We start from the raw sequence: 51089 nt of genomic DNA, 5'->3' as shown, positions 1-51089 counted from the left end.
GGCGGGCGCGACGCGGGGCGGCGATGGTCCCCACCTGGCTTGCCCTGATGCTCAGCCGACGCGCGTGGAAGTCGGCTCCCAGCGGCACCTCAGGGGAGCGGGTGCCGTACCAGGACATTTCGATCACTTCACCCTCGTCGCCGAGCAGGCCCAGCCCCAGGGACAGGCCGGCTGCTGTGGAGGAGCAGTGGAACACAATGTCGCAGTTGCCGGCCGCGTCGTCGGGATGCACCCAGTCCACGCCCAGCTCCGTTGCGAGCGTGGCGCGGGAGGGATCCGGGTCCACCAGTTGGAGGCGTCCCAGCGGGAACCGGCGCAGCAGCGTCGCGAGTGCGGCGCCGATCATGCCACCGCCGACGACGGCGATCCGGTCGCCCATGCAGGGCCGTGCATCCCACAGGGCGTTGACCGCGGTCTCGACGGCGCCCGCCAGCACGGCGCGCTCGCTGGGGACGTCGTCGGGAATCACCGTCAGAGCGGACACCGGGACCACATAGCGGTCCTGGTGCGGGTAGAGGCAGAACACCCGCTGGCCCACCAGCGAGTCGGGTCCTTCCTCGACGACGCCGACCGAGAGGTACCCATACTTCACCGGGCCTCCGAAGGTGCCCTCCTGGAAGGGGGCCTCCATGAGGGCTGCCACCTCGGGAGGGATGCGGCCGTCGTGGACCAGCGTCTCGGTGCCTCGGCTGATCCCGGAATAGAGGGTGCGAACCAGTGCCTGCTCGGTCTCCCGTTTGGGCAGGGGAGCGGTGCGGAGTTCGCCGTGTCCGGGCCGGGTGGTCCAGTACGACTGGCTGTGCTCGGAGGAGGTGCAAGACATAACTCGATTATGCCCTGCAGCCTGGCGGACGCACCCCAGCTTGTTGGCACAGCTCATCAGTAGACTGGGCAGATGATTACTGTCAAGGGAACCATCAGCACGCCCCTCTCACCCGCACGGGCTTTCGCCTTCCTGAAAGAGTTCGAGAACACCAGCGAGTGGGATCCGGGCACGCCAGTGGTGGAGAAGCGCTCCATCGGCCCGGTAGCCGTGGGCCACCGGTACCATGCAGAAGCTGAATTCCGGGGCAAGCGCCAGCCCATCGGGTATGAGGTGACCGAACTGCGCGAAGGCCACATCAAGCTGCGCGGCGAAAACAAGACGCTGGTCTCGTTCGACTCGATCGACGTCGTCCCCTCCGGTTCGGGCAGTCATGTCACGTACACGGCCGAGTTTCAGCTCAACGGATTCCGGCGGATTGCCCAGCCTTTCCTGAAGCCGGCTTTCAACACGCTGCGGGACCCGGCGTTGAACGGGTTGCGCGACAAATTGAACTCGCTCGTCTAGTTCCGGCAGGTAGGCCAGTGGCTCAAGTCAGCAGGCGTGCCCTGTTCGATGCGTCAGGCGCTGTCGTGGGATCGATTGGCGTCGGCATCACGCTGCTGGCCCTGAACGATTCCCACAACGTCACCAACCTCGCGGCGGTTGTTGCCGGTCTCACGCTGGTGACCGTAGCGGCGCTCAGCGTGGTGCGCCGTCGGCCGTCCTATTCCGGCCCGGCCGACCGGGTCACTCTGTTCCGCGCGGTGCTCGCGGGCGGGTGCGCAACCATCGTGGTGCTGTCGTTGTGGGGGACTGTGCCCACCAGGTCCTGGTGGCTGGTGCTGTTGGCGGCGACCGCTGTGCTGCTGGACGCCGTAGATGGAGCCGTGGCCCGGCGCACCGGCACAGCCACCAAGGCTGGCGCTCGCCTGGACATGGAAACCGACGCGAACCTGCTGCTGGTGCTGTCGATCCCGGTGGCACTGACCGTCGGCTGGTGGGCGTTGCTGATTGGGCTGATGAGGTACCTCTATGTCGCGGCGTCCTGGGTACGCCCCGCGCTCAGAAGCGAACTGGAGTTCAGCAGCTTCCGGCGGGTCGTCGCCGCCACCCAGGGTGTGGTGCTGGTAATCATCCTGGTCCCGGTGACTCCCATCGCGCTCGCGGTCCCGGTGGCGGCCGCTTCGCTGCTGTTGCTGGGGGTGTCCTTTGGCCGGGACGTGGTGGCCCTCGAGCGGTCAGCTGCCCGGCCCGTCACGCGTCCCTGACCCCTGACCCCTGGCCCAGGCCTCATCTCAACGCCAGAACCAGCAAGCAAAGACCCCTAGATTGAGTGAATCCGCCAGCTCACCGTGTGATCAGCACCGGGCTGAAGCGTCACCAGGTCGGTTCCCGAGTTGAACGCATCCGGCGGGCACGTCATCGGTTCGACGGCGAGTCCCCGCCTGCTGCCAGCCGGATCCTTGGGCAGGTCACCGGTATGGACCTGCACCCAGGGGCAGCCGCTACCAAACGAGACCGCTGCGCCGTGCCCATCCGGACCGGTCACGGAAACCGTGGCGGCGCCGTCGTCGTACTGGACCCCGGTGAAGGCATGGTCAAGGAACGTGTCGTTGATCCGCCGCGGCGTACGGAAGTCGAAGTCGCCGGACACGGCAGCCAGAGCGGTGGGGATGAGCCGGTCCTCAGTTACTTCCAGGACGGTGTCGGCGGGAATGGCCAGGGTCCATTCATCCACCAGTCCGTCGCCGGCCACCAGATAGGGGTGGGGTGCCACACCGTAGGGGGCGGCGTCGGGCCCGGTGTTCGTGGCGGTCACCGTGGTGGTGAGGCCGCCGTCGTCGAGCGTGTACGTGGTCTCAAGGGTAAGCCGGAAGGGGTAGCCCTCCTGCGGCACCACTGTCGCGCGGAGCCGGACGGAGGAGTCGCTCTGGTCGGCAGTCTCCCAGTCCTCCCAGGCGAGGAGCCCGTGCAGGGCATGACTACGCTCGGGTTCGGTGAGGCTGAGCCGGTGGGTGGCGCCGTCCAACGTGTAGGTACCGTCGACCACCCGGTTGGGCCACGGGGCCAGGATTGCGCCGCGGTAGTTGGGGCGGATCTCGTCGGCGTCGTAGGAGCGGATCAGGTCGCGTCCGCCGAACCGCAGTTCACGCAGCGACGCTCCCACACTGGCGACGACGGCGCTGTACTCACCGTGGGTCAGGTGCAGCTGGCGTCCGGACAGGGGAGTGGGGGCGGCGTGATCCATCATGAGCCTTCGGGTAGTTCCAGTTCGTCGTCGACGCTGAGACATTCGGAATCCTGCTCGACCACCGAGACGGCCGTACCGAGGTCAACCAGGATGGTGCTCGACGGCATTTCGTTCGGGTCGAACAGCACTTCCACCGCCGGGTCGCGGCCGTAGGTGGTGGCTCGCCAGACCTCTTCCTCTTCCTGGATGATCCAGTCGACGCCGTTCACTGACGCGCAGGCATCGGTGGTTGGGCCGGGCACGGCGACGCCGCACCGGAGGACCACCTGCGAGGGGTCGCCCCACGCCGCGGTCGCCTGGCTGTTGGTTTCGCGCAGCTCGTTCTCGGCAACGAGGTCAGGCAGCGACACCATGACCGACGCGCACTCGGGGTTGGCGGCGTCGGCGGCTGCCTCCACCCCAACGATCGGCGAACACGCCGTCAGGCCAAGGGCGACGACGGCGAGCGGGGCTGAGAGACGGGAGGCACGCATGGTGCCAGTTTAGTAGTCACGACACCGCCGGCCGATCCTGCTGGTTGCGCCTCCCAGCTTCTTCCCACGGTTGATGGTTAGGATGGGGAGCTGTCTCATGTCAGGGGAAACCAGTCGTGTCAAACTATCTTGAAGAACCCGTCGAGCGGAGCGCTCGCAAGAAGCGTCCGGTACGCATTGTGCTCATCGCGGCGCTCGCCTTGGTGCTGGTGGCCGGCCTCGTTGCCGGCGGGTATTTATTCAACCTCGCGAATACGTACAACACGCAGACCGAGACCATCGAGGAAGTCTTCCCCGAAACCACCGACCGCCCCACCCGGTCTCCGGTCGCAGAGGAGGCCCGCAATATCCTCCTGCTCGGCAGTGACGAGAACGGCGGCAGCGGCGAAACCGAAAACCTGCCCGGCGTGCCGAATGCAGGCCGCTCGGACACCATGATGCTGATGCACATTCCCGCCAACCGCGAGGGTGTGTACGTCATGTCGATCATGCGCGATACCTGGATTGACGTTCCCGGCTATGGCGAGCACAAGATCAATGCGGCCACAGCATTTGGGGGAGTGCCGCTGCTGGTGCAGACGCTTGAGGGCATGTTCGATGCGCCCATCGACCACGTCGCGATCATTGATTTCGAGGGGTTCACCGGGCTAACTAACGCGTTGGGCGGGGTCACGGTCAATAATGAGATCGCGTTCCAGTCACGCGGTGCCGACGGCGAATTCTTCGACCAGGGCGAGATCAATCTGCGGGGCGAGTCGGCGTTGAAGTTTGTCCGTGAGCGGTACGCCTTCACTGACGGCGACTACCAACGGGTGAAGAACCAGCAGTTGTTCATTAAGGCGATCATGTCCAAGTTTCTGACCGCGGAAACACTCACCAATCCGCTCAAGATCAACGAAATTGTCGCTCAGGCATCCCCATACCTGAGTGTTGACGAGGGTCTGGACGCGTCGACCGCCGGCGGATTGGCGCTCTCGTTGCGGAATATTCGTGGCGATGATGTGCAATTCTTCACGTTGCCGAACCTGGGAATCGGCACCTCCGCGGATGGTCAGTCGATTATTCTGAAGGACGACGCCGCAATCGCGGACATTGCCGAAGCGCTGGACAACGACACCCTGGGTGACTATCTTCAGACCGCTGCATCGTAGAATTAGGACCCATGGGATTATTGATGCGCCGGGCTCTCGCCGGTCTAGCCGCGGCCTCGCTCACTGTTGGAGCGGGTGTGGGCGCGGTCCACGCCACGGAAGAGCCGCCGTTGCCGGTGCCGACGGCCGAGCCGGCCCCTGCGCCTACAACTAATCCTCCGGCGCCAGCCCCGGCTCCGGCCCCAGCGCCAGCCCCAGCACCAGAGCCTGAGCCAGAACCGGAGCCAGCGCCTGAACCCCCGCCTCCGGCGACTGATCCAGCCACCGGCTTCACGATCGACCCAACCACTGGTTACCTGATCCATCCACCCACGGGTTATCTGATCGAACCGGGCACCGGCAATCTCATCGATCGATCGAACTTCTTCTATACGGATTTCCGTTGGATTGCGGAGACCGGTGCTGTGGTGGACCTGAATGAGGAGACCGAGGAACCGGAAGAGACGCCGTCACCAGAGGAATCCGAGTCGGCTGAGCCTGAAGAGTCTGAGTCCCCTGAACCGACACCATCGCCGACCCGCTCAGCAACGCCGTCGCCCTCGCCTTCCCCAAGTGAGGCAGCCGTTGTCGATGCCAGCGCCGCGTCTGAGGAGGCCTCAATTGGCTCCAGCCCGATCACCAGGGGCCTGGTAATCATCGGTCTTGTTGGCCTGGGTGTCCTCTATTACGCGAAGCTTCGGGGCGGGAATACCGCTGGTCCAAAACCGGGAAAATAGCCCGTTTCGCGAGTGACGTTTTGATTACGCTTCGCCTCAATAGCCCCTTACGTCCCATTTAGCCGGGATCTCACCCATACGATGAATCGATCATTCGTATCTGTAGGGGAGACAGTATGACCAGTGCCGAATCGGCGCGTCCAGGCAATCAGTCATCGATTCAACGAAGCGCCAATCGGCGGACCACAGCTGTTTTCTCGGGCCTCGTTGTCTCAAGCCTGATGATGGGTGTGGGGGTTTCTCCGGTTTCTGCAGCTGACGATTTTGGTCAGGTCACCGGCACGGTGCTTGGTTTGGGTTCGGACGATCAGCTCTGTGTTTATGCGCTTCCCGCTCCTGTTACGAACTCGGAGCCTGGTGTCTCGCCGTCCAGTGGGCAGCTGCAACCTATCGTGCCGCCTCCCACCGAAGGCCCCTGCGCTGATACGCCCCTTGCGGTGGAGTCGCAACTGGTGGTTGACGGTACTTACACCTTTGAAGCGCTTGAACCTGGTGCCTACCGGCTCTACCTTGATGATCCTCGACCTGATGAGTCAACGGTTACGGGTGCGTCTCAGTGGGTTCCCGGCAAGGTCCTCAAAACTTCGGCTCAGATAGTGACTGTCGAAGCCGGCGCATCGGTTGTCGCGCCGAGCACCACCGCATTCCCTGCGCGGTCTTTTAATGATGTTCCGCCGACGTTGCAGTTCTCCAAGGAGATCTCGTGGTTAGCGTCGACTGGCATCAGCACAGGCTGGACCGGGCGCGACGGGACTTCAACCTTTCGACCGGTAACACCGATCGCGAGGGACGCGATGGCTGTATTCATCTATCGACTGGCTGGATCCCCGGAGTACACGCCACCGGCAATTTCACCGTTCGCTGATGTGCCAACGGACAACGTGTACTACAAAGAGATCGCCTGGCTAGCTGCCGAAAAAATCAGCACTGGTTGGCCCCATGATGATGGTTCCCGGATCTTCCGGCCGTTGAGCCCGGTGGCTCGTGACGCTATGGCTGTATTCCTCTACCGGTTTGCCGATCGGGGTGCCCTTGAGGACACCGCGGCTGCGCCGTTTGAAGACGTGCCAACGGACAATGTCTACTTCAAACAGATTTCCTGGCTGGCTTCGACCGGCATCAGCAGAGGGTGGACCTCGGCTGACGGTACGAGCACCTTCAAACCCTATGCCGCGATCAATCGTGACGCCATGGCCGCCTTTATGATGCGGTATGCCCTAATGATTAATACGCAGTCCTAGGCTCATATCATGCGAAAAGACACCGGAACAGGGGAATGGTTGCCCGAGGTCTACACTTGATCCTGATCCTGATCCTTATTGACACGAAGCAACCTAGACACTTTGGGGGTGTACGTTGCGTATCTTATTGCTGACGCATTCTTATGCCCCTGAGCACAGTCCGCCGCAGAGAAGATGGACACAGTTCATTCGTTCCTTCCGCGCTGCGGGATGGGATATCGATGTAGTTGCTCCCGTGGCGCATGCGCCTCACGGCCGACGAACGCTGCCCCGCAGCGTCGCAGGAAGGCCATTCCTCTGTTCCTTGGGGGAATATGGAGAACGCATCCGTAGGGTTCCGTTCCTTTGGCATCGCAACACTCGCCTGGGCCGGTTAGGCAACCACTTGTTTTCGGCGGCCTGCACTGTGCCAGCCGCATTGATGGCAAAGCGGCCCGACGTCGTTGTCGTCACTGTGCCCAGCCTTCCTATCCTCGGGGCCGGCTATGTTGTCTCTCGGATCCTGAAACGACCGCTCGTTGTCGATATGCGGGATGCCTGGCCGGACATCGCTCGGGATGCGCGGCTCGTTCAGGGCAGCGCCAAAGGGGTAGTCGAGCGAATCATTATGGCCATCCAGGACCGGGCTGAACTGGTGGTGACTGTCACCCACGGATTCGCTCGCACTCTGCGTGACCGTGGCCTGAAGAACGTCGCAACTGTGAGCAACGGGGTCGATCTTCATACTCTGGACAAACTTCCGCCACGCCCGATGGAGTCAGACCGGCTTGAAGTGCTTTACCTCGGTAACCATGGAGAAAGCCAACGACTGGATGTACCGATCAGGGCGGCAGCCCTTGTCGGTAAGCAAATGCGTCTTACCATGGTGGGCAACGGAGTGCAGCGCGCCGACCTGATGCATCTGGCACAGGAGTTGAAGGCACCTGTCGAATTTCATCAGCCGGTCCATGGGCCTGAAGTGATGGGGTTTTATGACCGGACCGATAGCTGCATCGTGTCTCTGCGGGACGACTGGAAATCCTTTGAGACCACCATTCCTTCCAAAACCTATGAGGTTTTGTCGTTAGGTCGTCACATCACCGGCATTGTGCTGGGTGAGGCGCGGAAAATTCTTGAAGACGCGGAATCAGGCCACGTTGTTACATCCTCGCCTGAGGAACTCGCTGAAATGTGGAAGTCGCTTCAGGCCGATCGATCGCTGCTTCAGGTGAATGGCGCCGGGCGTGCCTGGGTGGAGAACAACGCAGATGTAGAGGCGTTGGCACAGAGCTATATCGACCTGTTGGCTGAGATTGCCGGCGGTCCCCACCGGTGAAGCCACTATCGGTGCTGCGCAATGCTCGGTTGTTAGGCGTCACAGTATTCCGGCACCTGGGCGACGACCCTTTCCTGCTGTTTTTGCAGGTTTCGCGGAGACTGCCCAGCGGCTTCGTTGATCGCGGGGCGGGTTTGGCCTCGGTTGTTGGGCGAGGTCCTCTGGTGCAGGCCATATCGTCCTACCTCCAAGGGGACAGGGCGCGCACCGAGCAGGTGCTCACCGCGGCGCTTGAGGCCGGTGAGCCGCCGTCCCGGCCCGCGTTGCTGGCTGAGGTTGCTTTGGCGGCTGGATACACCGCGTTGACCGACAAGTTCATTACTCTGGCGCAGGTTTCTGGTGCCCGGGATGTTAGTCGAACAGTTGCCCGACGGCGTTGGTATGACGGCGACATGAGCGGTGCGATTGAATCGCTTCAGGCTGCTGATCGATTCAGCGCCGCGGAGCGTCTAGCCTCCGAGCGCAGGGTCTTCGAGGGGTGGACGCCCACACTGACCCCGGTGAATGGGTATACCCCCCTTCCACGCACCGTGCTGCACGTGCTTACGAACTCTTTGCCGCATACCGGTAGCGGCTACGCCCAACGTTCGCATTCAATCCTGAAAGCACAGCACGATGCCGGGTGGCACGTTCATGCTGCTACTCGTGTCGGCTATCCGGTACAGGTGGGAAAACTGTTCGCTGCGGACGTCGATCTCATTGACGGTGTCGTCTACCACCGGTTGCTCCCTGGGCGCCTTGCGAAGGGTTTTGATGCCAGGCTTCAGCAGCAGGCGGAGCAACTGCTGGCGCTGGCGTTACGGGTTCGCCCTGCGGTGTTACACACCACAACTCACTTTGTTAACGGGTTGGTGGTCCGCGAAGTTGCGCGGGTTCTCGGCATTCCCTGGGTCTACGAGGTGCGAGGCCAGCTCGCTGACACTTGGGCGTCGAGCCGGCCGGATGCGGCAAAGCAGAGCGAGCGCTATAAGCTTTTCACTGAAAGTGAAGCGCAGGTTATGCAGAGTGCCGGCCTGGTGGTGACATTAGGCGAGGCTATGAAGCAGGACATCGTGGACAAAGGAGTGGATCCCGGCAGCATTCTGCTGTGTCCTAATGCTGTGGGCGACGAGTACCTCGACGAGCCCATGGCCTCGAGCAATGCACGCGAACTTCTCGGACTGCCTGCGGCTGGTGTCTATATAGGCACAGTGAGCAGCATCGTCGACTATGAAGGTCTTGATGACTTGTTGCGCGCCTTTGCGATTCTCGTGCCGGCCTACCCCGGACTGCGTTGTCTGATTGTGGGGGATGGGGTTGCGCTACCTCGCCTGAGAAAATTGTCTGTTGATTTGAGCATTGCAGCTTCGGTTACATTTACCGGGCGGGTGTTACGCGAACACGCACGACTCCATCATCAGGCCATAGATGTCTTCGTTGTCCCGCGAAAGAATTTGGATGTCACCCGGGCAGTAACGCCCCTCAAACCGGTGGAGGCCATGGCATGTGCGCGGCCGGTGGTAGCGAGTGACTTACCCGCCATGCGAGAGATAGTCGAGGACTTAGTGACCGGAGTACTTACAGCTACAGACGATCCCTTTGCGCTTTCGCGCAGCATACGCGCTCTTATCCGCGAAGATGGACTGAACCCGACACCCTTGGCAACTGTGATTGGTGCTGCGGGACGGGAACGCGTCTTAGCGGACCGGACATGGAAGAAAAATGCGGGCGTGGTTCTGAACGCATATGCCCTTCTGGAGACGCAATCCTCATGACAAAACCAACTCGGTCACACGGGCCAGTTACCCCGGAATCGACAGACATAATTTCGCTGCCGGTTGATACCCGCGGCATGATCCGGGTCGGCGCTCGGCCTGGATTTCTCCAGTATCTCCTTCAAATCTGGGAACATCGTCAATTTATATTTTATGATGCAAAGGCCCGAGTACAAAGTGGAAATAGGCGGGACCGACTGGGTAGCGCATGGATGATTTTGAATCCGGTGCTGAACGGACTAACTTACTACTTAATTTTTGGGATCCTTCTGCAGACCGGTCGTGGAATAGAAAATTTCATCGGATACCTAATCATTGGAGTTTTTCTTTTCCAAATTACCTCGCGGGCGATTACTAATGGTGCACGCTCGATCCAGAACAGCCGTGCCGTTATTCAGGCCTTCAACTTTCCGCGGGCTACGTTGCCCATGGCGGTAAACATACGGGAAATACTGGCGGGAGTTCCCGTAATCATCACCATGCTTGTGCTAGTTCTAATATTTCCACCTGCGGAGGAGATTACCTGGTTGTGGGCTCTGATATTTCCCGCTCTGCTTTTACAGGCGTTCCTCAACTTGGGAATCGGGCTTATTTTAGCCAGGGTAATCTCGACCGTTAATGATGTGACCCACCTATTAACCTTCGGTTTACGCGTGTGGATGTATAGTTCTGCGGTATTCTTTTCTTTTGATAATCTGAACATAAATCAAACTGTCCTCGATATTATTAAATTAAATCCCCTTTACCAGATTCTAGATATCGTGAGAGATTGCGTTCTATATGCCACGGTACCGGAATGGCAATCGTGGGCAATTTTAGCGGCCTGGGCGTTCAGCGCATTGGCAATCGGATTTGTTTACTTCTGGAAGGCGGAAGAGTCATATGGCCGCGAGTAGGAATACAGGTCCAGTAGTTCGGGGCAAACGCGCAACAGTAGTTATCGACAAGGTAAGTATGAAGTATCGGGTGCCATCGACCGAGGTTCATGCCAAAGGCGGAGAAACCGGTTCAAGTCGAGCAATTAGGCGTTTGCTTGGTCAGACGCCGATGGTTTCTGTGGATGCGCTTAATGAGATGTCGTTGGTGGTCGAGCGCGGCGAATCCGTCGGTATCGTTGGTAGAAACGGATCCGGGAAAAGCACCTTAATGCGACTGATTAGCGGCGGGAGCAAGCCATCGAGCGGGGCGATTTACGCCTCTAGTATGCCGATCATGCTCGGGGTTAATGCTGCATTGGTACCCGAGCTCTCAGGGGATCATAATATCGTCCTTGGATGCTTGGCTATGGGGCTTACACGGAAAGAAATTGACGAAAAATTCGAATCAATTCTAGACCTCTCCGGCCTTGATAAAGCAATACATCTTCCGATGAGGTCATACTCAGCGGGGATGTCGTCGAGGTTGCGATTTGCGATCGCGGCAAGTGTCGATCCAGAGATTCTCCTCATTGATGAAGCGCTGAATACAGGCGATGCCCAATTCCGTGACCGCAGTAAACGCCGGATGGACGAGTTGAGGTCAAAAGCAGGAACGGTTTTTCTCGTCAGCCATAGCCTTGACACAATTATGGAGATGTGTACGCGAGCTATTTGGCTGGACAAGGGCGATCTTATTATGGACGGTGTGCCGGCGGAGGTTACGCAGTCATATGCTTCCTTTGCCAGGCACCTGGCAAAAGGCAATAACCAATCTGCTGTAAAAATATTGGCTGAGGCACAAAACAGCCTAACCTTAACCCAGGTGTTAGAGCGTGCGGCTGGTAGGAGAAGCGCATGACCGAGCGACCGTCCTGGATTAACAGTGTTCGCCGAGGTGTATGGCACGTGCGAATGGGCGGGATGAAGCAATTCAGATCTTTTCGAGCCCGCCAGCGGTCTGAGCATGGAATGTTGCGGTTGGAAAACGTGCACGGTGCACAAGCCGGGTGGACTGGTCGTGGCAGCAGCCGTCGACTTCAGTTCTCGCCAGCAGAACTGGCACAGAGACCCCCGCGGAGACAGGATCTTACGGTAGCAGTCATACTCGATGATTTTTCGGCAATAGCATTCGGTTTCGAGTGGAATACTTTCGCCTTAGGTCGGGATACCTGGAAAGAACAACTGAAGAGTACGGTCGTTGACTTCTTATTCGTGGAATCAGCGTGGGCTGGAAACAAAGGGGACTGGCGATATCAGATTACTGGTGAGTCAGGACCGAAAGAGCCGTTCCTCGACTTGATGGCGTGGTGTCGCAATAGAAGTATCCCAACAGTGCTGTGGAACAAGGAAGACCCGCCACACTATTCGGATTTCTTGGCGGCAGCGCGCGAGTTTGACGTGGTTTTCACCAGTGACTCCGGAATGATATCCGCTTACGTGAGAGATCTCGGTCATTCGAATGTGCATGTGTTGCCTTTTGCTGCACAGCCGGCAATTCATAATCCGGTTCGGCCGCGTTTCGGATGGCGAGAACGGGATATCGCTTTTGCGGGTATGTACTTCGCCGATAAGTACCCTGAGCGCAGAAAACAAATGGACTTTCTGCTGACTGGAGCTCTTGATGCTTCATCAAAGATGGACACGGGCCTTGAAATCTACTCCCGGCAGCTAGGAGGCGAGGATCGCTACCAATTTCCATATCCCATTAGTGAACGTGTAGTAGGCACCCTGGACTATGCTCAGATGCTGACAGCCTATAAGGCGTATAAGGTTTTTCTCAATGTGAATTCGGTCGTCGATTCGCCAAGCATGTGTGCTCGCCGGATATTCGAGATTACGGCAGCCGGGGCGGCAGTCCTGAGCACGCCGAGCGAGGCAACTCGTCATTTCTTCGAGGCCGACGAGTTGGTTACAGTGGAAACAAGGGCTGAAGCTGAACAGATGTCACGCGCCTTGGTCCGCAACCCCGAACTGGCCGATCGGCTGATCCATAAGGCGCAGCGAAAAATCTGGGCTGAACATACGTATGCCCATCGTGCTGAAAATGTCGTTCAAGCAGTTCTCCCTTCCAGGCATTGTCCTGTGTCAAGACAAAACGTATCAGCATTAGTTTCCACTATTCGACCTCACCAACTTGAACATGTGTTCCATACTCTCGGTTCTCAGATCGATATCGACCTTGAATTGGTCCTGCTTACGCATGGCTTCGATGTTTCTAAAAAGAAGATTGACGAGCTCAGTGAGAAGTACGGCTTAGGCCAAGTGGTTTTGCTTAGAGGAGATTCGAGCTTATCGCTGGGTGAATGCCTCAACGCTTGTGTTGCTGCGTCAAGTGGTGAAGTTCTGACTAAAATGGACGACGACGATTTCTACGGGCCTCGATATGTGTCGGATTTGGTCCATGCGCTTGGATATTCTGGATCTGACATCGTAGGGAAACAAGCTCACTACATGTATCTAGAAGCGAGCAATGCAACCTTGCTGCGTTTCCCGGAGAAGGAGCATCGGTTCACTCGGATGGTTATGGGCCCAACATTGATGGGTAAAAGAGATATATTCACCGGGCGCCCATTTGAAGCTGTATCGCGAGGGGAAGATACAGGGTTTCTGCAGTCTCTCGTGGAAGAAGGTGGATCGGTTTATGCTGCGGATCGTTTCAATTATTTTCAGCACCGCCGGAACCATGGACACACTTGGAACGTCGAGTCGGAGATACTTTTAGCTACCGCTGATGTAAAATTTTTCGGTTTACCTGCCGAACACGTGACAGTTTAAGGAAGATCTAGTGAATATGATCAGTAAAGTGGCCGTTATTGGTCTCGGTTATATCGGGTTGCCGACTGCCGCGATCCTTGCGACCAATGGGATAAGAGTTGTCGGGGTTGATGTGAATCAGGAGACAGTAGATTCGGTCAATCGAGGAGAGGTCCCTTTTGTCGAGCCTGACCTCCGAGTGCACGTGAGCGGGGCAGTAGCACAAGGCAATTTGTCCGCCTCAACGGAGACTCCGGCAGCCGACGTGTTCATTGTTGCTGTACCGACCCCTTTTAATGACGATAAAAGTGCTGACTTATCTTATATAGAATCGGCCGCGCGTAATATTGCGCCGAAACTTGCCGGCGGCGAGCTAATAATTCTTGAATCAACCTCCCCTCCCGGGGCGACAATCCATCTCGGTGAGTATCTAATAGCGCTTAGGCCGGACTTGAGCCTGAACGGTGAAAGCGGTCGGCCCCAGATTTTGGTGGCGCATTGTCCCGAGCGGGTGCTCCCGGGAAGGGTAATGATCGAACTGGTTACCAACGACCGGATCATCGGCGGGATTACTCGTGAAGCTGCCGAGAAATCCAAAGTTTTGTATGAGGTTTTCTGCAAGGGCGAGATACATTTGACGGATGCGACAACAGCGGAAATGTCGAAACTGGTAGAGAACTCTTATCGTGATGTTAACATCGCTTTCGCGAATGAGTTATCGATGGTGAGTAAGAGACTCGGAGTAGATATCTGGGAACTAATCAGCCTAGCGAACCACCATCCGCGAGTTAACATTTTGAGTCCCGGACCCGGTGTAGGTGGGCACTGCATTGCCGTCGATCCTTGGTTTGTAATTGATGCCGCGCCGGATTTAACTAATTTGATGAGGGCTGCCCGACAAGTGAATGATGGAATGCCATTCCACGTAGTTGAAGAGGTCACGCAGGCAGTTTTGCGAGTAGATAATCCTATTGTGGCATTTTTGGGTTTGTCCTATAAGGCAAACATTGATGACCTCCGGCAGTCTCCGGCGGTGGACATTGTGAAACGTTATGCCCAAAATAATTTGTCTGTGGATATTAGGTTGGTTGAAAAGCACATCGACAATATTCCGCAGGTCCTCCGAGTTCATCCGAACATTCGGCATCAAGAGCTGGACGGTGCTCTTGCCGATGCTAACGTGGTTGTACTGCTTGTCGATCATTCGGAGTTCACAGAGGTCTCTCTTTCGAGCTTGGTCGGGAAGAAGGTAATTGACACGCGCGGTGTATGGTTGACCAGCCGGGAACTGCGTTTTGAGAGGGTTATATAAATGACGACGGCGTGAGCGATGATGGTCGAATATCCGCTTTCTGAATGAACGTAAAATCAATGTCAACATATTGTGGGGTAGCGGTGCCTAGCCCCGTTGGTTCATCAAAATGGATGCCACAGGGAGCGTTTAGGCGGCGTATGGTTCGGACTGGGAAATTGAAATTCTTGACTCACGTTTCCACTGACCAGAATTACTGATTGGGCCCATACCTTCTTGGCTCCTACCTGGGGACCCAGCCAGAAGCACGCCTATGTTGTCCAAAATCACCCAGGTCGTCCTGCCACCTTTTGTCGACACGACGGAGCGCAGGTGTCCTATGCAGTCTTGAACGTGGCCACGTCCTTTGGCGATGCGGTCGGCTTCCGGAACTGGTCCGGGGTCCGTTTGGGCCAGTTCGTTTCCTCTGGTGCCTGGCGTCGGCCCAGTGCAATTCTGGGCTTGTTGGCGGTCATGAGCGTCGGAGGCGGTGAACACGATTCTGATCTGGACATCCCGAGTACGAGTGCCGGTGTCGTGGGGAATGTGGCCCCGAATGCGACAGTCTCACGGTTCTTCGAGCGAACCGAGTCTCGCGGCTCTCACGACGGTTCTCCCGGCCAAGGTCGAAGCGGTCTGCGGACTGGCCTTACGGGGTGCGATCCGCTCACCATGCTACGCGGATTTGCGGTCGAACCTTGATGCCGGACAAGACGAGATTGAGCACGTCCCGGACAGGCCGGACAATGATGATGGCGAATAGGTTCGGGGCAGCGCCTACTACTCCGGAGGTCCCCGATGAGCCGCCTCCATGGGGACCCTGAACACAAGCTTCGAGAGGTTAACGCCTACCAGTTACCGGACGCGATCGACCCCCAGGACGAGCCACTATCGATTGATTCCTTTTCTAAGATCACTGGGCTCATCCGGTGGGCGAGGCTGCGCTATCCGAATGCGGACATGCGCCGCATCGACCTGCTGGACGAGCGTGGCCTGAACCAGCAAGTGTCCAGGCAGCTTGGCACCTGCTCGTTCGTGGACCGGGCGCCAAACGGTGTCTCCACGGAATCACGGGATCAGGAAGGTCGTATCTGGGCTGGGCGTTCGCCAAGCATGTCTGCAAGAGCCCAATCCGTGCTCACTACGTCAGGATTTCGACCTAAGAAAGCCTATGGTGGCGCAAGACCCGTTACCTTTTTCTTAGCCCGCTCCAGTCGCAGGTTATGGGTGTGTTGGCCGGACGGCCCCGGCATGGTTTTTGCCCCTAGCCACTCATGATCCGGGGGATGGTGCCACCGGGTCAGCTTGACGGCAGGGCGATCGCTGATAGAGGCAGGATCATCGGGTTCTTCGTAACGAGGATGCGGCTCCCTCCGCCCGACCAGCCGACACCTCAGTTTCGTGGCGTGTCAACGGGGTGATCATGTTCGTGGAGCAAGAAAGTATCGATGTTTATCTCGGTCTGGACGTCGGCAAGACTGGCCACCACGCCGTGGCAATGAACCTGGCCAGAAAGAAGCTTAAGGACCGGGCTTTGCCGCAGGGCGAAACGAGGATCTGGGAGGTCCTCTCGGGGCTCCCCGACCATGGTCGTGTCATGGTTATCGTGTATCAGCACGCAACTATTGGTGTGCTGCCCGTGGCAGTGGCCCGATCTGCTGGTGCCGAAGTGGGCTGTTCACCTGGTCTGACGATGCACCGGTGCGCGGATCTCCACCCCGGTCAAGCGAAGACTGACGCCCGCGATGCGGCGATCAGTGCTGAAGCGGCCCGCACCATGCCGCATACGCTGCGTTCCGTGGACCTTGATGACGAGGCACTAGCTGAACTCGGGGTGCTATTCGGCTTCGTTGATGACCTTGTCAGCCAAATCACCGCGCTCCGATGTCCTCTTCGCCATGCTGCGCGATGAAACACTCTACGAAGACCCGGGAACAAGAAAACCTACCGACAGCTGCTTGACGAAAACCATAGAGGGCCCCTTGGCAGGCCCGTGAAGTCCTCGCGGAGTTATGCGGCCTTCACTCTCTAGGTGATTGACGAGTGGTCGCTGGATAGGGCAAGAGAATTGATGCGGGACATGCTGCTGGAGTTGATGGAAGGTCGTTGAGGCGAGACCCCGTCCGTTTTCTGCTCCAAGTATCAGCAAATGGAGTGGCACCAACGTCCCGGCTGCGGCGTCCACGCCGACGTGATCATGGACCGGATCATCCACAACGCTGTCTGGGTTGTGACGGCCAGCTACAGCATGCGCAAACACACGGTTGTGGCCACCGCGTGATCCGGAACGGGGAGCGCCAGTGGTGCTCAACCCCACCACCGGCTTCTTGCCCGAACACTGGGACTGAACCACACGATCAAGTGGCGCTCAAAGGATCAAATACTCACCCAGGTATGAGCCTGCGGCTGGGACATCAAACGAAGGCGGTTCCGGCTCTCCGCCACTGCCGGAAAATCATCACCCGAGCACGCACAAGTAGTCTGCGGATTCCCGCCAAAGTATGGGAATACGCGCCGGATCGCTGACCTGCACCCGGAGAAGCAAAAACGGATGCCCGCGATACGTTCATCATCGCCGAAGCCGCCCGGTCCATGCCCCACACGCTGCGATCAATCCAGGTCGCCGACGAACAGCTCGCCGAACTAACCATGCTTTGCGGCTTCGACAACGACCTCGTTAAGTAGGCCACCGCCACGTCGAACCAGATCCGGGGCTTGCTGACCCAGATTCATCCGGCTCTGGAACGAGTCCTTGGCCCACGCTTAGACCACCCCGCCGTGCTGGATCTGCTGCGTACCTGGCCTGCCCCGAAGCGCTACGCCACGCAGGTCGACGCCGGATCGGGAACCGGCTCATAAAGCAGGCGCCCCGCATGGGTGAACGCCTCGCCGCGGACATCATCGCCGCCTTGGATCAGCAAACAGTAGCCGTCGTGCGAACGAACGGGGCAACCATCGTGCTACCCCAGTTAGCGAGGATGCTCGCGGACATCCGCGAATCCCGGGACACGGTCTTCACCCAGGTCGAAGCCCTCGTGGAGGCCCACCATCTTCACCCGGTCCTGACATCGCTCCCGGCGGTCGGAGTCAGGACCGCAGCGCGAACCCCCACCGAGATCGTCGGGAAAGACTTCGCCACCGCCGGGCATTTGGCTTCCTACGCCGGCCTGGCCCCCGTGACCTGGCGGTCCGGAACATCCATCCGCGGGGACCACCCGTCACGGAAGGGAAACAAGATCCCCAAAAGAGCCCTGCTCCTTTCCGCCTTCGCGGCGCTCAAGGACCCACCATCCAGAGCCTACTACGACCGAAAACGGGCCGGTTAAAAGACATAACCAAGCCCTGATTGCACTCGCCCGCCGCCGCTGCGACACCCTCTACGCCATGCTCAAAGACGGAACTTTCTACGAACCACGACCGGCCACAGCCGCTTGACGAAAACCATAGACGCACCCCCGCCAATCGAACGACAACAGACCCAGCCAACGAGCCCAAAACCACAAAATCACACCGGTGGAGAACCAACCGCCCACCTACAGCCATGAAGGATCCGGGCTAAATTTCATATCGTTAGAGCGAAGCTGTTGCCAAAATATTTGGTGCCCTCCGGCGTACGTTGGGTTGGTCTCGGTTAGATCCGGTTGTCGCTACGTAACCTGCATCCGGCGAAACTGTTTCAGTACGAGGTCATGTAGACCAGCGAATTCGGGACCGGTTGGGGGACCGTGTCGCTTATTCTCTGAGTTTTGAATAAAAAATTCGATATTTTCGTCTGAGCGGATAGTTCGCGCGTTTGGGCCGAAAAATATGTCGTGAAAGCTCCGATAGTGACTGGTGAGGTGGCTTGGATCGTTCAGGTTCTGCAAATAGAAGAAGTTGGCGCGAAAGTCCTCATTTCGATAGAGCGACGACAGCGAAAATCTGTCTGGATACTTTTTCATAATCTCTTCGGAGTTCTGCCCCGGCCAACACACTTCAAAATACTTCTTTACTACACTTGGGATGTAGGAGGCAATCTCGATCTGGGGTGACTGGACCCAGGCGAACGAGTTTGGAACGACCGTCGCAAGCCGGAGGGCAGCAAACCCCCCGCCGGAACCGCCAACGATCAGCACCCGGGAAGCACCTACGCTGTGCCGCGCGTTATCGATCACAGCTGCCATATCCTCAAGCGGATCCCATCCGTCCACACCCAAATACCAGGAGAGTAGTATTTCATCGTCTAAAAGCATGCCCGGATCGGAGAAGGCGAGGATAGCCAAATGGTCAGGTTTTAGTGACTTCACTCTTTCAAACCTTTGAGCCGAGCGCTTTGTCGGTAGGGCTGCTCCATGCAAGGTCACGACCAACTCATCTGATGGATTAAGTACTGACATTACGTCGAGGTGAAACCGGTGACTGTTACTCCATTTGGGAGCGGTTATTACAGGTATTTTGCTGATTGCCGAAGCGCCGATTGGGAATTCGGTCCGGCGGACGGAGTGCTGATGAATTCGGGGCATACCAAATTTTGAACTCCAGTCCTCCCGAAGTCCCTGAGTTAACGGTTCTGCCTTCATTATATCCATTCCATTTTGGAAGACGGTTGCATGATGCCGAGATCGGTAGTCATGATGCTCGTTTCCACCGAATTTGTGGCGGTTGTGTCCTTGAAGCTGAAGACGTAGCTGGGGTGGACAACCCGACTAATTGTAGCGGAGGCGATGGTCAGATTTCGATGAGATAAGACCGGCGAGTAGGTCCCAACTCGTTCTTGGGATTGGGGGAGGCGCGTTCGTGCCTGACGCGGGTGAGGAAAGGGTTTGTGACTATCTGGCGTGGGCTTCCGCGCTCTAGACGATGCGTTTTCGAGAACTGCGTCAGTCCCGCACCGGCAGTCCGCTTTCGCGTCCGGCTCCTCCTGCCTTCGACGCTAGGCTGGTGTGTTGTCGGTGGCGGTCGGAAATTGAGGCCTTGTGACGGCGGCGGAATTCAGCGGTCGTTGCAACAGCCCATGATTCTGTCGGTGGTGAGATGAGTCTAGCGAGTTGCTCCGGAGTATTCCGTTGGTGTTCTCGTTGGACCCGCGTTGCCAAGGACTTGCGGGATCGCAGAAGTAGACCGGGATGAGCGTCCGGCGGGTGAAGTCCTGGTGGCAGGCCATGTCGGTGCCCTGATCCCAGGTCAGCGACTTACGTAGATGTTCCGGGAGCGCGCTCATCGACTCGGCCAGCCGATCGCGGAGGTTCTCTGCTCCTCTGTTGCCGGCTAGGCGCACGAGGATCGTGAATCGTGTGGTGCGTTCCACCAGGGTTCCGATCGCTGAGCAGCTTCCCTTCCCGATGATGAGGTCGCCTTCCCAATGCCCGGGTACCAGTCTCCCGGTGACCTCTGCTGATCGGTCGCGGATCATCACCATATCTGGGAACCGTTTGGTGCGGTGTTCTTTCCTCCTGCGGGGTCGGCGTCCGGTTCGTCCGGACCCGGGGACAGGGCAGGGTTGACCGCAAGATCGAGGTTTCCGCGCCCATATAACGCCTGGTAGACGGTTTCAGGCACGACCTGCATCTCGGTACGGTCGGAAAACTCCGTACGGAGCCGGTTGCTGATCTGGCGTGGGCTCCAGCGTTCGAGGAGGTGGGTCCTGACGAACGCTGCCAGCTCTGCACTGGCAGCGATCTTCCCGGTCCGGGGTCGGCTTCGCCTGGGTTCGGCGCTGCGCTGGGCTGTCCGTGGCCGGTAGTTGCCGGAGGGCTGGTGGGTGTTCCGTGGGTCTCTCGGCTCACGGTTGAGGGACTGCGCCCAAGCTCCCTGGCAATGGTTCGGACGCTTCGTATGGCGTGGAGCAGGTCCGCGATCGTGATTCGTTCCGTCTCCGAGAGGAAATGGACGGAGGTGACCGATGGTCTTTGTCGTGAGCTCGGCGGGTACTTCGTGACCACTCCCCTCTTTGAGGTGGCGGTGTGGCCGTGGCGCCACCGCGTGCCTGAGCTTCGGCTGATCCCGACGATCCGGCAGGCTTCAGAATTGCCCATTCTCTGTTTCATCAGCTGATCATAGTCAGCGCGGGCAGCGTTCTTCGGAGGTGCTCCCCGAGCCCTTCGTGCTCTTTTCGTCACTGCCATAGTTGCAACTCCTTGTAGTCAGGTGTTGCAACGACCGCTAGACGCCAAGCAGTCGAAGGGGCGTGGATACGACCGGTGGTGTTGCCGTGAGGTCGGTGGATACTTTGTAAGGCCCCTTCCGAGCGGACGCGCACTCATCTACCGTTGGTCTCTGTCGAACGGTCGCAGATCATTACCTTATCTCGCAACACTTTGTGCGGTGTCCTTCCTCTTACGAGGTCGTCGTCCGCGGGTTACACCGGAAGAAGCGGGGCCGCGGCCACCGCCAAACGGCGAGAACCTCGCCCCAATAGAGAGGTCGAACAACTCCGAGGAGAGAACGAGCGTTTAGGTGCAGAGGTGGCGCAGCCGGGAAAATTGCGAGTCCTGAGATCACAGGAACGACACTGAAAAGTTCAGGCGATCGACGATCTCAATGCCACGACCGGTTAGCGCTGTTGCTACACCTGGCAAAACCTCCCCGATCTACCGTCTACAACCACCGCAACCGGCCCACCCGGCTGGCCGCGGTGGTTGTAGACGGTCATCAAAAGAGCAGATCGAAACTAACCGACCAATGATAGGAACGTCGTCGACCGCGGTAATAAGATAACCTTGACTGGGTGCATCCACTACTGGCTGTGCTTAAAGTGCCGGGACTAAATGGAGCATAAATAGATGACTGTCTCACCAGTAATTCAGATCGAGCGAAACGGTCGAAAATTCTATTTCAACACGGCCTCCACGCAGGACCACATTGGAATGACCATCGCCAAATCTGCAGATTTCTATGAATGCGGTATGTTAGATGCGCTATCTAGCCTCTTGGCACCTGAAGATGTTGTCTTTGATGTGGGCGCCAATATAGGGAACCACTCGATATATTTCGCCGGAGTAGTCGGTGCAAACGTGATCGCTTTCGAACCCGTTCCACAGTCGATCGGACTATTGACAGAGAATGCTCGTATCAACGAACTCAATGATAAAATCAAGATTCTCTCATTCGGTCTTTCTAGCTCACGAGGGACGGCCAACGTCGCCTTCCCTGAAAATAACCTCGGGGCCGCCAGATTAAAGGCTGACGCGGCCGGCGAGATAGAGCTTTATGCGCTTGATGAACTTGAGGAAGCCGCCAAGCTTGATCCCACCCTGATCAAAATAGATGTCGAGGGTATGGAGAGCGAAGTAATCGAAGGTGCTCTTGAAACCATAAGAAGAGCCAAACCCATAATTGTCTGCGAATGCGCCGAAGTCAATGAGTATCATGCTGTTGCCTCAAGATTGTCAGACTTGGGATATACCCCCGTAGATTGTTTCAATGCGACCGCGACGTACGTTTTTTTCTCCGATGAACACATGGCTAACCCGGATATTTTTCAAAAATACTTAGCGATGCGTAATCTGCAGTCAGCAAAGGAGCTGAGGGATCTCCGGCGCACGCTACAACGGTCAATTGCTAATGCTGCTAAAACTAATGAAAATCAAAAACAAATTGCCGCCTCGGATCAAGTAGAGGTTAATTCAAAGGAAATTCAACTCGTTCAGGACCGCTTGGCCGAGGTGATGACCTCCCTGAGTGCACATAGGAGCGGGTTCGAAGAGCATCGTACAGATTCAGCCGTAAGGGCCAAACGTCAAAGTGAGCTGGACGGCCAAGTCCAGGAGCTGGGGCTCGCGCTGAAGGGTCTGAAGACGGCCGCTGAACAACAGGAGACAAAATCTGCCCGCACTTTGGAGCATCACGCTGATCAGAGTGGTCGACTTCAAAAAATGGCGCTCAATGTCGATGAACTGAAGGCGATTGTCGAACATCTTGAGACAAGCTTTGCTCAGTCCGCCGCAGAGATCGAGCGGGTGGTTGCTACATCAGCGGATCAGTCTGAGAAGATCAAATTGCTGCTTACTCCGGAGGCATCCGACTATATCGATGCGGACGCTTTGAAGGCATACGGCGAATCAATCGTCGATCACTTGGTTAGTGAAACGGATCGGCGAATAGTTGCGCAAAGCCGGATAGTAGATCGTCATCTGATGTCCCTACAGGAGGATGTCGCAGGAATAGTGAAGAATCAGGCCTTGATGGCGAACGGAATAATCGAGTTAAAAAATGCCACTGTCAGTGTTGGCGTTATTCACAGCCAGTTGAACAGCGTCACATGGCATCAGAAAGATCTTGAGACAAGAACGCTTAACAGGCTCGTTCGGCTCGAAAAACGTATTCATCATTTACAAAACCATAGAATATTTCGAGCACTCAGGCGAAGCAGGCGGATTGTCAGAGGAATGGCTTTTTGGCAACCCCAAAAACCGGCTCTTGAAGCATCACAAAAATCGATTCCAAAGCGGCTGCAGGAATTAAGTGCTGGCGGGCCGAGCGATACTGGCAAAGCGCAGGCGAAGGTTTCCAGCCAGCTTCCCGTGGAGGCCCAACACACTGAATCACCAGCATCTCCGCCAGTTGAGATTACGGATGTTCCCTATGCAACGCGGACTCGGGGAGGTGTTAGAGCGCACACCAAGATTTACAGCGAGAAACCCCTAATCACGGTGATCATGACTTCCTACAACACTTCTGAGCACATCGAAGCTGCGGTGCGTTCGATCTTGGAACAGTCATGGAATAATTTAGAGTTGATAGTCGTCGATGACTGCAGCACCGATAACTCGCGGGAGGCTTTGCTGGGTTTAGCCGCGGCTGACGATCGGATGACCGTCTACTGCCTCGGGAAAAACCGAGGGACCTACTACTGCAAGAACTTCGCTATGACCCGCGCGAATGGCTCTGTATTCACCTTTATGGATAGCGATGATGTCTCAGACCGCCGCCGTATCGAAAAGCAGTTTGATGCTCTAAACAAGCCAGGCATCGCGGTAAGTACCTGTCTCCATGAACGGCGAGATGGCGATGGAAACCTTATACTAGTGAACGGGAAAAAGGCCCGAATAGCGTACATAAGCCAGATGTTTGACCGACAGGTCATTGAAGAGATTGGCTTCTTCGACACTGTTCGTACATCGGCTGATGCAGAATTTATGCAGCGGATAGCTCTTACGTACGGATCTCGATCCCGAGGCACCGTAGCGGAGGTTCTTTATATTGCACTGGTCAGGGATGGTTCGCTCACGAGCGACCCTGAGAACTCGATTTATACTACCGTTGGTGCATCTTCCACTCCCTCGCTGTCCCCAGATCGCCGGAAGTTTGTAGATGGGTACGAGGCCTGGCATTCTCACCTCTCTGCGAAGAACCTCAGGCCGTATACACCGTTTCCTGTCGTTAGACGGCCGTTTCCGGTCTCCGGTAAACTCGTGGTTGATGAGGCGCTTCGGGACAACAAAGTAAGTGCTTACGTGGCGACATACCCGCCTCGCGAAGAGAAACTGAAAAATGTTGTCGCTCAAATACTTCCTCAAGTAGACACACTATACGTTTATCTAAACGAGTACAATCAAATACCTACTTTTCTTATCCATCCCAGAATTGTTGTTAAACAGTCGGATAACCTTCCTAACATAAAGGACAATGGAAAGTTTTATTTCACTGCTGATGCCGAATCGGGATATTGCTTCACTATTGACGACGATATCAATTATCCACAAGATTATATCCAGACTCTTATTCGAAAAATAGAATTCTATGATCGTTCAGCCATAGTCGGCATCCACGGCACAATATTTGCGAAACCGTTTGTAAGTTATCTTGACGGCCGAACTTTATACCACTTCAAGAAAGCGTTGCGGAAGGACACGATTGTTAATCAACTCGGAACCGGAACGGTCGGTTTCCACACGGACACTGTAAGGCCTTCTCTGAATAATTTCAAGAATACGGGCATGGCAGACGTTTGGTTAGCGATTAAATCCAAAAGAAGCAAGATACCAATGGTATGCATTGAACGCGCTGCTAATTGGTTAACGCCGATGGAGCGGGATGAAGAAACCCTGTTTAATACATTTAGGGGAAAGTTCACTACCCAAACGGAGCTTATTGCTGAGGAAGGCGAGTGGTCCGAATCCTTGAGTGCGGATCTACAAACGCTATTCGCTTCAAAGGCAGAAAAATACGGGCAATCGTACGCCCAGCTCTTGCCCGGTAATCTCGACCGCCTCGCCAGCGGTTCGTACGCAGTTCAGCGATAGGAAATATGATGTCAACCAGTTCAAATATTTTCGGGCAAATCCAAAAAAATAAGATATCGATGGCATCAACATCTGATGTCAATGCCAAGCTTGCGGCGTTAAATGATCAGATTCAAACAGTGGTAAAACCGGTTTTATCTCCGGCATCGAAAAAGAAAGCACTGTCCTCGGTAGCTGAAGAGTTCACCATATGGAAGTCCAGTTCAGAAGCTATCAGGGAATCGACGTCCCTGGAGTCCACTAAAGGTCAGACAATAACCCCGTCTACTTTGGCGCGTGAGCAATACTTCGTGCCTGGATTAGATCACCAGGTCAATAGCAAACGGACCAAGATTCGAGCCGGCCTAGCAACCATTCCGGGAAGGGAGGAAGGGTTGGCTGCTGTGCTCAGGACGATTTCTCCACAAGTCGATGAGTTATTTGTCTACCTAAATGGTTTTAATGAGATTCCCGCCTGCATTCTGGGATACGACAACTTATTCATAGTCGAGGGGCCGGATGTCGGAGATAGGGGAAAATTCATAGCGGTGGACCGGTTCGACGGTTATTACTTCGCTATTGACGATGACATTAACTATCCCCCTAACTATGTTCGACGGCTGATTGACAGCATCGAACGTTATGGTCGTCGCGCCGTGGTGGGGTGGCATGGCTCGCAACTGAAGAAGGGATTCTCCAGTTACTATGACCAAGCAAGTAGGCGAGTTATGACATTTGGCGGCCGGTACGATGATGATCATCAGGTTCATCTACTGGGTACCGGGTGCCTAGCGTTCCATACAGATACCATTGACGTGAAATTCGACGACTTCATGCTGCCGAACATGGCTGACATATTTTTCGCGCTAGCGGGGCAAAAACAAAAGGTCCCGTTTATATTGTCCGCCCATAGAAAGAACGAAGCCACACCTATAGCTTTCGAAGGCCCAGATACTTCGATCTCCGGTTCGTCGATAAGTAAGACCGGGTCACGTATTGATGTTCGAAAAGAGACGGATAGGTTAGTTAAGTCTGCAATTCCGTGGAAGTTCCATGACGCCGGTGCTCCACACGTTCGGGAAAAATTCTCAGTAGCTCTAATCGGACGTACAGATAAAAAACGATGGAAGCATGGCGGTATTTTGAAAAGCAGCCATTTGACATATGACATGCTGCAGCCTTACGGTGTGGATTTGAATCTGGTTGATGTCGAGACTGGAGACGTCAAAGGGTTGAATGGCAGAGCTGCGCAGATCGTAATCGTATATCCCGGTGATCCTGATAGGCCGGATTACCTTCAGGTAGAGCAGCTTGTGGACTATCATGCATCTCGTGGCAGAGTCGTTGTGGTGAATCTGAGTTTGAACCACGTCCTGGGGCGGTATAAGTTTGCCGTCGATCGAATATTGTCGTGGCGGTCCAAGTATGAGGATCGAGTTTGGCTGATGGCGTTTACTGACCGTGCCAGGGATATTCCTGAACTTAGGGAAGTCCGGGACTTCATCGTTACTGTTCCGAAGACTCTAGAGTTTCCTGACACGGAGGTCCGCGCCTTCGGGGACACTGCAGGAATCTTCTTGGGCGACTACGGCAAGCTATGTGACGCTTCTCTTCTTGGTTTTCCTGTTGAGGAAGTAATTGCGAAGTTGCGGGCGGCGCTACCTGAAGCTCCGTTGTATTGCGTCCGTCAGTATCGTCCGAAAGAGGCAAAGGATCTTGGGCTAGAAATACTTCCCTACCTCAAGGACGATTTCGGTCCTTTGCTCGCCAAATCCCGTTTGATGGTGTCGATCGTGAAATACGCAACTTTTGAAATGGTGCCCGCTGAACTGGCAGCGATGGGCATTCCTTTGATCTACCCTGAAATGGCTCTATCATTGTCTGATTATGTTGGACTTAGCGGTAAAGAGGTGCGTTCTATCCAGGAGCTAGTGGAGTCCGCGACAGATCTTTATCGGGATCCTTTGTTATGGGAGTCGTTGTCGCGATCTGGTCAACTTCGGAGCCAAAGTTCGCAGGTTGACCTTCTATCTGCGCAAATGTATATGTCGCTAAAAAGATTATCTAGGCACGCGTCATGACAACTTTTGATTTGGGTTCAATTGAATTCGCTCGGCCGCGAGTCTTACGCAGCCCAAGCCATAAATGGCTTGTCATGGCGGAACCTAACGTGAACGTAAATTATTGCGAACTCATGGGAAATAGCTTTTTCGGCTTCGGTTCTTATATTAACTCTGGTCGTCTCCGGTCACAGGTTGAAGTGGGTCGGTATTGCTCCATAGGCAGGAATGTATCAATTGGCCTCGGAAGTCATCGTCTTGAAGGTTTTTCAACGTCATCTTTCCTAGTCGAAAATGTGGGCGGAAGCCCCGCTAAGTTGGCGAGAGGAACAGTCAATCGTCGAGTTTTGATTGGACATGACGTCTGGATCGGGGATAATGTATCCATCAATTCGGGCGTCACCGTTGGAACTGGTGCGGTAATCGCTACGGGGGCGGTGGTTGTGAAGGACGTTGCGCCGTATCAAATTGTGGGCGGAGTATCAGCACGAGAGATACGGCCGCGGTTTTCGGACGATTTAGTTTCTCAACTATTGTTTTTGGAATGGTGGAATTTGCATCCAGTAGTGCTCAAGAAGCTCGTAACGCGCGACGTTCAGGAAACGATTGACAGACTTCACCAAGTAGATAAAGAACGGTACTTTTTTGAACGGTGCCATGAGACGGTTGTTCCTCCCGCTTGAAACGGCAGATATCCTACATTTATGGCATAGTATCAAGCGCTGGGATACGCCGAATGTAGTTTTGGTAGACGGTATTGTATCCGATCAGCTGCAAAGAAGAATGGGTCGGAGCCAGTCGTGGGTTTGGCTAAATTGTTCAAGTCAAGAGCTGGTTTCCCCTAGCCCAGCCAGCAGTGATTTCGATTCGCAATATGGTAAATTCTTGTAGCCTGACAGTGTGGTGAACGAACTGGCCTTTTGGATAAGTTTGGGTTGTCGCAGTCGGGTTTCGCCATTCGTTTCATGTGCTGATCGTGGTCTCCGGACTGGTGGACATTTGTGCGGGTTAAGAATTCGGTCTAAATTGGGGTTTAGTTTAGGTACGCCTAATAGCCGAATTGACCACAGTGTTAAGTGAGGGGTCTGACATGGAGAAGTTCTCTGGGTGAAGGGGGCTTTCCACAGCTCTTGTCGTCCAGGAGGCCCTGAATGTCCCAGCTAATTCTCTGAAGTGCAGACCGATACTAGGTTGACGTCTGGCGGATGATTCACCTGGTCGCCGAGTGGAAGGGGACCCGCTGCCCTGTCTCAGCTGCCTTGATTCCGGTATTGGCCTCGACCCGGGTTTTCCCGGTCCCAGCCGTGTCGGCAAGGACCACGTTCTTAGCTTCGGAGATAAACAACCCGGCGCCTAAATGGGCGATCAGGTTCCGATTCGCCGTGGGCTGGTGACCGAGGTTGAACTCCTCCAGATTTTTATGGACGGGGAATATCGCAGTTGAGATCCGGGTCGCCGCTTCAGAAGCCGTGAGACCACCCTAGGTCTGTGGCCTGGTCCGAGCCGGCAGAACCCGACACTGATCCATGGCGCACGTAACTCCTTTGCATAGTACTCGATCTGTGGCTGGCGTCTCGGGTATGAGGCCACCCGCGGCAACGGCTGGCTGCTGATCGTGGTCGATGCCGAATACTCCTTAGCAGATCCTGGGGTCGCGGACCTGCAAGGATTCCACCACCTCGGGTCCGTGCACTCGTTGGGCGTCAGTATCCGCGCATCACCGCAGCCCTGCCACATGGGCCGGATCGGTGACCGCCCGATGCCGTGTCCATACCCGGGCATGTGGATCGAAGATGCCGCCCTCATAGGTGACTGTGACAGTATTCAGAACCGCGATGATATCAACGATCCGCCCCATGAACGAAGGGCGAACGGAGTAATCATTGGAGAATGTGGCAGGCGGTCCGTATTGCGGGACACCGTACCCGGGCTCACCGGCTGCAACGTGGAATAGGCCGGTTGTTGCCAGGTTCATGGCAGATAAAACTAATACCCATACTGGCACTGATCGTTGACGGGAAAACAAATATGTAAGTAAAACTCACCTGAAATCATGTCTTCTGGCAACCAATTCAGAAGGCCCCTTATGCTTCCAAAACTCCAATCTCTTCTCAGCACAACACCATCATTTAACGTCCAAATTCACGGTGAAACTAATTTCCTTTCAAAATGCTGTTAATTATTTCTACAGCTTGACGGGCGCCATTCATGTCGTACAGAGGTGCCTTGAACGGTTTGGGGTCCAAGGCAAGTAATTTAACGGCCGCTTCTAGGGAATCGTTCGAATCCGCTAGTATTCCATATCCTTTGTCGGCAAATACTTCCGCCCGCAGCCTTTGGTTATCGGTGAGTGTTTGATCGTTAGGGATGACTATGCAAGGCAAGCCCGCTCCTATCGCCTCGTGGATTGAGTTGTAGCCACTAGCTATGATGCCGAATTCAAATGCGGCTAGGCATGGGGCTAGCGGATAAGCGCGAATCTGTGTCAAATCGGATATATCGGCAAGGGCGGCTGCCAACGGTGACATAGCGACGACTGGTTCCCACTGCAAACCAAGCTTACGGACAGCGTTGATAGCGGCAGTCCTAAGATTTGTAATGTCGTTGAGATTACCGGCACCAAGTTGAATTAGGACGTTCCGACGCCCGCCATCTAAGCCAAGTTCTCTACAAGCGTCGTCTCGGGAGCGAGCTTGGCTAGTGTTGTATAGTGAAATCGGTTCAACTTTATGATCGGTATCAGCCAATTGTAGCGGTCCAATATCGGCACCCTCTGCAATATCGCCAGGGGCTATAACTGCATCGACAAAGTCCCGTGAACTCAATAGCTGCGTAGTGCTGCTTTCTTCTTTCCACAGGCCTCTGCGAAGCCAGATGAGAGGGGTGTCAGAGTGCCGGGTTGCGTCTGATACCCCCCGATAAACAAATGATCCGTCGAATATAACTACGTCAGGTCGGTTGACTGCAATAACTTCGTGCATGAAGATCGCAAAGCGCCTATGCCATTCCCTCTGACTCAGGCTAGTGCTCTTGTGGCTCGGATAAGGAAGCACTCCAAACCCGAAACGTTCGACTATCCGGGCAGCACCGGATAGGGAAACAAACTGCGAAGAGAAATCTTCGCGCCCCGCGATCGCTACAGCCAAGCATCGGGTGAGATGGCCCATTCCCGCTCCGTTACTAGTAATAAAGAGAACGCGCTTTGAAATCGCAGAAGGATAGGGGAGGACCGTTGACGAGCGGGTTTTCGCCAACGGTTCGATCTCAAGTCTCAAGTCGTCTAACACGGCTTCAATTTTTCCGAGTCGTGTGGTGGCTCGGTAATCGAATCTTGAGGTGTCCTTGCGCACACGTTCTATTTTTGCATGAAGGGTATGAGCTGTCTTTCGGTTTTGTCTATCAATGGAGAATCCGATGATACCTAATTGGAGCGAAATGAGGGCAAAAAATAGGCCAAAAAATATTTGAATACTCGAATGCTGGGTAACCGTAATGAAGCTAATGAATATGATTAGTAGCGTTGGTGCAGAGAACAGCACAATACGGAGTGCCGGTACATACTTCATTGATATAGAACCTTTGGTTCCGGCAAGCGTGTGGAGGGAGAATGACCCCTGAGTTGCCTGTACGATTGTCGATTTGTTCGATAAAAAATCACAAACGGTGCGCTGAGGCCGTGGTGGTCGCCCCTCGCGTATCAAAGAAGATGCGTGCGGTTGTACTCAAAAGGTCGACGTTATATTCAGAGTGGTTTTGGAGAAGGACCACTACGTCTGCACCGTCAACAGCCGAGTCTAGATCTTCTTCTACTCCTATTGTTGTTCCGTCGTAGCTCCAAGTTGAGATTTTCGGATCGTGATACGAGATCACTGCACCGTTACGGCTCAGAAGTAGTGCAATAGGCTCCGCCGGGGATTCCCTGCGGTCAGCAATGTCGGGTTTGTAAGTTACGCCGAGTAGTAGAATTTTTGATTGGTTGAGCGATCGCCCGTGCCTATTGAGTAGTTCTTGGATTCTTTGGACTACGTAGCGGGGCATACTGTTGTTAATTTCCTCGGCTAGTTCCACAAATCTAAACGGGTAGCCGAGGGATTTCCGCACTTGGTAGCTCAAATAGTTCGGATCGATAGGGATGCAGTGCCCGCCTACGCCTGGACCGGGATAAAATGCCTGGAAACCAAAAGGTTTGGTCTTCGCAGCATCGATTACGTTCCACAAGTCAATGTCTAGTTCGTGGCAAAACTTGGCCATCTCGTTGACCAAGGCTATGTTGATATGGCGATAAGTATTTTCCAGAAGCTTTGCGGTTTCGGCTTCTTTAGTTCCTTTGACAGGCACTACTATATCGATAAATGAAGAGTAAAATTCACAAGCAATTTTGGTGGAGTTCTCGGTTGTTCCGCCCACGACTTTCGGCGTATTCGTCAATCCGTATGTTTGGTTGCCTGGATCAATTCGCTCCGGAGAAAATGCTAAGTAGAAATCGATGTCCAGGGTGAGGCCCGATTGCTCAAGGATCGGTAGGACTAGATCATCAGTAGTGCCAGGATATGTAGTTGACTCCAGTACGACCAAGGTGCCAGTCGTCATGTGTTCCGAAATTGAGCGAGTTGCCCCTTCCACTGCACCTAGGTCCGGGCTGCCGGCGTCCCCGAGGGGCGTTGGAACGCACATTACTACGACGTCGGCGGTGCTGATAATTGCAGAATCGGACGTTGCGCTGTATCCAGAGCTAATCATCAGCTCAACTTCTGAATTACTTATATCGTCGACATGCGATATTCCCTGGTTGAGGTCTTCGACCGTTCTGCGGTTTAGATCTAGTCCGGTAACTTTCAAACCGGCGCTCACAGCGCCCTGTGCTAATGGGAGACCAACATATCCTTGGCCGATTATGACTAAATGTTTCATTCCTTGTTTTCCGTTTCTATATTTCAATAGGTCGTAGAATATGAGAGTTCGGATGCTCCGAAAAGTCCATGAGTCTGTGACCCAGTCCGAACATTTCTGCTATTGCGCCGTGCGCTCTTGCAGCAGCCCTTCCGTCGCCGTAGGGGTTCACAGCGTTGGCCATAGAGTTGAACCGCGCTTGATCATTCAGTAGGTCGGTCACTTCCTGGACTATTCGGTTCTCCCCGCATCCGATCAGGACAACGGTGCCAGCCCGGACCGCTTCCGGACGTTCTGTGTTGTCCCTCATGACAAGTACGGGTTTCCCAAGGCTGGGTGCCTCTTCTTGAATACCTCCAGAATCAGTCAAGACTAGGTCGGCTAAGGAGAGTAAACGTGTGAACTCACCATAGGCCAATGGTTCTGTCACAATGACATTTGTTTTGTCCCGAATAGCTGGCAGGACGGCTTCACGCACTACAGGGTTCTTATGCACGGGCAATACTATGGTGAGGTGAGGGTTCGAGTCGGCGATACGGGCCAATGCCCGTCCGACCCCTCGCATTGCGTCGCCTTGATTCTCTCGGCGGTGTGTCGTGACCAGAAGTATTCTCTTACCGGATCCGGCCAGGTCCTCTAATTTCGGGTCTACAAAAGGGATGTTCTTCTGCACGGTTTCGAGAAGCGCGTCAATCACCGTATTTCCGGTTATAACTATATCCTTTTCCGAAATATTTTCGGCCATCAGGTTCGCTTTACTGGTGGACGTGGGGGCTAAGTGGAGGCTCGCAATTTGTGAAGTGATCTTTCGATTTGTTTCCTCGGGGAACGGTGAGAACATGTTACCGGACCGAAGACCTGCTTCGACGTGAATCACGGGAATCTGGTGATAGAACGCGGCGATAGCTGCGGCAGTCGAGGTTGTGGTGTCGCCCTGAACGACCACGGCATCCGGCCTGTTGGTTTTGAACAAATGATCTAGACCCTCGATGGTTTTAGTCATAATCGAGTTCAAGCTCTGACCCTGCTGGAGGATGTTCAGGTCATGGTCGGGGTCAATACCAAACAGTCGATTGACTTGATCGAGCATCGCCCGGTGTTGGCCCGTGACCGTAACAACACATTCGAAAATAGCTGAAACCTTCAGCGCTTCGATGATCGGAGCCATTTTTATGGCTTCTGGTCTGGTGCCGTAGATTGGCATGATAACAGGCAAAAAGGATCCCCTAAGCTTTCCTGTAAGTATAATTCGCCTATAGCTTATCGCAACACAACTAAGGCAAGGACGAGAACACGAATAGAGTGCTGTCTGGCGCCGCCAGACTAACCACTACGTTTTCACCGGGTGTAAGAATCTACCCGCCGATCGCGAAGACGCAGTTGGGCTTAGTTGGTGGCGAGGCCCTTGAATATTGGCTCGAATCGTGAATCGAACCGTCCGATGGACTGTTCGGTCTGCCTCTGGATGTCGGGCGGTGTGTATCTCCGCATCCCTGGCTCCGAACTAAACTCCTACTACCCCCCCCACCTGATAGCTCTCCGACGTCCCGTGCTGTGATTCGGATGGTTTGACCTATCAACGAAAGTACGTCGAGATCACGATAGGGAGCAAGTTACCGTAGCGTGGAACCATGCCTATTACGGTTGCGGGACTAAGCGAAACTGGACTATTGCTACGGATACTGCCGCGTATTGCGGTTGCGTCCGGCGTTTTGATCGGACCAGGCGATGACGCCGCGATAGTCGAGGCGCCAGATGGCAGGGTAGTGATCTCTATCGACACGATCGTTGAGGACAAAGACTTCAGGCTGGAACGCCCCAACGGACACATGACCACCGGATATGACGTTGGATGGAAGTCAGCCGCACAAAACTTGAGCGACATGAACGCTATGGGCGCACGGGCCACATCAATGGTTGTCAGCCTGACTCTCCCCGGCCACACCGAAGTGCATTGGGTTGAAGAACTGGCGGACGGTCTGTCTGCAGCGATCGCCGAGCTGGGAGCCGACGGGTGTGGCGTCGTCGGTGGCGACTTAGGTGGTGGGCGGGAGATCGTGGTGACGGCTGCGATCACCGGGTCACTCGACGGTGGTGAGCCTGTTTTGCGTTCGGGCGCACAGGTGGGAGACGTGGTCGGCCTCGCTGGAACTGTGGGATTCGCAGCAGCAGGGCTTGCTCTCATGGAGTCGGACCACCCAACCCAATCGCTGAGTCCAGACTTCACTCAATATGTAGACATCCAGAAACGTCCGCGGCCACCACTCCAAGCCGGACCTGCCGCGGCAAAAGCAGGAGCTACCGCAATGCTCGATGTGTCAGACGGATTGATCAGGGACGCGGGCCGGCTGGCAGACGGGAGTTCAGTGAGCATCGAATTTGATCGAGCTGCTCTGGACCGACTAGTTGAGCCGCTACGGAAACTCGGCAAATTCCTGGGCATCGACCCAATGGAGTGGGTGCTGGGCGGGGGAGAGGACTATTCGCTGCTCGCCACCTTTCCGCGCAACACTCCTCTCCCTAAAGGGTTCACTGCGGTAGGCTCGGTATGTGCCGGATTGCCCGGCGTGACCGCAGCGCCGCAGTCACCCGCCAACGTGGGATGGGATCACTTTGCAGACAAAGATCACCGCTAACGCAGCTGCGATGAGGCGATGGTTGAGCAAGGCCGAAGAGTCCCTGGGCAACCACAGCGACCGCCTCAACGCCATCAACATCTTCCCAGTGGCAGACGGCGACACCGGCACCAACCTCTACCTCACCGTTCGCGCCGCTTCCCACGCCGCCTCGGCATCCGACACCACCGATCTCGGCGTACTGCTCCGAATCGCCGGTCAGGCCGCGATGGAAGACGCACGCGGTAACTCAGGCACCCTCTTCGCCGTGTTCCTCGCAGCCGTGGCCGAACCGCTGCACCACCACACCAGACTTTCAGGCCCCCTACTAGCCACGGCGTTGCAGCGAGCCCAGATCCGCAGCTGGTCGGCCCTCAGCGACCCGGTGCCCGGCACCATGCTGTCCGTCCTGGAGGCAACAGCCCGCGGAGCGGCCATGGCAGACGGCGCCCAAAACGGAGACGATAGCAACCACGCCCTCGCCCTCACACTGCAAGCCGCCGTCGAAGCCGCCCTGGAAGCCGTCATTCAGACCGAAAGCCAGCTCGGCGTTCTCACCGCGGCCAAGGTTGTGGATGCCGGGGGAGTGGGATTCCTCCTGATCATGGATGCGCTGCGGGCCGCCGCGCTCGGCGAAGAGCTGCAGGACGAACTTCTCGACGGACTCCACGGGTACGACATCCAGGCACCCCACATTCACAACGGCGGCGACGCCGAGGGCGTCGAAGTCATGTGCACCATCAACCTCAGCCCCCTCGACGCCGCCACGTTGCGGCTCCACCTCGACGAGCTCGGGGACTCAGTCATCATGAGCGCCGTCACCGAGGTCGAGGAAGGCTACCGATGGCGTGTCCACGTCCACGTGCCCACGCCCGAACCGGCGCTGAAACTAATCCAGGAAGCCGGCCATCCAATCAACGTGTCAGTGACGCAACTGGCGTCGCCACGCCAGTCCGACTCGCCGCAGTACGGCGACGTGACCCAACTCAAGGACCCGTCCACTCTTGGTGACTCATCCACACTCGACGAATCAGCGCAGCTCAGTGAAGCCCAAGAGGCCAGTGGACAATAACATTACTGAGGAACTCAACGTTCCCCTTGCGGGGAGAATCGGTCTCAAGAACGCCAAGCTGTTTGCCGAGCATCTCCACCTTCATACGATTGGCCATCTGCTCAACCATGTCCCGCGCGCCTATTTCAAGCGGGGCGAGCTGACTCCGGTCAGCAGCGTGCCCTTGGGCGAGGACGTCACCCTGATCGCCCGAGTTCAGTCAGCCAACAAGCGGAAGATGCAGACTCGCAAGGGCTTCCTGTGCGAGGTGGTCATTACCGACGACGACGGCGGACGCCTCGGCAGTCTCAGCCTCACCTTCTTCAACGGACACAATGCCCACCGGGATCTGCGCCCCGGCGTGCACGCCATGTTCTATGGCAAGGTCACCGCTTACAAGAACCGGCTGACGCTCACCAACCCCGGGTACTCCCTGCTTGACGACGACGAGATGGTGGATCCGGCCTTCCTCGAGAGGCCCATACCGGTGTACCCGGCGGCGGCGAAGGTGGAAAGCAAGGACATTCAGAAGGCCGTCGGGAAGCTGCTCGACAGCCTGGTGCACTCCCAACTCAATGATCCGGTGCCACCGGAAATTGCTCGCCGCGACAAGCTGATGAACGTCACCCAGGCGTATGAGCTGATCCACCGGCCGCATGTCATCGAAGACACCTACCGAGCCAAACACCGGTTGCGCTACCAGGAAGCGCTGGTGCTCCAAACCGCGCTTGCCCGACGTCGGGCGCTGACTTCGCTGGAAGAGGCGACGGCTCGTCCGTTCAGGTCGGGCGGCCTGCTAGACCAGTTTGACGCCAAGCTACCTTTCACGCTGACCGACGGACAGAAGATGGTGGGGGAGACGTTGGCCGATGAGCTGGCGTCGCCGCACCCGATGAACCGGCTGCTGCAGGGTGAGGTGGGCTCGGGCAAGACGCTGGTCGCGCTGCGCGCGATGCTCCAGGTGATCGACGCCGGCGGCCAGGCTGCGCTGTTGGCACCGACCGAGGTGTTGGCAGCTCAACATCTGCAGTCGATCACCCGAACGCTGGGTCCGCTGGGGATGGGTGGAATGCTTGGCGGTGCTGCCGACGGCACCAAGGTGGTGCTGCTGACCGGTTCCATGAGCACGGCGCAGCGTAAGCAGGCGATGCTCGATGCGGCCACCGGTGAAGCGGGCATCGTCATCGGGACGCACGCGCTGCTGTCGGAGAATGTGAGCTTTTTCGATCTGGGGCTCATCGTGGTGGATGAACAGCACCGGTTCGGCGTCGAGCAGCGCGACGTGCTGCGGTCCAAGGCAACCAATTCGCCTCATGTGCTGGTGATGACGGCAACTCCGATTCCCCGGACCGTCGCGATGACGGTGTTTGGGGATCTGGATGTCTCCACGATGACCGAGCTGCCAGCCGGCAGGGCGCCGATCACCACCCACGAGGTGGGTCTCACCGAGCATCCAGGGTGGATACAGCGGATTTGGGCTCGTGCTCGGGAAGAGATCGACGCCGGTCGCCAGGTGTACGTGGTGTGTCCCAAGATTGGGGACCAGGAGGAGGATTCCGCGGCTCTGGAGCTCTATTCGCCGGAAGCGGTGGGAGCACCCCGTGCGCCTCAGCAGGAGCTGACGTCGGTCAATGAGTTGTTCGAAACCCTGCAGGAAATGCCGGTGATGCAGGGTGTGTCGATAGGGCTGTTGCATGGGCGGCTGGACCCTGTCGAGAAGTCAGCGACCATGGCTCGCTTCAATGACGGAAGCGTTCAGTTGCTGGTCTCCACCACGGTGATCGAGGTCGGTGTGGATGTTCACAATGCCACGATGATGGTGATCATGGATGCGGATCGGTTCGGTATTTCGCAGCTGCATCAGCTGCGCGGACGGGTTGGTCGTGGTGGGCATCCTGGGACCTGTCTCTTGGTGACGCAACTCGATCCGGATCATCCCAGCAGGGAGAGGCTCGCCGCTGTGGCGTCGACCACGGATGGCTTTGAGCTGTCGCAGAAGGACCTGGAGCTGAGGCGTGAAGGCAACATCCTTGGTGCTTCGCAGTCCGGTGGCCGGTCAGCGCTGAAGTTTTTGCGGGTGGTTAAGGATGCAGCGATCATCGAGAAGGCCCGTGAGGATGCGCAGCAGATTGTTGCGCAGGACCTGGATCTTGTGGATCATCCGGAGCTGGCTGAGGCTTTGGATATCTATCTGAATCCCGTGAAGGAAGCGTACCTGGAGCGGGGCTGACCCAGCTGGGGAGTGACATCTTCTACCCTGCTCAAAGTAAGTCGCCGACCCGTTCGCAGGCCGAGTCAACGGGTCTATTGTTGGCCGCATGAGCATAACTGCGACTCCAGTGCGATTGGGGTGGGGTAGCGGCTGCATAGTTCTGGGCGGTCTGCTCGTGATCATTCTTTGGCTGATCTTCACCACGGCGCATGGTGCGACTTCGTACAACAAGGATCGGTCTGTTCTGGGCGGATCGATGCTGTTCTGGGGGATGTTGCTGGGCAGCATCCCTAATCTGCTGATTGCTGCTGGACTTGTCTTTCTTTCCTCGAGTTTGGAGCTGACAGCGGGTCGGCTTACGCGGGTCGGCTATGTACTAATGCTGATCGGGCTTGTGGTTCCGGCGGTGATCGACCTGGCCATTCAGGCGTTGGGTGCACCGTTCTTTGTCCCGGTCGTTGGAATCGGGTTGATTGTTACCGCAATCGGAATCCGGCATAATCCGCGGATTGGCAGGTTGAGCCGTTACCTGTTGCTGGTCATTGGATTGATCCTTCTGCTTGCTTTTATGTGGGCTTTGGTACCGAGTGAGGTTACAGATCCGATGGGCGGCTACAGAATCTATGGCGGTTTGGCTCATTTTGGTGTGGGCACCGGCTGGGTGTTGTTCGGCATCAGCGTGCTCCGTTCCTTAGCGCCCGGTGACAGGTACTGAAGGTGTGGAGGATTAGTGGCCACTCCTTCTCCACATTGGCCCCCGTCGCTAGATCGTTCGAATCCATGTTCGATAAAATTGGACCATGGCAATCACCCCTTTCGAGCAGCAGACCGATACTCCTCGGTATCTCGCCTGGTTGAACACCGAACTGTCGGGGATTGCTGACTCTTTTCGTTCGGAGAGTCTGGTCATGCCCACCCGTGAACTTGCCGAAATCGCGGTGGCTATCGAACAGGTCGCCAGAACTGCTGAGCAACTCCAGTTGATTGCCGCGCACGCGGTGGAACATCAGAATGTCGCAGTAGTCGGAGAGTCCGACCAGCGGATGAGTCTGGGAGTATCCGACGGTGATTCGCCCAAGGGAGCGCTGAACCGCACGGGGTGCAGAGACAACGCCGAGTATCTTCGGAACACTTTGCGAATCAGCAAGAGTGATGCGAAGCGGCGGATTCGTGTATCTGGCCAGGTTTTGCCCACGGTTCAGTTGAATGGGCAGCCGCTTGCTCCTCGGCTTGAATATCTTGGGGCTGCGATTGCTCGATCGGCAGTCAGTAGCCAGGCTGCCACCCTGATCAGTTCGGCCATGGAAAGAGTCAAGCCGTTTGCTTCGTCCAAGGATCTGGACGAGATGGAGGCCACTCTGACTCGGCAGGCAGTTGTCTCGGATCTGGATGTGCTCAGGGTGTTGATTCAGCGGTGGGAAAGTTTGCTCAACCCTGATGGCTCTGAACCAACCGAAGAGGTTTTGCGGGCGCGGCAGGGAGTCTTTCTTAGGGGTAAGCGTCATGGTCTGCACTTCATGGAGATCTCAGCGACCGACGAACAGTTCGAAGACCTGATCACGGTGATGTATTCAGCCACCAACCCAAGGGCCAGGGCAGGACTGTCGGCTGCTGAAGCAGAAAAGTTGGGTGGCGTGGATAAGACTTTAGGTGCAGGTGCAGGTGCAGGTGCAGGTACAAGGACAGGTGCAGGTGCAGGTGCGGGCACAGATGGGGGTGTAGACGCCGGCGCACAGCCGTCTGGTGCCGGGGTGGATTCTTCGAACGCTGAGGCGACTTTGTTCGGTTCATCCGGAGATTCAGCTGCTCAGGGAGCAGGGGCCATTCCGGAGGATGAGCTTGATCGGTCGACGTGGGCGCAGCAGTTGCTGGATGGCTTGGTGGGTGCATGTCGAATTGCCTTGGCTAGCAGCAAGCTTTCCGATGCCGGAGGGATGAGGCCGCAGGTGTTGGTCACCATCAACTACAAGGACTTGGTGGCCGATGTCGGTAGAGCTGGTCATGCAGCGTTTGGCGGTTTGATCAGTGCTCGGTCGATTCGTCGGATTGCCTGCGATGCGAATGTCTTACCCGTGGTGCTTGGAACGCAAGGCCAGGTTCTCGATGTGGGGAATCCTCATCGTTTGTTTCCTCCCACTATCCGTAAAGCATTGGCCGCGCGGGATGGTGGATGTGCTTTTCCGGATTGCATGATGCCGTCGCCCTGGACCGAGGGCCATCACATCCTTCCGTGGAGTAGAGGTGGACCGACCACGGCGGATAACGGAGTCTTGCTTTGCACCAGGCATCACCATCTGGTTCACCAAGATGAATGGAAGATCGAGGTGAGGGACCGGATTCCGTGGTTTATTCCACCGCGGTATATCGATCCGGCGCAGAGACCTCGACAGAACCACTATCACCGGGATCATCCCCATCAGCAGGATCGCAATCCGTTGGTCTCGGGTTGATGTGCCGTCTGACTTACTAGGCTTCGCCGCCGAGGGGCTTCAATTGCCAGCGAATTTCCACTTGCTCGTCGGGGCAGTCCCGTTTGCAAGACCAGATCGTGGATCAGATCTGCGCCATGAGGGCCGGCACCGCAGCCGTGCCCTCAAGCCACTGGGTCTGGTCCTGACGATCAAGGTTGTCCGTTCGTGCCTACAGAAGCCGCTCGTCCATGACGAGTGCGTTTATGAGGCGTTGTGGTTTGCTGAGCAGTGCATGGGACGTCATGCGCGCGTCCGCTGGCAAATTGCGGTCGGCCTAGAGGCCCTCGACGGCTTCCAATCGTCCGGAACGAACCGCGTTGGCGAAGGCCCGGTAATCCTGCTCGTTCTGGTCCGCGTAGCGCTCGGAGAAGTCGGTGATCGACACGTCGAATTTAGCGCTTTTGCCCATATAGGCAGCGATCGCGACCGGGTCACCGGAGCGGGCATGCGCCCGGGCCAGGGTCCAGCCGCAGATTCCGGCGTAGATGGTCATGTTGAGCGGTTTCATTCCCTCCACGACGGCTGAGCCCTTCATATCACGTAACTGGCGCCAGTACAGGTACCGGTTTTCCTGCGCGCCCTTGGTCCACCCCAGGAAGATGTCGCTTGCTGCCTGCATCATCCGCTGCCCCTGCACCACGCGCTCGCCCGGCTGTTTGAACTTGCTCTTAGGTAAGTGGTCCTCGAGCACGGATTGCGTGGCCTCCTTGAGTTGCAGGAACAACGGGTCTTCCTGATCGCGCCCCTGGAGCAAAGCGATGAACGCCCGGGTGCCAACGCTGCCGACGCCGACAACCTTGCGGGCGACGTCGATGACTTCGAACCGTTCGAGCAGGTGACGCCGGTCGTCCTGGAGTGTGGCCCGGTAGGAACGGAGCTGCTCGCTGATCACGTGCTCAAGTTCATCGGCAGACATGCCGAGCGATCCGCCCAGCTCCCGGGCCGGGATGACTATCGGCGGCTGACTGACGATCCGGTACTTCCCGTCCACGAGTTCGCCAAGCTTGGAGAGGGCCTGCAGACTGTCCCGGGTGCGGGCCTTGGCGATGTTTTTCCGCGCCGTCTGCTCCAGGCCCTCGGCTTTCTTGAGGGTCTTGCCCTTGGGCGTCGACGCAGCCATGTTGATGGTTTCCAGTAGCTGTTCCTCGGATAGCTGGGCGTACCAGATGTCCAGAGTGCGCATTTGCGCGAACTCGGCCATCGCTTCCCGATAGGCCCGGACCGCGGTCAGCGTCACATCGTGTGTTTCTGTCCTGGTGAAGGCATTGTTCTGGGCAGCGATGGTGAAGCTCGCGGACATGCGCTTGACGTCATATTCAAACGGTCCCGGGAGCGTCTCGTCGAAGTCATTGAGGTCAAAGAGCAGGTTCCGCTCCGGCGAGGCAAATACGCCAAAGTTCGACAGGTGGGCGTCTCCGCACAGCTGGGTGATCAGGCCGGCCCGTGGAGTGTCCTTCAGATCAGCGGCCATGATCTTGGCCGCACCCCGGTAGAAGGTGAACGGCGAGGCCAGCATCCGGCCGTGCCGCACCGGCACAAGGTCCTGTTCCCGGGTGCGGTTCTGCTCCTCGAGGAGCGCGACCGGATCCGGCCGACCGGGATCGGGAACCCACCCCGTTGGGCTGGAGACCGGCGTTTTCTTCCGGCAACTCTTGCCCTTCGCGATCCGCTCCTCAACGCTCCGGTGCTTGATTCTGGATTCGGCCATGACCGGGGACCTCCCTTTGCATCAGGAACCACCACCGGCACTGGCCACCAGGGAATAGGTCCTTGCGGAGCGCGCCCGCGTGTCTTGGCTCAATAGGGCGATTATGGCCCCGACCTGACCCATCGTCAACGCGCGCTGCTGAATGATCCGGCCCTGGGGTCGACATGTTGAAGGCGGGTCGTCCGAAGACACCTGTGATGCTCATGGAGCACAGTCATACGTTCCACCAGAACTCTGTCGAAGCGCGTCCTACGTTGAGTGGTATCCGTGCAGCCTTTGGCGTTAAGGACGTTCCAGCCCGGTCTTGGTGGAACGGCTGTTGCGGGTAGATGGGCAGGGGAGTTACAACGCGGGAGTGGGCGATTTCGGCCATGGTGAACTGCCGGGCGGCGAACACGGCACCGCGCTAACGGCGGCAGGCGTCTCACGGAGTCGAATCCGGGTGACACGCTGCCCCGTCCTCCTGCCCAGAACATCTGCGGTGCCAGCATCCTGAAGGCGCTGATTCGGCCTCAGCTGGGCATCGAATACTCACCATGATGGCTGCAACTCAAACGGAAACCACTTCTGTGGTTCGAACTGGGTTCACATGGCAGCTCGACCGTCGATGCCTCCTTGATGTACCCAAGGCCCTGGAGCAGGGCGACCACAAGCCGATCGGCATACGGGTCGCTGATACGACAACGAGCGATCACATAGCGTCGCCACGAAGCGATCACATAGCGACGCCAAGAAGCGATAGCATCCACAGTCATTGAGTGTCGAGTGTCGAGTGTCGAGTTTTGAGTTCCTGGGTCCTGGCGACTAGCGACTGGCGACAGGTTCTCTCGGCACCGCCGGGGACACCCGGGTTCTTGCTCGGCACCGCGGGACCTTCGACTCTATGTCGTCGGCTGGGACAGCGGTCGAATGAAGAGTGGGTGAATCGGTGGGGGCCGCAGACTCCGGATTGACGGCATTTGGTCTCTAGACGATGATCACCCCTCCAGGAAAGATGAGGATCCCCCTCCAGGAAGCCACGGATATGTCAAAAGAGCAGCGAACCAGTTCGCCGTCCCCGACCGTCCCGGCCGAGCCGAGCCGACTGAGCACCATCTTCGATAGACCGTGGGTAGGACTCGCAGCCACTGTGGCTGTGACGGTCGGGTATGCACTGATGGCCGGTTGGCTGACTCCCCGAGGCCCACTGACGGAGGTCGAGGCCGTAGCTACTGTGGCGATGAGTCTACTGGTCGGCACCGCCAGCGGCGTCGCTCTCCGCTCGCAGTGGGCGGTTCTTATTGCGCCAGTACTTTTCCTCGTATCGTTCGAACTCGTCCGTGCAGGTGTTCAAGGCCCAACCGTGGACGAAATTCAGCTCAACTCGATTTACGGCGTCGTCGCGTTTGTTACCGGACGCGGGTTCCACGGCCTTCTGGTGCTGATCCCGATGATGTTTGGCGCAATCCTGGGTGCTGCGCTCGAACGGCGGAGAGTGCAGCGCAAGAGCCAGGATCCTAGTGCTCCAATTCGTCGGCGGACACGGACAGTCCTGCTCCGTGGGCTGACGGCCCTGACCGGCGTGTTCGTTCTTCTACTCGGCTTCTTCGTCGCCTTGCCGGGCTCCACAGACGCTATCTTGGCCGAGGACGGCACACCCGTGCCGGGAAGCGTCTCCGAGTTCGCAAGTGTGGATGTCGGAGATCATCAGCTGAGCGTAATGATCCGAGGACGCAGCGATACGAACCCGGTCCTCCTGTTCCTTGCGGGAGGTCCCGGAGGAACCGAATTGGGAGCGATGCGTAACCACGGGGAAGCCCTGGAGGAGGATTTTGTCGTCGCGACCCTCGACCAGCGAGGCACCGGCAAGTCGATGGACCAGTTCGAGCCGGCGTCAACCCTCACGCTGGAGAACGCAATTAGCGACGCACTAACTGTCACTGAGTATCTTCGCCAGCGGTTCGGCCAGGACCGTATCTACCTGGTGGGACAATCGTGGGGTTCAACGCTCGGGGTCCTCCTTGCGGATCGTGAACCGCAGTTCTACCAGGCCTTCGTTGGCGTCGGCCAAATGGTGAGCCAGCGTGCCACTGACATCATCTTTTATGAGGATGCGCTGGAGTGGGCGCGCACCACAGGCGACGTCGGGCTGGCGACCACGCTTGAAGCGTACGGTCCGCCGCCCTACACCGACATCAGGGGCTACGAACCGGCGATCGGAACCGAGCAATTGGTTCATCCGTACGACCGAACGCCGAACGCGGAGGGTTCAGGTCAGAATTCCGAAGGGCTTTTTGTTGAGGAGTACTCCAACGTTGAGAAGGTCCGGAACCTCGGCGCCACCCTCGACGTTTTCGCTGCGCTCTATCCGCAGCTGCAAGAGATTGACTTTCGAGAACAGGTGACGACCCTGGATATCCCCGTGTATCTGGCGCAGGGGCGTTACGAGGCTCCTGGCCGTGCCGTCCTCGCGCAAGAGTGGTACGAAGTGCTGACCGCCCCCTCCAAGGAACTACGTGTGTTTGAGACCTCAGGGCACCGACCAATGTGGGAGCAGCCAACCGAGTTTCACCGGCTTATGTTGGAGGTGCTGCAGGATACGAGCGGATAGGAAGCCCTCGGTTTGCCATCTATGGCAGGTCCACCGCACCCGCTTATGGTCTGTACATCCGATCGCAACAGCACCCACCAGCAACCTGATGGGCGCCCCAATCCGGGCGCAGCCATATCGCCGCCATTTTCGGCAGACAAAAATCGGTGGCCAAACGTCCCACCTCATGTCGATACAGTTGAAACATGAGTCGAATTATCGCCGGAGCCGCTGGAGGCATACCTCTATTCAGTGTTCCGGGCACAGCAACACGGCCCACCACTGACCGGGTCAAAGAGGCGTTGTTTTCTCGTCTCGACGCCTACGAGGTCATCGCCGATGCCAGAGTACTCGACCTCTTTGCTGGCTCAGGCTCCCTGGGCGTCGAAAGCGCAAGCCGCGGAGCGAAGATCGTTGACCTGGTGGAATCGGCCGACAAAGCCGCGGCAGTCAGCCGGACCAACGCCGATCTGGTGAACAAAACCCTCAAAAACCAGACTGTCCGGGTACATCACCTCAAGGTAGAAACCTACTTGGATCGGGCTCTTCCGTCGGATCAATGGGATCTCGTATTGATGGATCCTCCCTATCCGGTAGAAAACAACGCACTGACCGGCATCCTTGAAACCCTGGTTCCCCACCTGGCAGAGGGCGCTGTTATCGTGCTGGAACGCTCATCGCGCTCGCAGGAACCTGAATGGCCAGCCGGTCTGGAACGGTTTGCCGAAAAAAAGTATGGCGAAACCAAGCTATGGTTCGCAGAACCGACCGAGGCCGCGGTCTAAGGGACACCAGTCGGAGCCTTGCTGGCCATAGCGACGCGAACCATTGACACAAGCGTGCAAGGGCCAGGGTCATCGTGGGCCAGCCTTGGGACCGGAGGGCCTCATGCGAATAGAGCACAACACGGAGTTCTTCGGAAGAGTGCTCGGTCGAGGACAGTTCCTCCAACGAGTGCGTCTGAGACACATGTATTTCCATGGTGGTGACCGATCTTCCCCCGCGGTGAAGTAACTGCCGCAGGTTCTCTATCTAGTCAGTCACCTATGGGACGTTCGTGAGCCCCGGATGAGAGAACTCTCATCCGCGCCCGACGGCGACCGGAACGGTCCGAAGGATGTCGGTTGGAACAACCCCGCTCATGCACAAACCCGGCCGTCCTAGTGGACAACCGGGTCTGTGACGCTGTGAAACTTGGAGAGACGCTGTGAAACTTGGAGCGAGGTCCTACTGCGGTTGGTAGGACAGGCAATCAGCAGTGTCAGCGCCGTGGCCAATGGTCACATTGGTCTTGCCGCACATCAGGTGGTCGTTGAACGTGCATTCGGTGCGCTGACAAGCACCGACGTGAGCCAATACCATCGGCAAACCACCGGTCGCCGACGTGTCGATGAACGTCGAACACGATGCATGATCGCGGCTACCACCGACAGTGATCGCGTAGGCAGTACAGCCGTCGTGATTGAAGGAGCAGGAGTCCACACTGCACTCTGAAACGCTCGCAACTTCGGTAGTCATGGTTCCTCCATTTGTAGCAATCAGCGGTGGCAACAGGATCAACACCGCATGACACGTGGTCTATGCACCAACGGTACTGCTGAATGAATGAAAAAACAGCCGATAAAAGCTATTCGATAGCGCACATTAAATTAGCGCATTTATTGCTTTCGTATTGCGGCCGGATGAATAGGATAATGCATGCCCTGGCGTTACTGTGGCCCCGATGAGAATGTAAACAGGTCGGAACCGGTCACCACGACACCCGGATGCGGACCCGCCGCTACCAGCGGAGCCGACCACTCGGCTGGCCACACCGAATCGGTTCCCACCAGCACGATATTCCCAGCCAGTTGCCCTCCGATCATTCCCGCATCAGCCAGCACCGCGACGTCGTCGGCCGCCTCCTGCAACCGACGAACCTGGGCACGCGCAAAAGTCAGCGGGGGATCGTCCCCAACATTGACGAGAACAACTCCGCCCGGAGCCGCCAGCGAGGTCAACGCCTGATAAAACGCCTGATCGGTGAGATGGACAGGAGCATCATCGCCGGCAAACACGTCGAGCACCACTGCATCAAACGAGCCTGGCTCAAACCTGTCGAGCGCCGCCCGGGCATCCTCGATCACCAGGGAACACCTGGTGCCGGCAGGCAGCGGCAGATGCTCCAGCACAAAGTCCAACAACTCCCGTTCCAGTTCGACCGCAACCTGCTCAGAACCTGGCCTCGTCGCCTGGACATAGCGCGCCAACGTCAACGCGCCAGCACCGAGATGCAACACCCGAATTGGCTTACCGGCAGGCTTGAAGATATCCAGGACGTTCGCAATACGCCGCAGATACTCATAAAAGACATGTCCGGGATTCCCCAGATCAACATGCGATTGTTGGGCACCGCCAATACTGAGAATGTAAGCGCCCTCGGTGAATGAGTCTTCATCAATTTCGGCTAGCTGGCCAATGTCGGCCAAATGAAGGGTGGGCACAGCACCATCTTCGTCGGCGCCCAGTTCAACACCCTTCACAGCCGCGACCGCAACGTCGACAGACGGTCAGCTGCTTCTTCGAGCACCTCGGTCTTCTTGCAAAACGCAAACCGGAGCAACGAACTGGTCCGTGCGGCGCCGTCGGGATGGCAAAAGACAGCCACCGGAATAGCCGCAACCCCCAGCAGTTCGGGCAACCGCCGAGCCAACGCGGTGGCATCCGAAATTCCCAGCGGCGCTGCGTCGACGTTCACGAAGTACGTGCCCTGGGGTGTGAAGACATCGAATCCGGCAGCCTCAAGGCCGGCACTGAGAATGTCCCGCTTACGCTGCAGCGTTGCTGCGGTCGTCTCGAAGAAGCTGTCGTCGAGACCCAAACCGTGTGCAACGGCGCTCTGGAATGGAGTCCCGGAGCTGTAGGTCAGAAAAGTCTTTACCGTACGGACCGCCGAAATGAGTTCCCGTGGCCCACTGATCCACCCAATTTTCCAGCCGGTGACCGAGAACGTCTTCCCTGCCGAGGAAATGGTCAGCGTGCGGTCCGCAGCGCCCGGCAACGACGCAATCGGCACATGCCTGACGCCGAAGGTGAGGTGTTCATACACCTCGTCGGTCACGATCACCGAGTTGTGCTTCACCGCAAGATCGACGATCTTCTGCAACACCTCGCGCGTAAACACGGTGCCCGTGGGATTATGCGGATTGTTGAGCAGAATAATCCGGGTATTGGCGTTGACAGCCCGCTCGAGTGCGTCCAGATCGGGCTGAAAATCGGGAGCCGACAACGGAACAGTGGTGTGGGTGGCGCCACTGAGGCCGATCGTCGCGCCATACGAGTCATAGAACGGTTCAAAGGTGAGCACCTCATCACCGGGTCCGGCAAGTGCCAAAACTGTTGACGCAATGCCCTCGGTTGCGCCGGTGCTGACGATAATCTCGGTGCCGGGATCGGGGGTCAGCCCATAGAACCGCTCCTGATGGGCAGCGATGGCTTCCCGCAGCACCGGCAGTCCCTGCCCCGGCGCATACTGGTTGGCGCCGGCCGCAATGGCAGCACGGGCAGCCTCAAGAATCTCAGCCGGACCATCCTCATCAGGAAAACCCTGCCCCAGGTTGATGGCACCGTGCTGCATCGCCAACATGGTGATTTCCTCGAAGATCGTGACACCGAGACGCCCATCGGAGGCCAACAGATTGGCGCCCGACGCCGTCCGTTGCCATGGCGTAGGGGTTGTGGCGGTGCCGGTAACCAGTGAAGAAGTAGTTGAACTCATGCACTCAAGTATTGCGGTTATGACGCCGCACCGCCGCAGCCGGGTGTACCGCAGCGCACTTCACTGTAGATTCGAACCATGCGTCGCGCAGTCTGCCCCGGATCCTTTGACCCCATCCACAACGGTCACGTGGAGGTCATCGCCCGAGCCGCAAGCCTTTTTGATGAGGTGATCGTAGCGGTGTCCAACAACCCAGCCAAAAAATACCGGTTCGACCTGGATGAACGCCTCGAGAGCGTCCGCGAAACCCTCCAGTACCTCCGGGGCGTGTCAGTCCTGCCCATGAGCGAAGGTCTGCTGGCTGACTTTTGCCGCTCACATGGCGCCAACCTCATCGTCAAGGGTCTGCGGTCCAGCCAGGACTTCGACTATGAACTGCCCATGGCCACCATGAACCGCCAACTCACCGGCGTCGAAACCGTCTTCATCCCGGCCGAAAACAGCTACACCCATCTTTCGTCGTCGCTCCTGAAAGAGGTCGATTCACTCGGCGGAGACATCTCGCCGTTCGTTCCCAAGGGTGTGCTGAAAAGGCTCAAACGGCCCTCATCGTAGGGTCCCGATTAATCGGACGAATCTGGGCCGATGAAGTAGTCTGGCCTGATGAACGACAAGACCCGCCTCGCACCCGAAGATCCGTTCCCGGAGGACCTTGACGACCTGGCCGACGGTGAAGTGGAAGTGCTGAACAGCAAAGTCCACCGTCAGATCGACGAGGAGTATGTCGACGAAGGTCAGCCACACCCCGAGACCGAATTCCGCAAGGAAGAGCTCGACGAGGAACTCGACGAGCGCGACGACGACGGCACGTCCGACGACGGTACGCCGGACGACGCAGACGGCACGTCCGACGACGCAGCTAAGCCGACGGACGGCGACTCCCAGCAGTAGCGGCTACCTCGCGTACAGCGCGATCTCGGTGGACTTGACCACAAAGAACACCTGCATGCCGGGCACCAGGTCGAGATCCGCCGCAGCCGCGGCCGTAATGTCGGCGCTGAGATGACCGGCCCGGACACTCACCAGCTCGCCGCGTTGATCCAGGTCACTGACCGTCACCGGCAACACGTTGCGTGGACTGCCTGACGGCGCACTGACAAACACCGACACCGCACGAGGGCTGAACACCGCTGCCGCCTCCTGGCCTTCCGCCAACGGTTGCTCGGCAAGGGCGGATAGTCGCAACCCGTCCACGGTGGCCAAACCACCCTTGACACTGGTCCCGGTGACCAGATTCAGCCCAGCCAGCCCGGCGCCAAAAGCACTTCGAGGACGTTCAAGGACCTCACGCGTTGGACCCATCTCGACCACCTCGCCGGCCTGCACAATGATCGTGCGATCGGCAAGCATCAGCGCATCAAGCACATTGTGGGTGACGATAATCGCGCTGCGACCGGTCAGGACCCGTCGCAACGTCCGCCTCATTGCCGGTGTCACAGCAATGTCCAGCGCAGCCATCGGTTCGTCAAGGAGCAAAAGCTGAGGATGGGTGGCCAGCGCCCTGGCAACCGCCACCCGTTGCGCCTGTCCGCCGGACAGCTCCGACGGCCGACGGTCAGCGAACTCCTCCGCCTCCACCTCCTGAAGCCACCGGAGCGCTTCGGCCCTGGCGGCAGCCCTGCCCTCGCCCCGGCTACGCGGCCCGAAGGCCACATTGTCCAGCACGCTGAGATGCGGAAACAGCAGCGGCTCCTGCGCCAGCAGCGAGACGCCTCTGTCGTACGGCGGCAGCCAGGTATGGCCGCCGAACAGGACAGTGTCACCCAGGGTGGCGCTGCCGCCGTCGGGACGCAGCAATCCAGCAAGCACGGCAAGCAGCGTCGATTTACCGGCACCGTTGGGGCCCAGGATGGCCACCGTTTCGCCTTGCCCCACCGTGAGCTGCACATCCAGCCCGCGCGACGCCACCTGCACATCGGCCAGCAGACTCATAGCGCACCTCCGCCGGGCGCGCGCGACCGATGCGCCAGCCCCACCACCAGCACCGCGACCACCACCAGTACCAGTGACAGCGCGACGGCGGCATCAGGGTCAGTTTCCCGCTGCAGGTAGATCTCGAGCGGCAGGGTGCGGGTCACGCCCTCCAGACTGCCGGCAAAGGTCAGCGTGGCGCCGAACTCGCCCAGCGCACGGGCGAAGGACAGCACCATCCCCGAGATCAGCCCTGGCAGCACCAGGGGCAGAGTGATTCGCCGCAACACCGTTCCCGGGCGTGCGCCAAGGGTTGCTGCCACCGCTTCGTACCGGTTGCCCGCCGACCTGATCGCACCCTCGAGGCTGAGCACCAGGAACGGCAACGCCACAAACGTCTGGGCAATCACGACGGCGGTGGTTGAGAACGCAATGTCGATCCCCAGGACCTGGAGACTGTTCCCCAGCAGACCCTGGCGGCCAAAGGTGTAGAGCAAGGCGATGCCGCCAACCACCGGTGGCAGCACCAGCGGCAACAGCACCAGGGCACGCAGCAGCTTTTGGCCGGGAAAGTCGGTGCGGGCCAACACCAGGGCCATCGGCACCCCAAACATCACGCACAACACGGTGCTGATTGCCGAGGTGCGCAGGCTCAGGCCCAGCGCTGCCACCGAGGATTCAGACGTGATGAGGGAGAAAAACTCGGCCCAGTTCACCTGCGAGATCATCGCTGCCAGCGGCAACATGACAAACAGTGCACCGACACCGGCAACCAGAAACACCCACCGCGGAATGCCGTGCTGGATCGACCGACGCGGGGAAGGCGGGCGCCGGGAGGATCGGCCCCGGGTGGGCGCCCGGGTGGGGGCCGGGGTGGGGGCCGGGGTGTGATTTGGGGTGGGGTCCGGGGTGCTGGCTCTCGGGCTGCTCATGGTGCACCGAAACCGGCGTCAGCGAGCAACTGCCGGCCGGCGG

42 protein-coding genes and 2 pseudogenes are annotated in these 51089 nt (G+C 57.4%); 27 read left to right on the top strand and 17 right to left on the bottom strand.

Annotation, left to right across the window (positions count from 1 at the left end):
- Positions 1-823 (bottom strand): zinc-dependent alcohol dehydrogenase (locus B384_RS0110070; RefSeq protein WP_019482992.1); only part of this gene is annotated, 823 nt, incomplete at its 3' end.
- Positions 824-895: 72 nt separating this feature from the next.
- Between B384_RS0110070 and B384_RS0110065 the strand changes: the two genes are divergently transcribed.
- Together B384_RS0110065 and B384_RS0110060 are read left to right on the top strand one after the other, a co-directional pair.
- Complete coding sequence (locus B384_RS0110065; protein WP_019482991.1) at positions 896-1330, top strand: SRPBCC family protein; 435 nt, start codon at positions 896-898, stop codon at positions 1328-1330.
- A gap of 17 nt (positions 1331-1347) precedes the next feature.
- Positions 1348-2073, top strand: a complete 726-nt coding sequence (locus tag B384_RS0110060) for a CDP-alcohol phosphatidyltransferase family protein (RefSeq protein ID WP_019482990.1) — start codon at positions 1348-1350, stop codon at positions 2071-2073.
- Positions 2074-2129: 56 nt separating this feature from the next.
- Here the strand turns inward: B384_RS0110060 and B384_RS0110055 are convergent, their stop codons facing one another.
- Together B384_RS0110055 and B384_RS0110050 are read right to left on the bottom strand one after the other, a co-directional pair.
- Entirely contained in the window at positions 2130-3053 is a 924-nt protein-coding gene (locus tag B384_RS0110055) for an aldose 1-epimerase family protein (protein ID WP_019482989.1), read from the bottom strand.
- Positions 3053-3529, bottom strand: a complete 477-nt coding sequence (locus B384_RS0110050) for a DUF3515 family protein (protein WP_019482988.1) — start codon at positions 3527-3529, stop codon at positions 3053-3055. The genes B384_RS0110055 and B384_RS0110050 overlap by 1 nt, the downstream gene beginning before the upstream one ends.
- A gap of 116 nt (positions 3530-3645) precedes the next feature.
- Here B384_RS0110050 and B384_RS0110045 point away from each other — a divergent pair, with 116 nt between their 5' ends.
- From B384_RS0110045 to B384_RS18510, 12 genes and pseudogenes are all read left to right on the top strand, one after another.
- Positions 3646-4680 carry an LCP family protein gene (locus tag B384_RS0110045; RefSeq protein ID WP_019482987.1) on the top strand — a complete coding sequence of 345 codons (1035 nt, stop codon included), beginning with the start codon at positions 3646-3648 and terminating at the stop codon, positions 4678-4680.
- A gap of 11 nt (positions 4681-4691) precedes the next feature.
- The gene (locus tag B384_RS20600) at positions 4692-5396 is read left to right on the top strand and encodes a hypothetical protein (protein WP_156809051.1); all 705 of its coding nucleotides are present in this window, start codon (positions 4692-4694) and stop codon (positions 5394-5396) included.
- A 116-nt stretch (positions 5397-5512) separates the two neighbouring features.
- The gene (locus tag B384_RS19715; RefSeq protein ID WP_019482985.1) at positions 5513-6637 is read left to right on the top strand and encodes an S-layer homology domain-containing protein; all 1125 of its coding nucleotides are present in this window, start codon (positions 5513-5515) and stop codon (positions 6635-6637) included.
- A gap of 115 nt (positions 6638-6752) precedes the next feature.
- Positions 6753-7952, top strand: a complete 1200-nt coding sequence (locus B384_RS0110030; protein ID WP_026041099.1) for a glycosyltransferase — start codon at positions 6753-6755, stop codon at positions 7950-7952.
- Between the two features lie 11 nt (positions 7953-7963).
- Positions 7964-9706, top strand: coding sequence for a glycosyltransferase family 4 protein (locus B384_RS0110025; protein WP_019482983.1), 1743 nt, complete (start codon positions 7964-7966; stop codon positions 9704-9706).
- On the top strand, positions 9703-10602 hold the full coding sequence (locus tag B384_RS18525; RefSeq protein WP_050994942.1) for an ABC transporter permease: 900 nt from the start codon (positions 9703-9705) through the stop codon (positions 10600-10602). Before B384_RS0110025 ends, B384_RS18525 begins: the two co-directional genes overlap by 4 nt.
- 58 nt (positions 10603-10660) lie before the next feature.
- Positions 10661-11482, top strand: coding sequence for an ABC transporter ATP-binding protein (locus tag B384_RS0110015; protein WP_156809049.1), 822 nt, complete (start codon positions 10661-10663; stop codon positions 11480-11482).
- Positions 11479-13398, top strand: a complete 1920-nt coding sequence (locus B384_RS0110010; RefSeq protein ID WP_026041097.1) for a glycosyltransferase family protein — start codon at positions 11479-11481, stop codon at positions 13396-13398. Before B384_RS0110015 ends, B384_RS0110010 begins: the two co-directional genes overlap by 4 nt.
- A 16-nt stretch (positions 13399-13414) precedes the next feature.
- On the top strand, positions 13415-14689 hold the full coding sequence (gene wecC, locus B384_RS0110005) for a UDP-N-acetyl-D-mannosamine dehydrogenase (protein ID WP_019482979.1): 1275 nt from the start codon (positions 13415-13417) through the stop codon (positions 14687-14689).
- 1402 nt (positions 14690-16091) lie between these two features.
- Complete coding sequence (locus B384_RS0109990; RefSeq protein ID WP_050994944.1) at positions 16092-16580, top strand: IS110 family transposase; 489 nt, start codon at positions 16092-16094, stop codon at positions 16578-16580.
- A 237-nt stretch (positions 16581-16817) separates the two neighbouring features.
- Positions 16818-16949 carry a hypothetical protein gene (locus tag B384_RS21115; RefSeq protein WP_019482975.1) on the top strand — a complete coding sequence of 44 codons (132 nt, stop codon included), beginning with the start codon at positions 16818-16820 and terminating at the stop codon, positions 16947-16949.
- 231 nt (positions 16950-17180) lie between these two features.
- Positions 17181-18103: pseudogene (locus tag B384_RS18510) on the top strand (IS110 family transposase); the annotation flags it as partial.
- Between the two features lie 212 nt (positions 18104-18315).
- Here B384_RS18510 and B384_RS0109975 read toward each other — a convergent pair.
- The 3 genes and pseudogenes from B384_RS0109975 to B384_RS21110 all read right to left on the bottom strand — a co-directional run.
- Positions 18316-19227 carry an alpha/beta hydrolase family protein gene (locus tag B384_RS0109975; RefSeq protein WP_156809048.1) on the bottom strand — a complete coding sequence of 304 codons (912 nt, stop codon included), beginning with the start codon at positions 19225-19227 and terminating at the stop codon, positions 18316-18318.
- Positions 19228-19580: 353 nt separating this feature from the next.
- Positions 19581-20060 (bottom strand): IS30 family transposase, encoded by a 480-nt coding sequence (locus B384_RS20595; RefSeq protein WP_237715281.1) that lies wholly within the window; start codon positions 20058-20060, stop codon positions 19581-19583.
- A gap of 415 nt (positions 20061-20475) precedes the next feature.
- Positions 20476-20589: pseudogene (locus B384_RS21110) on the bottom strand (hypothetical protein); the annotation flags it as partial.
- Between B384_RS21110 and B384_RS20815 the strand changes: the two are divergent.
- The 4 genes from B384_RS20815 to B384_RS20140 all read left to right on the top strand — a co-directional run bounded on the left by B384_RS20815 (position 20543) and on the right by B384_RS20140 (position 27613).
- Complete coding sequence (locus B384_RS20815; protein ID WP_192813084.1) at positions 20543-20701, top strand: hypothetical protein; 159 nt, start codon at positions 20543-20545, stop codon at positions 20699-20701. The pseudogene B384_RS21110 and the gene B384_RS20815 sit on opposite strands and share 47 nt — an antisense overlap.
- A gap of 728 nt (positions 20702-21429) precedes the next feature.
- Entirely contained in the window at positions 21430-24891 is a 3462-nt protein-coding gene (locus B384_RS0109965) for an FkbM family methyltransferase (RefSeq protein WP_019482968.1), read from the top strand.
- 5 nt (positions 24892-24896) lie between these two features.
- On the top strand, positions 24897-26951 hold the full coding sequence (locus tag B384_RS0109960) for a hypothetical protein (RefSeq protein ID WP_156809046.1): 2055 nt from the start codon (positions 24897-24899) through the stop codon (positions 26949-26951).
- Positions 26948-27613, top strand: coding sequence for a CatB-related O-acetyltransferase (locus B384_RS20140; RefSeq protein WP_083850907.1), 666 nt, complete (start codon positions 26948-26950; stop codon positions 27611-27613). The genes B384_RS0109960 and B384_RS20140 overlap by 4 nt, the downstream gene beginning before the upstream one ends.
- 527 nt (positions 27614-28140) lie before the next feature.
- On the opposite strand, the gene B384_RS20135 is transcribed toward B384_RS20140, so the two are convergent.
- The 5 genes from B384_RS20135 to wecB form a co-directional block, all read right to left on the bottom strand.
- Complete coding sequence (locus B384_RS20135; protein ID WP_083850906.1) at positions 28141-28377, bottom strand: ATP-binding protein; 237 nt, start codon at positions 28375-28377, stop codon at positions 28141-28143.
- 270 nt (positions 28378-28647) lie between these two features.
- Complete coding sequence (locus B384_RS0109940; RefSeq protein WP_026041095.1) at positions 28648-28905, bottom strand: Mu transposase domain-containing protein; 258 nt, start codon at positions 28903-28905, stop codon at positions 28648-28650.
- A 178-nt stretch (positions 28906-29083) separates the two neighbouring features.
- Positions 29084-30496, bottom strand: a complete 1413-nt coding sequence (locus B384_RS20130) for a glycosyltransferase (protein ID WP_083850905.1) — start codon at positions 30494-30496, stop codon at positions 29084-29086.
- An 88-nt stretch (positions 30497-30584) separates the two neighbouring features.
- The gene (locus B384_RS0109935) at positions 30585-31841 is read right to left on the bottom strand and encodes a nucleotide sugar dehydrogenase (RefSeq protein ID WP_019482963.1); all 1257 of its coding nucleotides are present in this window, start codon (positions 31839-31841) and stop codon (positions 30585-30587) included.
- A gap of 16 nt (positions 31842-31857) precedes the next feature.
- Positions 31858-33024, bottom strand: coding sequence for a non-hydrolyzing UDP-N-acetylglucosamine 2-epimerase (gene wecB, locus B384_RS18495; RefSeq protein WP_019482962.1), 1167 nt, complete (start codon positions 33022-33024; stop codon positions 31858-31860).
- A gap of 427 nt (positions 33025-33451) precedes the next feature.
- Here wecB and thiL point away from each other — a divergent pair, with 427 nt between their 5' ends.
- The 5 genes from thiL to B384_RS18490 all read left to right on the top strand — a co-directional run bounded on the left by thiL (position 33452) and on the right by B384_RS18490 (position 40148).
- Positions 33452-34456: a thiamine-phosphate kinase gene (thiL, locus tag B384_RS0109920; protein WP_026041094.1), complete on the top strand. Its 1005-nt coding sequence runs from the start codon at positions 33452-33454 to the stop codon at positions 34454-34456.
- 10 nt (positions 34457-34466) lie between these two features.
- The gene (locus B384_RS0109915) at positions 34467-35507 is read left to right on the top strand and encodes a DAK2 domain-containing protein (RefSeq protein ID WP_083850904.1); all 1041 of its coding nucleotides are present in this window, start codon (positions 34467-34469) and stop codon (positions 35505-35507) included.
- A 1-nt stretch (position 35508) separates the two neighbouring features.
- The gene (locus tag B384_RS0109910; protein ID WP_035766924.1) at positions 35509-37716 is read left to right on the top strand and encodes an ATP-dependent DNA helicase RecG; all 2208 of its coding nucleotides are present in this window, start codon (positions 35509-35511) and stop codon (positions 37714-37716) included.
- A gap of 157 nt (positions 37717-37873) precedes the next feature.
- The gene (locus B384_RS0109905; protein WP_019482957.1) at positions 37874-38413 is read left to right on the top strand and encodes a hypothetical protein; all 540 of its coding nucleotides are present in this window, start codon (positions 37874-37876) and stop codon (positions 38411-38413) included.
- A gap of 85 nt (positions 38414-38498) precedes the next feature.
- Positions 38499-40148: an HNH endonuclease signature motif containing protein gene (locus B384_RS18490; protein ID WP_019482956.1), complete on the top strand. Its 1650-nt coding sequence runs from the start codon at positions 38499-38501 to the stop codon at positions 40146-40148.
- 295 nt (positions 40149-40443) lie between these two features.
- On the opposite strand, the gene B384_RS0109895 is transcribed toward B384_RS18490, so the two are convergent.
- Entirely contained in the window at positions 40444-41877 is a 1434-nt protein-coding gene (locus tag B384_RS0109895; RefSeq protein WP_019482955.1) for a DUF2252 domain-containing protein, read from the bottom strand.
- Positions 41878-42901: 1024 nt separating this feature from the next.
- On the opposite strand from B384_RS0109895, the gene B384_RS0109890 reads away from it, so the two are divergent.
- On the top strand, positions 42902-44467 hold the full coding sequence (locus tag B384_RS0109890) for an alpha/beta fold hydrolase (protein WP_192813082.1): 1566 nt from the start codon (positions 42902-42904) through the stop codon (positions 44465-44467).
- Positions 44468-44652: 185 nt separating this feature from the next.
- A complete protein-coding gene (gene rsmD, locus B384_RS0109885; RefSeq protein WP_019482953.1) occupies positions 44653-45231 on the top strand; it encodes a 16S rRNA (guanine(966)-N(2))-methyltransferase RsmD in 579 nt (192 codons plus the stop codon).
- A 442-nt stretch (positions 45232-45673) separates the two neighbouring features.
- Here the strand turns inward: rsmD and B384_RS0109880 are convergent, their stop codons facing one another.
- The 3 genes from B384_RS0109880 to B384_RS0109870 all read right to left on the bottom strand — a co-directional run bounded on the left by B384_RS0109880 (position 45674) and on the right by B384_RS0109870 (position 48203).
- On the bottom strand, positions 45674-45964 hold the full coding sequence (locus B384_RS0109880; protein WP_019482952.1) for a DUF1540 domain-containing protein: 291 nt from the start codon (positions 45962-45964) through the stop codon (positions 45674-45676).
- A 191-nt stretch (positions 45965-46155) separates the two neighbouring features.
- The gene (locus B384_RS0109875) at positions 46156-46968 is read right to left on the bottom strand and encodes a fused MFS/spermidine synthase (protein WP_019482951.1); all 813 of its coding nucleotides are present in this window, start codon (positions 46966-46968) and stop codon (positions 46156-46158) included.
- A complete protein-coding gene (locus tag B384_RS0109870; protein WP_035766906.1) occupies positions 46965-48203 on the bottom strand; it encodes an aminotransferase class I/II-fold pyridoxal phosphate-dependent enzyme in 1239 nt (412 codons plus the stop codon). Before B384_RS0109870 ends, B384_RS0109875 begins: the two co-directional genes overlap by 4 nt.
- 78 nt (positions 48204-48281) lie before the next feature.
- Between B384_RS0109870 and coaD the strand changes: the two genes are divergently transcribed.
- Both coaD and B384_RS18485 read left to right on the top strand, forming a co-directional pair.
- Positions 48282-48758: a pantetheine-phosphate adenylyltransferase gene (gene coaD / locus B384_RS0109865; RefSeq protein WP_019482949.1), complete on the top strand. Its 477-nt coding sequence runs from the start codon at positions 48282-48284 to the stop codon at positions 48756-48758.
- A 48-nt stretch (positions 48759-48806) separates the two neighbouring features.
- Positions 48807-49094: a hypothetical protein gene (locus B384_RS18485; RefSeq protein ID WP_019482948.1), complete on the top strand. Its 288-nt coding sequence runs from the start codon at positions 48807-48809 to the stop codon at positions 49092-49094.
- A 3-nt stretch (positions 49095-49097) separates the two neighbouring features.
- Here the strand turns inward: B384_RS18485 and B384_RS0109855 are convergent, their stop codons facing one another.
- Entirely contained in the window at positions 49098-50135 is a 1038-nt protein-coding gene (locus B384_RS0109855) for a sulfate/molybdate ABC transporter ATP-binding protein (RefSeq protein ID WP_019482947.1), read from the bottom strand.
- Entirely contained in the window at positions 50132-50860 is a 729-nt protein-coding gene (locus B384_RS0109850; protein ID WP_237715282.1) for an ABC transporter permease, read from the bottom strand. The genes B384_RS0109855 and B384_RS0109850 overlap by 4 nt, the downstream gene beginning before the upstream one ends.
- Between the last annotated feature and the right edge of the window lie 229 nt (positions 50861-51089).

The sequence above is a fragment of the Arthrobacter sp. TB 23 genome (assembly GCF_000294595.1).
In the GTDB taxonomy this organism is placed as follows: domain Bacteria; phylum Actinomycetota; class Actinomycetes; order Actinomycetales; family Micrococcaceae; genus Arthrobacter_D.
The sequence above is the reverse complement of the archived record's forward strand: the minus strand, read 5'-3'. Positions and strand labels throughout refer to the sequence as shown.

Coding starts and splice junctions, on each gene's coding strand:
- B384_RS18485 (WP_019482948.1), top strand. CDS start 48,807: ATGAACGACAAGACCCGCCTCGCACCCGAAGATCCGTTCCCGGAGGAC.
- B384_RS0110015 (WP_156809049.1), top strand. CDS start 10,661: ATGAAGTATCGGGTGCCATCGACCGAGGTTCATGCCAAAGGCGGAGAA.
- B384_RS0109890 (WP_192813082.1), top strand. CDS start 42,902: ATGTCAAAAGAGCAGCGAACCAGTTCGCCGTCCCCGACCGTCCCGGCC.
- thiL (WP_026041094.1), top strand. CDS start 33,452: ATGCCTATTACGGTTGCGGGACTAAGCGAAACTGGACTATTGCTACGG.
- B384_RS0109870 (WP_035766906.1), bottom strand. CDS start 48,203: ATGAGTTCAACTACTTCTTCACTGGTTACCGGCACCGCCACAACCCCT.
- B384_RS0109850 (WP_237715282.1), bottom strand. CDS start 50,860: ATGTTGCCGCTGGCAGCGATGATCTCGCAGGTGAACTGGGCCGAGTTT.
- B384_RS20600 (WP_156809051.1), top strand. CDS start 4,692: ATGGGATTATTGATGCGCCGGGCTCTCGCCGGTCTAGCCGCGGCCTCG.
- rsmD (WP_019482953.1), top strand. CDS start 44,653: ATGAGTCGAATTATCGCCGGAGCCGCTGGAGGCATACCTCTATTCAGT.
- B384_RS0109855 (WP_019482947.1), bottom strand. CDS start 50,135: ATGAGTCTGCTGGCCGATGTGCAGGTGGCGTCGCGCGGGCTGGATGTG.
- wecB (WP_019482962.1), bottom strand. CDS start 33,024: ATGCCAATCTACGGCACCAGACCAGAAGCCATAAAAATGGCTCCGATC.
- B384_RS0110010 (WP_026041097.1), top strand. CDS start 11,479: ATGACCGAGCGACCGTCCTGGATTAACAGTGTTCGCCGAGGTGTATGG.
- B384_RS0110050 (WP_019482988.1), bottom strand. CDS start 3,529: ATGCGTGCCTCCCGTCTCTCAGCCCCGCTCGCCGTCGTCGCCCTTGGC.
- B384_RS18490 (WP_019482956.1), top strand. CDS start 38,499: ATGGCAATCACCCCTTTCGAGCAGCAGACCGATACTCCTCGGTATCTC.
- B384_RS20595 (WP_237715281.1), bottom strand. CDS start 20,060: ATGATCCGCGACCGATCAGCAGAGGTCACCGGGAGACTGGTACCCGGG.
- B384_RS21115 (WP_019482975.1), top strand. CDS start 16,818: ATGGAGTGGCACCAACGTCCCGGCTGCGGCGTCCACGCCGACGTGATC.
- B384_RS0109895 (WP_019482955.1), bottom strand. CDS start 41,877: ATGGCCGAATCCAGAATCAAGCACCGGAGCGTTGAGGAGCGGATCGCG.
- B384_RS0109960 (WP_156809046.1), top strand. CDS start 24,897: ATGATGTCAACCAGTTCAAATATTTTCGGGCAAATCCAAAAAAATAAG.
- B384_RS0110065 (WP_019482991.1), top strand. CDS start 896: ATGATTACTGTCAAGGGAACCATCAGCACGCCCCTCTCACCCGCACGG.
- coaD (WP_019482949.1), top strand. CDS start 48,282: ATGCGTCGCGCAGTCTGCCCCGGATCCTTTGACCCCATCCACAACGGT.
- B384_RS19715 (WP_019482985.1), top strand. CDS start 5,513: ATGACCAGTGCCGAATCGGCGCGTCCAGGCAATCAGTCATCGATTCAA.
- B384_RS0109915 (WP_083850904.1), top strand. CDS start 34,467: ATGAGGCGATGGTTGAGCAAGGCCGAAGAGTCCCTGGGCAACCACAGC.
- B384_RS0109940 (WP_026041095.1), bottom strand. CDS start 28,905: ATGAACCTGGCAACAACCGGCCTATTCCACGTTGCAGCCGGTGAGCCC.
- B384_RS0109880 (WP_019482952.1), bottom strand. CDS start 45,964: ATGACTACCGAAGTTGCGAGCGTTTCAGAGTGCAGTGTGGACTCCTGC.
- B384_RS20140 (WP_083850907.1), top strand. CDS start 26,948: ATGACAACTTTTGATTTGGGTTCAATTGAATTCGCTCGGCCGCGAGTC.
- B384_RS0109975 (WP_156809048.1), bottom strand. CDS start 19,227: ATGAAGGCAGAACCGTTAACTCAGGGACTTCGGGAGGACTGGAGTTCA.
- B384_RS0110055 (WP_019482989.1), bottom strand. CDS start 3,053: ATGGATCACGCCGCCCCCACTCCCCTGTCCGGACGCCAGCTGCACCTG.
- B384_RS20130 (WP_083850905.1), bottom strand. CDS start 30,496: ATGAAGTATGTACCGGCACTCCGTATTGTGCTGTTCTCTGCACCAACG.
- B384_RS18525 (WP_050994942.1), top strand. CDS start 9,703: ATGACAAAACCAACTCGGTCACACGGGCCAGTTACCCCGGAATCGACA.
- B384_RS0109990 (WP_050994944.1), top strand. CDS start 16,092: ATGTTCGTGGAGCAAGAAAGTATCGATGTTTATCTCGGTCTGGACGTC.
- wecC (WP_019482979.1), top strand. CDS start 13,415: ATGATCAGTAAAGTGGCCGTTATTGGTCTCGGTTATATCGGGTTGCCG.
- B384_RS0109965 (WP_019482968.1), top strand. CDS start 21,430: ATGACTGTCTCACCAGTAATTCAGATCGAGCGAAACGGTCGAAAATTC.
- B384_RS0109935 (WP_019482963.1), bottom strand. CDS start 31,841: ATGAAACATTTAGTCATAATCGGCCAAGGATATGTTGGTCTCCCATTA.